46 protein-coding genes are annotated in these 41,347 nt (G+C 34.1%); 31 read left to right on the top strand and 15 right to left on the bottom strand.

Going from position 1 to position 41,347, the window contains the following annotated elements; translation table 11 throughout:
* Positions 1-114 precede the first annotated feature (114 nt).
* Positions 115-1,116 carry a hypothetical protein gene (locus ACJROP_RS11615; RefSeq protein ID WP_406535627.1) on the top strand — a complete coding sequence of 334 codons (1,002 nt, stop codon included), beginning with the start codon at positions 115-117 and terminating at the stop codon, positions 1,114-1,116.
* A gap of 29 nt (positions 1,117-1,145) precedes the next feature.
* Here ACJROP_RS11615 and nadA read toward each other — a convergent pair whose 3' ends face one another.
* From nadA to rnz, 3 genes are read right to left on the bottom strand one after another with little or no spacing between them, the layout of a single operon-like run.
* Entirely contained in the window at positions 1,146-2,063 is a 918-nt protein-coding gene (nadA, locus tag ACJROP_RS11610; protein ID WP_406535626.1) for a quinolinate synthase NadA, read from the bottom strand.
* Positions 2,056-2,814: a mechanosensitive ion channel family protein gene (locus ACJROP_RS11605; protein ID WP_406535625.1), complete on the bottom strand. Its 759-nt coding sequence runs from the start codon at positions 2,812-2,814 to the stop codon at positions 2,056-2,058. The genes nadA and ACJROP_RS11605 overlap by 8 nt, the downstream gene beginning before the upstream one ends.
* Before the next feature lie 4 nt (positions 2,815-2,818).
* Complete coding sequence (gene rnz / locus ACJROP_RS11600) at positions 2,819-3,721, bottom strand: ribonuclease Z (RefSeq protein ID WP_406535624.1); 903 nt, start codon at positions 3,719-3,721, stop codon at positions 2,819-2,821.
* A gap of 72 nt (positions 3,722-3,793) precedes the next feature.
* On the opposite strand from rnz, the gene nadC reads away from it, so the two are divergent.
* Positions 3,794-4,618, top strand: a complete 825-nt coding sequence (gene nadC / locus ACJROP_RS11595) for a carboxylating nicotinate-nucleotide diphosphorylase (RefSeq protein ID WP_406535623.1) — start codon at positions 3,794-3,796, stop codon at positions 4,616-4,618.
* 7 nt (positions 4,619-4,625) lie between these two features.
* On the opposite strand, the gene ACJROP_RS11590 is transcribed toward nadC, so the two are convergent.
* Positions 4,626-6,131: a DEAD/DEAH box helicase gene (locus ACJROP_RS11590; protein ID WP_406535622.1), complete on the bottom strand. Its 1,506-nt coding sequence runs from the start codon at positions 6,129-6,131 to the stop codon at positions 4,626-4,628.
* A gap of 223 nt (positions 6,132-6,354) precedes the next feature.
* Here ACJROP_RS11590 and carA point away from each other — a divergent pair, with 223 nt between their 5' ends.
* Positions 6,355-7,437, top strand: a complete 1,083-nt coding sequence (gene carA, locus ACJROP_RS11585; protein WP_406535621.1) for a glutamine-hydrolyzing carbamoyl-phosphate synthase small subunit — start codon at positions 6,355-6,357, stop codon at positions 7,435-7,437.
* 20 nt (positions 7,438-7,457) lie between these two features.
* Complete coding sequence (gene carB, locus ACJROP_RS11580) at positions 7,458-10,634, top strand: carbamoyl-phosphate synthase large subunit (protein ID WP_406535620.1); 3,177 nt, start codon at positions 7,458-7,460, stop codon at positions 10,632-10,634.
* 18 nt (positions 10,635-10,652) lie between these two features.
* Here the strand turns inward: carB and ACJROP_RS11575 are convergent, their stop codons facing one another.
* Positions 10,653-11,249, bottom strand: coding sequence for a zinc ribbon domain-containing protein (locus ACJROP_RS11575; protein WP_406535629.1), 597 nt, complete (start codon positions 11,247-11,249; stop codon positions 10,653-10,655).
* A gap of 146 nt (positions 11,250-11,395) precedes the next feature.
* Between ACJROP_RS11575 and ACJROP_RS11570 the strand changes: the two genes are divergently transcribed.
* Genes ACJROP_RS11570 through ACJROP_RS11555 form a run of 4 tightly spaced genes read left to right on the top strand, consistent with a single transcriptional unit; the run spans position 11,396 to position 14,370 of the window.
* On the top strand, positions 11,396-12,550 hold the full coding sequence (locus tag ACJROP_RS11570; protein WP_406535619.1) for an amidohydrolase family protein: 1,155 nt from the start codon (positions 11,396-11,398) through the stop codon (positions 12,548-12,550).
* Between the two features lie 42 nt (positions 12,551-12,592).
* Entirely contained in the window at positions 12,593-13,015 is a 423-nt protein-coding gene (locus ACJROP_RS11565; RefSeq protein ID WP_406535628.1) for a universal stress protein, read from the top strand.
* A 43-nt stretch (positions 13,016-13,058) separates the two neighbouring features.
* Positions 13,059-13,904, top strand: a complete 846-nt coding sequence (locus ACJROP_RS11560) for a CBS domain-containing protein (protein ID WP_406535618.1) — start codon at positions 13,059-13,061, stop codon at positions 13,902-13,904.
* 7 nt (positions 13,905-13,911) lie between these two features.
* Positions 13,912-14,370 carry a hypothetical protein gene (locus ACJROP_RS11555; RefSeq protein WP_406535617.1) on the top strand — a complete coding sequence of 153 codons (459 nt, stop codon included), beginning with the start codon at positions 13,912-13,914 and terminating at the stop codon, positions 14,368-14,370.
* A gap of 223 nt (positions 14,371-14,593) precedes the next feature.
* On the opposite strand, the gene ACJROP_RS11550 is transcribed toward ACJROP_RS11555, so the two are convergent.
* From ACJROP_RS11550 to ACJROP_RS11540, 3 genes are read right to left on the bottom strand one after another with little or no spacing between them, the layout of a single operon-like run.
* The gene (locus tag ACJROP_RS11550) at positions 14,594-15,247 is read right to left on the bottom strand and encodes a TfuA-related McrA-glycine thioamidation protein (protein ID WP_406535616.1); all 654 of its coding nucleotides are present in this window, start codon (positions 15,245-15,247) and stop codon (positions 14,594-14,596) included.
* 5 nt (positions 15,248-15,252) lie between these two features.
* A complete protein-coding gene (locus ACJROP_RS11545; protein ID WP_406535615.1) occupies positions 15,253-16,455 on the bottom strand; it encodes a YcaO-related McrA-glycine thioamidation protein in 1,203 nt (400 codons plus the stop codon).
* Position 16,456: 1 nt separating this feature from the next.
* The gene (locus ACJROP_RS11540) at positions 16,457-17,098 is read right to left on the bottom strand and encodes a site-2 protease family protein (RefSeq protein WP_406535614.1); all 642 of its coding nucleotides are present in this window, start codon (positions 17,096-17,098) and stop codon (positions 16,457-16,459) included.
* A gap of 50 nt (positions 17,099-17,148) precedes the next feature.
* On the opposite strand from ACJROP_RS11540, the gene ACJROP_RS11535 reads away from it, so the two are divergent.
* The 4 genes from ACJROP_RS11535 to ACJROP_RS11520 all read left to right on the top strand — a co-directional run bounded on the left by ACJROP_RS11535 (position 17,149) and on the right by ACJROP_RS11520 (position 20,963).
* Positions 17,149-18,165 (top strand): M24 family metallopeptidase, encoded by a 1,017-nt coding sequence (locus ACJROP_RS11535; protein ID WP_406535613.1) that lies wholly within the window; start codon positions 17,149-17,151, stop codon positions 18,163-18,165.
* A 213-nt stretch (positions 18,166-18,378) separates the two neighbouring features.
* Entirely contained in the window at positions 18,379-19,305 is a 927-nt protein-coding gene (locus ACJROP_RS11530) for a type II secretion system F family protein (RefSeq protein WP_406535612.1), read from the top strand.
* On the top strand, positions 19,305-19,487 hold the full coding sequence (locus ACJROP_RS11525) for a class III signal peptide-containing protein (protein ID WP_406535611.1): 183 nt from the start codon (positions 19,305-19,307) through the stop codon (positions 19,485-19,487). The genes ACJROP_RS11530 and ACJROP_RS11525 overlap by 1 nt, the downstream gene beginning before the upstream one ends.
* 63 nt (positions 19,488-19,550) lie before the next feature.
* Entirely contained in the window at positions 19,551-20,963 is a 1,413-nt protein-coding gene (locus ACJROP_RS11520) for a lactaldehyde dehydrogenase (RefSeq protein ID WP_406535610.1), read from the top strand.
* A 13-nt stretch (positions 20,964-20,976) separates the two neighbouring features.
* Here ACJROP_RS11520 and ACJROP_RS11515 read toward each other — a convergent pair whose 3' ends face one another.
* The 3 genes from ACJROP_RS11515 to ACJROP_RS11505 form a co-directional block, all read right to left on the bottom strand.
* Entirely contained in the window at positions 20,977-21,342 is a 366-nt protein-coding gene (locus ACJROP_RS11515; RefSeq protein ID WP_406535609.1) for a hypothetical protein, read from the bottom strand.
* 10 nt (positions 21,343-21,352) lie between these two features.
* Entirely contained in the window at positions 21,353-21,745 is a 393-nt protein-coding gene (locus ACJROP_RS11510) for a hypothetical protein (RefSeq protein WP_406535608.1), read from the bottom strand.
* Between the two features lie 199 nt (positions 21,746-21,944).
* Positions 21,945-22,667, bottom strand: coding sequence for a tRNA-binding protein (locus tag ACJROP_RS11505; RefSeq protein ID WP_406535607.1), 723 nt, complete (start codon positions 22,665-22,667; stop codon positions 21,945-21,947).
* A gap of 173 nt (positions 22,668-22,840) precedes the next feature.
* On the opposite strand from ACJROP_RS11505, the gene ACJROP_RS11500 reads away from it, so the two are divergent.
* The 4 genes from ACJROP_RS11500 (at position 22,841) to ACJROP_RS11485 (ending at position 25,470) form a co-directional block, all read left to right on the top strand.
* A complete protein-coding gene (locus ACJROP_RS11500) occupies positions 22,841-23,233 on the top strand; it encodes a PRC-barrel domain-containing protein (protein WP_406535606.1) in 393 nt (130 codons plus the stop codon).
* A 61-nt stretch (positions 23,234-23,294) separates the two neighbouring features.
* Positions 23,295-24,059: an aspartate dehydrogenase gene (locus ACJROP_RS11495; RefSeq protein ID WP_406535605.1), complete on the top strand. Its 765-nt coding sequence runs from the start codon at positions 23,295-23,297 to the stop codon at positions 24,057-24,059.
* A complete protein-coding gene (locus ACJROP_RS11490) occupies positions 24,059-24,781 on the top strand; it encodes a tRNA(His) guanylyltransferase Thg1 family protein (protein WP_406535604.1) in 723 nt (240 codons plus the stop codon). The genes ACJROP_RS11495 and ACJROP_RS11490 overlap by 1 nt, the downstream gene beginning before the upstream one ends.
* Positions 24,778-25,470: a Mov34/MPN/PAD-1 family protein gene (locus ACJROP_RS11485; RefSeq protein WP_406535603.1), complete on the top strand. Its 693-nt coding sequence runs from the start codon at positions 24,778-24,780 to the stop codon at positions 25,468-25,470. Before ACJROP_RS11490 ends, ACJROP_RS11485 begins: the two co-directional genes overlap by 4 nt.
* A gap of 62 nt (positions 25,471-25,532) precedes the next feature.
* On the opposite strand, the gene serA is transcribed toward ACJROP_RS11485, so the two are convergent.
* Entirely contained in the window at positions 25,533-27,107 is a 1,575-nt protein-coding gene (serA, locus tag ACJROP_RS11480; protein ID WP_406535602.1) for a phosphoglycerate dehydrogenase, read from the bottom strand.
* A 179-nt stretch (positions 27,108-27,286) separates the two neighbouring features.
* Between serA and ACJROP_RS11475 the strand changes: the two genes are divergently transcribed.
* Together ACJROP_RS11475 and ACJROP_RS11470 are read left to right on the top strand one after the other, a co-directional pair.
* Positions 27,287-27,625, top strand: a complete 339-nt coding sequence (locus tag ACJROP_RS11475; protein WP_406535601.1) for a heavy metal-binding domain-containing protein — start codon at positions 27,287-27,289, stop codon at positions 27,623-27,625.
* A 7-nt stretch (positions 27,626-27,632) separates the two neighbouring features.
* On the top strand, positions 27,633-28,427 hold the full coding sequence (locus tag ACJROP_RS11470; RefSeq protein WP_406535600.1) for a hypothetical protein: 795 nt from the start codon (positions 27,633-27,635) through the stop codon (positions 28,425-28,427).
* Here the strand turns inward: ACJROP_RS11470 and ACJROP_RS11465 are convergent.
* Together ACJROP_RS11465 and ACJROP_RS11460 are read right to left on the bottom strand one after the other, a co-directional pair.
* Positions 28,424-28,810 (bottom strand): hypothetical protein, encoded by a 387-nt coding sequence (locus tag ACJROP_RS11465; protein ID WP_406535599.1) that lies wholly within the window; start codon positions 28,808-28,810, stop codon positions 28,424-28,426. The two genes, ACJROP_RS11470 and ACJROP_RS11465, sit on opposite strands and share 4 nt — an antisense overlap.
* A gap of 9 nt (positions 28,811-28,819) precedes the next feature.
* Positions 28,820-29,752, bottom strand: coding sequence for a transcriptional regulator (locus tag ACJROP_RS11460; RefSeq protein WP_406535598.1), 933 nt, complete (start codon positions 29,750-29,752; stop codon positions 28,820-28,822).
* 61 nt (positions 29,753-29,813) lie between these two features.
* Between ACJROP_RS11460 and ACJROP_RS11455 the strand changes: the two genes are divergently transcribed.
* From ACJROP_RS11455 to ACJROP_RS11415, 9 genes are all read left to right on the top strand, one after another.
* A complete protein-coding gene (locus ACJROP_RS11455; protein ID WP_406535597.1) occupies positions 29,814-31,094 on the top strand; it encodes a DUF1743 domain-containing protein in 1,281 nt (426 codons plus the stop codon).
* A 142-nt stretch (positions 31,095-31,236) separates the two neighbouring features.
* The gene (locus tag ACJROP_RS11450; RefSeq protein WP_406535596.1) at positions 31,237-32,136 is read left to right on the top strand and encodes a DUF3100 domain-containing protein; all 900 of its coding nucleotides are present in this window, start codon (positions 31,237-31,239) and stop codon (positions 32,134-32,136) included.
* Positions 32,136-32,627, top strand: coding sequence for a hypothetical protein (locus tag ACJROP_RS11445; RefSeq protein ID WP_406535595.1), 492 nt, complete (start codon positions 32,136-32,138; stop codon positions 32,625-32,627). Before ACJROP_RS11450 ends, ACJROP_RS11445 begins: the two co-directional genes overlap by 1 nt.
* Positions 32,628-32,705: 78 nt before the next feature.
* Positions 32,706-34,112, top strand: coding sequence for an MmgE/PrpD family protein (locus tag ACJROP_RS11440; RefSeq protein ID WP_406535594.1), 1,407 nt, complete (start codon positions 32,706-32,708; stop codon positions 34,110-34,112).
* A 5-nt stretch (positions 34,113-34,117) separates the two neighbouring features.
* The gene (locus ACJROP_RS11435; protein ID WP_406535593.1) at positions 34,118-35,020 is read left to right on the top strand and encodes a peptidase; all 903 of its coding nucleotides are present in this window, start codon (positions 34,118-34,120) and stop codon (positions 35,018-35,020) included.
* 4 nt (positions 35,021-35,024) lie between these two features.
* Positions 35,025-35,897, top strand: coding sequence for a fumarate hydratase (locus tag ACJROP_RS11430; protein WP_406535592.1), 873 nt, complete (start codon positions 35,025-35,027; stop codon positions 35,895-35,897).
* Between the two features lie 56 nt (positions 35,898-35,953).
* A complete protein-coding gene (locus tag ACJROP_RS11425; protein WP_406535591.1) occupies positions 35,954-36,754 on the top strand; it encodes a citryl-CoA lyase in 801 nt (266 codons plus the stop codon).
* A gap of 2 nt (positions 36,755-36,756) precedes the next feature.
* Entirely contained in the window at positions 36,757-37,266 is a 510-nt protein-coding gene (locus ACJROP_RS11420; protein ID WP_406535590.1) for a nitroreductase family protein, read from the top strand.
* 16 nt (positions 37,267-37,282) lie between these two features.
* On the top strand, positions 37,283-37,606 hold the full coding sequence (locus tag ACJROP_RS11415) for a hypothetical protein (RefSeq protein ID WP_406535589.1): 324 nt from the start codon (positions 37,283-37,285) through the stop codon (positions 37,604-37,606).
* On the opposite strand, the gene ACJROP_RS11410 is transcribed toward ACJROP_RS11415, so the two are convergent.
* Positions 37,596-37,925 (bottom strand): hypothetical protein, encoded by a 330-nt coding sequence (locus ACJROP_RS11410; RefSeq protein WP_406535588.1) that lies wholly within the window; start codon positions 37,923-37,925, stop codon positions 37,596-37,598. The genes ACJROP_RS11415 and ACJROP_RS11410 overlap by 11 nt on opposite strands.
* 64 nt (positions 37,926-37,989) lie before the next feature.
* Here ACJROP_RS11410 and ACJROP_RS11405 point away from each other — a divergent pair, with 64 nt between their 5' ends.
* From ACJROP_RS11405 to ACJROP_RS11390, 4 genes are all read left to right on the top strand, one after another.
* Complete coding sequence (locus ACJROP_RS11405) at positions 37,990-38,340, top strand: hypothetical protein (RefSeq protein ID WP_406535587.1); 351 nt, start codon at positions 37,990-37,992, stop codon at positions 38,338-38,340.
* A gap of 165 nt (positions 38,341-38,505) precedes the next feature.
* Positions 38,506-38,820, top strand: coding sequence for a V-type ATP synthase subunit H (locus ACJROP_RS11400; RefSeq protein ID WP_406535586.1), 315 nt, complete (start codon positions 38,506-38,508; stop codon positions 38,818-38,820).
* A gap of 11 nt (positions 38,821-38,831) precedes the next feature.
* Complete coding sequence (locus ACJROP_RS11395) at positions 38,832-40,835, top strand: V-type ATP synthase subunit I (RefSeq protein ID WP_406535585.1); 2,004 nt, start codon at positions 38,832-38,834, stop codon at positions 40,833-40,835.
* Between the two features lie 68 nt (positions 40,836-40,903).
* The coding region (locus ACJROP_RS11390) for a V-type ATP synthase subunit K (RefSeq protein WP_406535584.1) at positions 40,904-41,347 on the top strand (444 nt) is incomplete at its 3' end.

The following is a 41,347-nucleotide window of genomic DNA, read 5'->3' as shown; positions in this document are numbered from 1 at the left end:
TATATTTTATTCATTTAATTAGAAGTTGTTATCTATTTTTTATAAATTAATCCGTACTTTTTTTAACAAGTAGTAATATTTATATATGGTTAACAAGTCATTATAATATAGGTTGTGATATCTATTTTCGATAATCATTTTTTAGTTAATTATGAGGAGTGCTTTTTAGACACCTTCGAATTTGAAAGCGGGGCTGTTATTGAGAATGCCAAAGTTGAGTATTCAACTATCGGAATCCCTAAATATGATGATGAAGGATTCATAACTAATGCAATTGTTTTTTGCCCTTCACTTAAAGGGGACCGTTCTATTTTGAAAAATGCTCACCAATACTTGAAAGAAAATGGTAGTTTTGATAAAAATGAGTTTTTCTTTATCACCATAACTCCTTTGGGAGCTCCAGGATCTTGTTCCCCGTCCTCAACTGGTCTTAAATATAGATTTCCGGAATTCACTTTTAAGGACAGGGTTAACTTTAAAAGGCAGTTCATTTCTGAAAAGTTCAAGATAAATAAAATTTTAGGAATACTTGGAGAGGATTTGGGTGGTTTTGAAACTTACACCTGGGCATGTGAGTATCCAGAGGATATGGAATTTATTTTAGTTTTCGATAGTGCTTTTAAAACTAACGGCATTAGATATGCTATTTCAAAAGGATTAGAAAGCATAATTGATCTGGCTGAAGGTTTTTATGAGGATACTTATAATGTTTCATTATCTAATGCCATTGTTGCTTTAAATAAACTATTATTCACATTTAGTTTTCCAAGAAAAATTATCAGAAACATGTCCAATAAGGAAATGGATGTTTTAATGGATGATTATGTTGATGAAGGGTTATTTATGGATGTCTATGATTTCAAGTATCGTAATGACAGCATTCTCAAATTTGATGTTGAAGATAAATTGTCCAATATTAAGGCAAAAGCATTAATTATCGCTTCAACCAATGCTGATGGATATTTTAACCTTGAATTTGACACATTGCCTTTAGAAGATTTGATTGAAAATTCTAAAATTGTAATTTATGATTCAAATGTGGAAAAATATGATGAATTGGAAGACTATTCAATTATTGGCGATGAAGTCCTTTCATTTTTAGAACAATTCGAATAATAAAAAAAGTTAAAGCTAGTTAAAACTAGCTATTTTGAAACATTAAGCATATGTTCAACTGCTTTTCTAGATTTGTCAGCAACATCCTTTGGCAATGTAACTTCAGGAGCTTCATTGACAAGGGAATCTCTTATTTTTTCTAGTGTATGCAATTTCATTGTATTGCAGATTGCTCCTTCAAGTAAAGGGTATAATTTCTTGCCTGGAACTTCTGAATTGATTCTTGTAATCATGTCAATTTCAGTTCCAATAACAAACTCTTCCTTGTCGCTTTCTGCAATATGCCTTAGCATTCCGCCAGTTGACATTACTACATCACATGCTTTTTGAACTTTAAGATCACATTCTGGGTGGCATATAATCTCTGCGTTAGGGTATTGTTCCCTTTTAAGTTCAACATCTTCAACATGGAATAGTCTGTGAACATAACAATGACCATCTTTTGGAACAGGTATGATTTCCTTATCAACTTTTTCAGCTACGTGGGTTCCCAAGTTTTTATCTGGTCCAAACAATATTTTATCATGAGGTAAGCTTTCTGTAACTTTAACTGCATTGGCTGAAGTACATAAAGTGTCTGCATGCTGTTTTGCTTCAGCAATACTGTTTACATAAAGGATAACTCCTGCATCTGGGTGTTCTTCTTTAGCTTTTAATAGCACATCTTCAGGCAACATATGAGCCATCGGGCATTCCGCTTCTAAAGTTGGAATAACAATCTTTTTGTCAGGATTTAGTATGAATGCAGTTTCAGCCATGAAATCCACACCACAGAATATAACTAAATCTTTGTCATCAATTTCAGAAGCTTTTATACACAATTCTAATGAATCTCCAAGGAAATCAGCAATCTCCTGTACCTCTTTTGGCTGGTAGTTGTGCGCAAGGATTATTGCATTTTTTTCCTCTTTCAATTTTAAAATTTCCTCTTGAAGTGAACTATTCATCGTTTTCACCCATTTCGATTATATATTTTCTAATAACATTTGATATTTTTAATTTATATTCATCTTTAGTATTAAATTCTTTTATCCAAAAGGATACTTTCACTCGATTTTCATTAAATTTAATCTCTTTTGAAAAGACATCCGGTTTTGGATAATCTGCTATTCCATCATATTGGATAATTTTTGGAACGATATTATCTTTAAATTCTTCCACATCAATATCCAATGGCAATCCCACTATCAAATCCACTCTGAACTTTTCAGGAGGCTTAAATAATAGGTATTCATTATTTGTTAAAACGGAATTTGGAACAATATTTTTAACTCCCAAATCATCAACGACAACAGTTGATCTTAAGGAAATCCTTTGTACAATGCCTTTTTTGCCATCGATTTCAATTGTATCGCCTACTTTAATACTTTTACCGATTATTAGGATAATTCCTGAAAATAAGTTTGAGATTATGTCTTGAGCGGCAAAACTTAAAGCTATACCTATAATTCCTATACTTAATAGTGTTCCTAATAGGTCGATTCCAATGAACTGTAAAATGGTAATTAATGCAACAAAATAGATGATATAATTGATTATATCCCTTATGAGATAAATCGCAGTCATGTCCTTTTTGAATCTCTCCATTTTATTCATTAAAAATGCAACAAGTCTTGTTAGTATGGTTGCTGCTAGGATAATGAGTAAAATCTTAATCAATGCTATTGTATTCTCATCTAATGTTGTTAAAAAGTCCATAATATCATCTTAATCTAATTTCCATAAAATCATGAGCTAATCTGGTATTTTCAAAAACTTCCTTAGCCTCTTTTAACATAATTTTATTATGCTCTTCATCATATCTTGTACTGATATGGGTTAAAATTAACTCTTTGCTGTTAGATTGCTTTGCTATATTTGCAGCATCAACTGAAGTGGAATGGAAATGTTCGATAGCATTTTGATAGTCTTCTTTTAAAAATGTGGACTCATGAATAAGGAGTGTGCTGTCTTTTGCAAATTCTATCATCTCTTCACAAGGTATTGTATCTCCGGAATATGTAATTTTGATTCCTTTTCTAGGTTCTCCAAGCACCTGCTCGGGTTTGATTACCCGTCCATCAATTTCAATTTCTTCACCATTGTGAAGGCGTCCAAAGTCAGGACCTACCGGAACGCCAAGTTCAATAGCCTTTTCACGTAAGAATCTTGGTTTTTTAATCTCTTCAAGGGAATATGCTAAATTTGGAACATTATGTTGGACTAATTGGGCTTTGATAACATATTCTTCAGTTTCCACTACTGTTCCAGAGTCAATTTCAATAAATTCAATAGGAAATTCAAATTTGCAGTAGCCTAAGCTAAAAATAGCATCTCTAACTATATTTAGGCCTTCCGGCCCGTAAATTGTCAATTTGTTTTCTCTGCCAAGCAAACCCATTGATTGCAGTAATCCTGGAAGGCCTAAAATATGGTCTCCATGAAAATGGCTGATGAATATTTTGGATATCTTCATAGGGCTTACATTTGTGCGAATCATTTGTTTTTGGGTCGCTTCCCCACAATCGAATAATATAACTTCTCCAAAAGCTTTTAATGCTATTGATGCATGATTTCTTTTTTGTGAGTGGACTGCAGATGAAGTTCCTAAAAATATTAATTCCATAATTCAATCACTTATTTTATTAATTAAAAATAGTATATATTAATAATAAGTTATTAAATTTTAGGTGATTTTTTGGATAAAATTATTGAATATATGCTGGAAGAAGATGAAGGATTTGGAGATATTACTTCAAACGCAGTTGTTGAAGAAGATAAGGAAGTTAATGCATATATTATTTCAAAAGATGAGGGAATTCTGGCAGGTATTGACGTTATTCGGAAGGTTTTCGAAGAGTATGGTGTCAATGTCACATTTTGGTTAAAGGATGGAAGCGAAATTGCTAAAAATGATTTGTTAATGTCCGTTAAAGGCAATGCCAGAACAATTTTGCTTCTTGAGAGAACCGTACTTAATTTATCCATGAGGATGAGCGGTGTTGCAACTGCAGCCAATCATTATGTTAATTTAGTTAAAGATTATGATGTAAAAATCGCAGGGACTCGCAAAACATCTCCAGCAATAGCCAAATTTGATAAATATGCTTTAAATATTGGGGGAGCAGACACCCACCGTTTTAGCTTGGATGACATGGTTTTAATTAAAGACAATCATATTGCAGTTTGCGATTCTCCTTTAGATGCACTCCTAAAGGCAAAGGAAAACACAAGCTTTTCTAAAAAAATAGAAATCGAAGTTGAAAGCTTGGAAGATGCAATCGCCTGTGTTGAAAATAAAGCTGACATCGTCATGCTTGACAACATGAGCGGGAATGAAGTTAAGGAAGTCATTGACGAGCTTAAAAAATTAGATATTCGTCAAAACTCTTTAATTGAAGTATCTGGAGGAATCACCGAAGACAATATCCTGGACTATGTTGAATATGGTGTTGATATTATTTCAATCGGTGCGTTAACCCATTCATCTAGAAGCTTGAATTTCAGCTTGAAAATAGAATAAGGGGGCATTAGAGTCTTAGAGTTAATATTTCTTTTAACTCTTCATCAGTCATTTCGGTAATGAATGTTTCGTCGTTGATTATTGCTTTTCCAGCCAAATCTGTTTTTCTTTTACTTATTGCATCAATTTCCTCTTCAAGAGTTCCTTTTGTAATGAGCCTATAAACCATAACATCTTTATCCTGTCCGATTCTATGAACCCTGTCAGTTGCCTGATTTTCAACTGCAGGATTCCACCACAAATCGTAATGGATCACGTTTCTGGCGGCTGTTAGATTTAAACCTGTACCTCCGGTTTTGAGTGTTGCAACCAGAATTTTATAGTCTTCGTCTTCTTGGAATGTGTCGATAACTTCTGTTTTTTCTTTAAGTGTTTGAGATCCGTGTAAAAATAGCACTTCCTGCTTGAATTTCTTGGAAATCAGTTTTTGGATGATTTTTCCCATTTCAACATATTGGGTAAAGATTATCACTTTTTCATCAACACTCAGAATATTCTCTAAAATATCCGCTAAAAGCTCCATTTTTCCGGATTCCTGAATTTTCGGATTTTTAATGTCTAAAAATTGTGCCGGATGGTTGCATGTTTGCTTCAGTGCAGTCAATATTTTAAGGATAATTCCTTTCCTTTGAATGCCTTTTGAATTTTCAAGGTCAAAGAATATCTCTTCTAAAATTGCATTATACAGCAATATCTGCTTTTTTGTTAGGCTGCAGTAAATGTCATTCACAAATTTCTCAGGCAATTCCTTTTTGATATCATCATCACTTTTAAGTCGTCTTAAAACAAATGGTTTTGCTATTGTTTTTAAGTTTTCCAATACCTCTTCATCTTCCAGTTTTTCTATCGGCACAACATAGTTTCTCTTAAAGTCATCTTTTGTGGATAGGTATCCCTTATTGATGAAATCAAATATTGACCAGTAATCCATTAGCCTGTTTTCAATAGGGGTTCCCGTTAATGCGATTTTGGTTGATGCGTCAATGCTTTTAATCGCCCTTGTCTGTTCGGTATTCGGATTTTTAATGTTTTGAGCTTCATCAATGACGCATAATCTCCAATTCGTATCCATAAACATGTCCAAGTCAAGTCTGACAACTCCATAGGAAGTCAAAATGATGTCATATTCCTCCAGGGGGAATGTTCTGTTGGACCCATGATAGATGTAATATGTCAAATCTGGTGTGAACTTTTTGATTTCATTTTCCCAATTTGATATCAATGTTGGCGGGACAATGATTAGCGTCGGTTCGCTGTCGAATTGATTTTGCTCTTTCAGATAGAGAATTGCACTTAAAATCTGTATTGTCTTTCCAAGACCCATATCATCGGCCAATATGCTTCCGAATTTGAATTTAATATTTTGAACGAGCCATGAGTAACCAATTTTCTGATAAGGCCTCAGCTCACCGGTTAATGATTTTGGAGCATTATAAACTTTTGCTTCGTTAACTAATTTTTTGAATCTTTTGTAATCTTCGGGGGTCTTTAGACTTTTTTTCGAGTTGTTCATTTTTTATTCTCTTATACATTATGTTAGTATATACTTTCGCATTAATGGATAAATATTATTTTTGAAAAGTATTCCATATAAATTTCTAAATTATATTCATTTTTTCAATATTATTTTTCCGGTAATCTGAAAAAAATATCAAAAAACAAAGTTTAATATTATAGTAAAATAATATATATTAAAGATAGAAAATAATTTTATATTTTTTTATGATGGTGATTTAATGGTGAAAATAGCTAAATTGGCTTTGGAAGATGGTACTGTTTTGAAAGGTGAGGCTTTCGGTTATGAAACCACTAAATTAGGAGAACTTGTTTTTTCAACAGGTATGGGTGGTTACACTGAATCTTTAACAGACCCGTCTTTTAAAGGAGAAATTTTAATGTCCACTTACCCGCTCGAAGGAAATCATGGGGTAAGTGAAGAGTGGTATCAATCTGATAAAGTCCAGGTTGAAGGTTTTGTTTGTCGTGAGGTTTGCCGTGAACTTTCTAATTTCGGACCTCAAAAGACATTGGATGAATTTTTAAAAGAATTTGAAACACCTGGAATAAGCGGAATCGACACACGTGATTTGACACTCAAAATTCGTGAAAGAGGTTCACTTAAGGCAGCAATAACTACAGAAGATATTTCTGATGATGAACTGCTTAAGATGGCTCGTGAACAACCAAGTATTGAGGAGATTGATGTTGTTCCTTTGGTATCAACTAAAGAAATTAAAATTTTCAATGAAGATGCCGACAAAAAAGTTGCTTTGATTGACTGTGGTGTTAAAAGAAACATCATTAACTCATTTTTAGAAAGGGATATTGGAGTTATTTTATTCCCATATGATACTGACTATAGAACTATTTTGGATTATTCCCCAAGCGGATTGATGATTACTTCAGGACCGGGAAATCCGGATAGGGTAACCGAAACAATTGAGACCATGAAAAAGTTGTCAAACAGATTGCCGATTTTCGGTATTTGTATGGGTCAACAATTAATTGCAAAATCTTTTGGAGCAAGGTCATATAAAATGAAATTTGGACATAGGGGTGAAAACCAACCAGTTAAAGACTTAAACACAGGTAAAGTGTTTATTACTTCACAAAATCACGGATTCACCATCGATAAAGAGTCTTTAAAGGAAACTGATTTAGTTTTAACTCAAATTAACTTGAATGATGGAACTCCAGAAGGAATTTCACATAAAGAATTACCATTACATTGTATACAGTACCATCCTGAAGCAGGACCAGGTCCAAACGATACAAGAAGTATTTTTGACGAATTTAACCAAATGATGGAAGATTACTAAAAATATGATGGGGATTAAATATGCCAGTTGATAAGGATATTAAAAAAGTATTAATTATTGGTTCTGGACCTATTCAAATTGGACAAGCGGCAGAGTTCGATTATTCAGGATCACAAGCATGCAAATCATTAAGAGAAGAGGGAATTGAAACAGTTCTTGTTAACAGTAATCCTGCAACAATACAAACTGATTTGGGAATGGCAGATACTGTTTATACAGAACCGTTAACTCCTGAAGTTGTTGCAAAAATCATTGAGGAAGAAGACATTGATGCAATTTTGCCTACAATGGGCGGACAAACTGGATTAAATATTGCAACAGGTCTCGGAGACTTAGGATTATTGGAAGGAATTAAAGTCATAGGATCTGATGTTCAAACTATTAAGGATGTAGAAGACCGTGACTTATTTGCAAATCTCATGGAAGAGATCGGTGAGGAAATTCCTAAATGTCAAGCTGTCAATAGCGTAGATGAAGCACTTGAAGCCGTAAAGGATATCGGCTATCCCGTTATTGTAAGGCCGGCATTCACATTAGGTGGAACCGGTGGGGGAATAGCTCACAATGAAGAGGAATTGGTTGAAATTGCAAACCATGGTTTGGATATGAGTTTCATTAACCAAGTTCTAATTGATGAATCCGTTCTCGGATGGAAAGAAATAGAATTTGAAGTAATGAGGGATAAGGAAGACACCTGTATCATTGTATGTACAATGGAAAACATTGATCCAATGGGAATCCATACAGGAGATAGTGTTGTTGTTGCTCCTATTCAATGCTTATGCGATGAAACCATCCAGAAGATGAGGGATGCATCAATTAAAATTATCAGAGCGTTAGGTATTCGCGGTGGATGTAATATTCAGTTTGCTTTAAATCCTGAAAATGATGAATACAAAGTCATTGAAGTAAATCCACGTGTATCAAGAAGTAGTGCACTCGCATCAAAAGCAACAGGTTATCCGATTGCTAAGATTTCTTCAAAAGTGGCTTTAGGATTGACTTTAGATGAAATCAAAAACGACATTACAAAAGAGACTCCTGCTTCTTTTGAACCTGCTATCGATTATGTTGTAATTAAAATCCCAAGATGGCCATTCGATAAATTCAAAGGCGTTAGCCGTCAAGTTGGAGTTCAAATGAAAGCGACAGGAGAAGTAATGGCTATTGGAAGAACATTCGAAGAAGCATTCCAAAAAGCACTCAGATCCTTGGATATGGGCTTCGATGGATTTGAATATGTGGAATGGTCAAAAGAAGACTTGGCAAATCCAACTGATTTAATTTATTTCCAAATCTATTCAGCCATTAAGGATGGAATGGATATTGATGAAATCAGAGAACTTACAAAAATCGATAATTTCTTCTTATATAAAATCAGAAACATCGTTAACTTTGAAAATAATGTTACTGCCGATAAACTAAATGATGAAGCTTATCTAAGAAAAGCAAAACAGTTAGGTTGTTCCAATAAGAGATTGGCCGATTTGTCTGGTCAGACTGAGGAATATATTAGAAACTTGCTTTCAAGATACAACATCAAACAATCCTATAAGATGGTAGATACCTGTGCTGCCGAGTTTGAAGCAAAAACTCCTTATTACTACAGCAGTTATGATGAGGGCAATGAACTTGTTTCAACCAACAAGAAAAAAGTGGTAATTCTTGGTGCAGGACCTATCAGAATTGGTCAGGGTATTGAATTTGATTACTGTTGTGTACACTCCTCTTTAGCATTAAAAGAGGAAGGAATTGAAACCATTTTGATTAACAATAACCCTGAAACCGTAAGTACTGATTACGATATTTCAGACAAATTGTTCTTTGAACCACTTACCTTTGAGGATGTAATGGGTGTAATTGAGCAAGAAAAACCAGATGGTGTCATTGTACAATTTGGTGGTCAAACATCAATCAACTTGGCAGTTCCATTGGCAAATGCAGGTGTTAAAATCTTAGGAACTCCATACGATAGTATTGATAGAGTAGAAGACAGAGAGCTATTCGCAGAACTTTTAGAAAAATTACACATTCATCAAGCACCATATGGAACAGCTAATTCATTTGAAGAAGCAAAAGAAATCGCTGAGAGAATTACATTCCCAGTACTTGTTCGTCCGTCTTATGTTATTGGTGGAAGGGCAATGGAAATCGTTTATGATATGAATGAGCTTGAGGAATATATGAAAGAGGCTGTAAAAGTTTCACCTGATCATCCTATTTTAGTAGATAAATTCTTGGAAGATGCTATTGAGCTTGATGTGGATATCTTATGTGACGGTGAAGATGTATTTATTGCAGGAATTATGGAACACATCGAAGAAGCTGGTGTTCACTCAGGGGATTCCGCTTGTGTAATTCCTCCTCAAACCATTCCGGCACATATCTTAGATACTATCCGTGAAAACTCCACTAAATTAGCATTGGAATTGGATGTTAAAGGTTTGATGAATATTCAGTATGCAGTAAAACTTGATGAAGAGATGGTCTACATTATTGAAGCAAACCCTCGTGCAAGTAGGACTGTTCCGTTTGTAAGTAAAGCTATTGGCGTGCCATTGGCAAAAGTTGCAACTTGGATTATGCAAGGGGCTAAATTAAAAGACTTCGGTTTAACCAAAGAAATTAAAATAGACCATGTTGCTGTAAAAGAATCAGTATTCCCATTCTTGAAACTTCCGGAATCAGATACTGTTTTAGGTCCTGAAATGAAATCTACCGGTGAGAGTATCGGTATTGATGAAAGTTATGGAATGGCATTCTACAAATCACAACTTTCAGCGGGCATGGAATTGCCTAAAGAAGGTAAAATATTCATCAGCGTTAAAAAGGCAGATAGGAAAAAAATCAGACCTATCGCCGAGAAAGCTCATAATTTAGGATTTGACCTTATTGCTACTGACGGTACCGCTAAGGCTACCGGTCTTGATTCAGTTGAAAAAATCTTAAAAGTATCACAAGGTTCTCCTAACATTAAGGATGCTATCTTAAACAATGAAATTGATTTGATTATTAACACTTCTGAAGGTAAACAGTCTGCTAAGGACGGTTACATTATCAGACGTTTGGCTATTGAACTTGGCATACCTTATGTTACCACATTGGCTGGTGCAAGGGCAGTCTTAAATGCTATTCAGGCCGTACAAAATAATGAAATCAATGTAAAATCTTTAAATGAATATGTCGATGGAGAATAACTTTTCTCTATCCTTTTTTTAATTATTTTTATATAAATATTCTTCAATATTAATACCGCATGAAGGACACTCTTTTTCACCAATTTTCAGCCTGCTTTTACATTTAGGACAGAAATTTAATTGAACCTTATAGTTTTTAGTCGGATCGATTTTTATGTTGACTTCGATTCTTTCGGTTATGTGGGTTCTCAAGACGGATTTGTCCCAATGGTTGTCCATCAATAACTTTTTGTAGTAAAACGCTTCTGTCATGGTGTCATAGTTGCCGATTATTTCTTCACCTTTTTGAATATAAAACTTGCGTATCTTATGGTTAAACAGAATTTCACCTTCCCTTTCTCCCTTATTGACCTTAGTTCCTTTAATCCTGCCTTTCGGCCTTTTTTCAGGAAATGGTGGAAGAATCATATTTTCATACTTGTTTTCCAAGTCGCATTCAACAAGCAAGTCATAATCAAAATTACAAAAAAACAGCGCGTCTCTTTCATATAGTGCATCGGATAACTTTCTAAACTCACCATAGTCTTTATTGTTATATTTGACTCTATATACGTCACCAGTCTTTACAATATTCCTGTAGAAGTATCTTATTTCTTGTGAGTTAATAGAAATCACCCTTTTCAAAGTTTAAAAAGAAATGTAATTATCATTTAAAATTGCATTGAAAATGTATGATGATTACAATTTTATATTCTTTTTTCAATTTAATAAATTTAATTAATAATAAATTTTATTAACAAAAAAAATTAGATTTTCCTTTAATGTTTACTATAGCAAATGGGGTTATACTAAAAGGTGAGAATTTAGTTCCCTCTCGTGAAAATATTGTCGTTGATGAAGGCAGAATCATCGAAATTGGAAAAGAATCATCAGAAGGCAAAATAATTGATGTTGATGGTGCAGTAGTTTGTCCGTCTTTTATTAATGCCCATATTCATATTGGGGATTCTATCATTAAGGATGAAGGATATGGTTTGTCTTTAAGTGAAATGGTTAAGCCTCCTAATGGGGTTAAGCATGTTGCTTTATCCAATGCTAGCGATGAGGAGTTGATTGAAGCTATGAAGTCTTCAATGTGGGAAATGGTCGAGTCCGGAACAACTCATTTCATCGATTATCGTGAAGGCGGAATTAAGGGTGTTAAACTTTTAAAAGAGGCTTCAAAAGACATTCCAATCAAACCAATTATTTTAGGTCGTGACGATAGTTTTTATGGTGATGATCCTGATTTGGGTAAAGTAAAAGTTGCTGTACGTAAACTTCTTGAAATTGCAGAGGGTATTGCACCTAGCGGCTTTGGTGAAATTACAATTGATGTTGCCGAAATCATATCAAGAGAGTGTGAAAAGGCAGGTAAGATTTCATCTATTCATGTTGCCGAATCCGAATCCAATCAGATAGAATCATTAAATAATTATGGATTGAGCGAAATTGAAAAAGGTGTAAAGACTAACTTTTCCCAATTGGTTCATCTTACAAATCCTAAAAATAATGATTTGGAATTGGTAAGCCAGTCTAATCAAAGCACTGTTGTCTGTCCACGTGCGAATGCCACTTTAAATGTCGGTGTCGCACCGTTGAATAAAATGCTCGAGTTAGGTTTAAAGCCGTTAATCGGAACTGATAATGTAATGCTTAATTCGCCAAATATGTTTCGTGAATTGGAATTCAGCTTAAAGCTAATGTCAATTTATCATAATGATTATTTAAACCCTATTGACTTATTGAAAATGGCAACAACTAATGTTTGTGGATTTAAAATTAATGATATTATTCAAAAATCCATGATAATGGAAGGTAATTTTGCCGAGTTTATTGTGTGCAATTCTTTTTCTAAAAATCCTTACTTAAATATAATAAATCGGTGTGAATCGAAAAATATATTATATACCATTAATAAAAAATTTAGCATATAATATCATGGATATAAATCTACATATTAATGGGAGATGTTAATGATGTATAAGAAAATATTGGTCCCGACTGATGGATCAGATTTTGCAAAAAAAGCCCAAACGCAGGCTTTATTTTTAGCAAAAGTCAGTGGGGCTGAAATTGTGGCTTTGAGCGTCACAGAAAATAATTTTGTTAACGGACTTCCATTAGATGATGAAGTATACCAGTTGAATCAAATTCTAAAAGAGCAATCAGAAGAAAATCTTATGGAATTTGATAAATTGAATGAAGATGATTTAAAAATTACCCATGTGATTAGAGAAGGCTCACCGGCTAAGGCTATTTTAGAGGTGGCAAAAGAAGAAGAGATTGATTTGATAGTAATGGGTAGTTCTGGTAAATCCGGCTTCGATAGATTTATTATGGGTAGTGTGGCTGATAAAGTTGTAAACTCAGCTAAATGCGCAGTACTCGTAGTTCATTAATCTTACCATTTTATTATTGTATTTTTGTAAAAAAGGTGTTTATATGTTAGTTAAAAGAACAATGTCTAAAAATGTAGTATGTGTTTCCGTTCCTGGAAATAGAGATAAAGTTTTAGACTTAATGAGAAAAGAGAAAAAAGCAGTATTACCAGTTGTTAAAGAAGATACTGACATTTTAGTAGGACTAGTAACTCGTTCTGATTTAATTAATAATCCTGATGAAGAACAAATTGCAATGTTAATGACTAGAGATTTAATCACTGTAAATCCTGGTGATGATGTAGTTGTTGCAGCTCGTAAAATGATTGAAAATGATGTAAGAAGAGTTCCTGTAGTCAATGAAGACGGGGAATTAGTGGGTATCATTACATCTTTTGATTTAGTATCTAAAGCTTTAACTAAAATTGAAGTTAATGACGTAGTTGAAAATTATATGATTACTACTGTTCCAACCACTTGGGAAAGCGCTCCTTTAAATGTTGCTTTTGAAAGTATGAAACAGTTTGGTTTGAAATCTATTTTAGCATTGGATGATGATGCAAAATTGTCCGGTATTTTAACCGAAACAGATTTCATCGCCGAATCAGAAATCATCTCTGAAAGAAGCGAACACAGTTCTACTGTTGGTACTGAAGGAGACAAATGGTCCTGGGATAGTACTTCCGTATTATACATTGAGAAAAACCACTTAAAATTCACTGATAAAGTAGTGAAAGACGTTGCTGTTGGTAATGTTGAAGTTGCTAACTCAAAAACTAAAGTTTCAGACTGCGCTAAAAAAATGAAAACCTTAAACATCGAACAAATTCCTGTTATTGGTGTTGAAGGAGATTTAGTCGGTCTTGTAAGAGCTAGTGATTTAATTAAAGCATTAATCACAGAAGAATAGTGGTATAATGGCCGTTAGTCCAGTTTTGGTAATTAAACTAGTTAAAGATAGTGCTTTAAGTGTTCGTGCAAGATTATATGATGATTTTGCAGAACACGAAATTGTTTTAAACTCTGTTCTTACTTATTGGTGGGCTAATAATATGCCACCGGCTACTAAATTTCTAGAACTTTTCGATTCAGTTATCAAAAGGACTGTTAATGAAATAATGCCTCATAAGACTTTAAATCTTAAATATGATGTTAAAGCCAATGAAACTTTGGATAAAGCTTCAGAAATTGAGGTGAATTTAATTTCAGTTTCAGCTGATGGTGTTGGTTTTAAAATTGAGAATGGTTCATTTTCTTTAAGCGGCATCCGCAAGGTTGAGCCAGATTTTGAAAGCAAGGAATTTTCAACCACCTATGATCATAGTATTGAAACTCCAGATATCATTTTAAAAAAATATGAAGAAATGAAAAAGTGAGTTTTAATATTCACATCTTTTTTTATTTAATAATTTTTCTATATTTTACTTAGATTATAACTTCAATTATTTTAAATTAACGTTCCATAAAACAATAGTTTTCCATATGTTATCTTATTTTAATTGATTAATGTTTCATTTAAATTAATCAATACCAATAATATTAATGCTATTGTCAATGGTACGATATATCAACTTCTAAAATAAAATAAGTTTTAAAGATTTATTGGGAAATATTTTTTATTTGTGCGAGCAGTTCCTTCGCATCTTCTTTTTTAATGTCTGGGGAAGTGCGAATAAAATCAATCAGTTTTCCTTTGGTTTCGCTATCAAGACTGGACTGTGATAATGTTTGTGCATAATTTCTTTTTGGATAAAAGGTTTTTTTGGCAATGGATAATAATTCGTCTTTTTCTTCATTAGTGATAATATTTTCTGCTACTGCATTAGTAAAAACATATTTCATGTTAATCAGTGGCTCTGAAAGAGGTTCTAATGTTTCAGAATCAAGCATTACAGCCACATCATCATCTGAATCAACTTCACTGCTGGCATATTGCTCATATACATAGCCAATTCCAGTCATTCCTAATGTATCAAGCTCTGATGCCCTAAGGGCACCCATACTTGAAGCTCCAAAAACCTGAATGCCGCTTTTCATTACATTAAGTATTTCCTTATGCCCAACAGCGGAGCTTTGATGAAACACCCCGTCAATTATTCCAATGATGTCTGGGTGTTCCTTTAGCGCCTGACTCAAATCCCCTCTTTGAATAGGCCTTTTATAGATTACTTCTACATTTTCAGAACTATCCAATATTTCTTTTGCTTCATCAAAAGGAATTGACAAGCCAGCATAAATTATAACTTTAACCATAAAAATCAGACTTTTAAGAATCTATAACCTGCTCTTGAAGGGTCAAGTGCATAAAGTTCCATTTCAGGTATGACTACACGTACAACGCTAACATCAAGTTCAGGCCTTGTCAAATCAACATATAATATTTTTTCAATATCATTTGCTATTAATTCATCCTTGACAATTTCGATGTCTTTTGTTATTGAAGATGTGCTTTTATTTTCAATATCGATTAATTTGATTTTTTCATCTTCTTCTCTGAAATAATATTTGTTGATTCTTTTCATTCGCTCATATCCAGCTTCTCTTGCAAAATCAGCCCTTACAGTATCTTCACGAGCACCATTAATTTGTGTTGCTCTACTTTGGGCCACTTCGGTAAGTGCCCTTAGGATTGCAACTTCAGGATCTAGATGTGTGCCCATTCCGAGTGTTAGAAGGCCAGCATCCTTTGTAACCGTATCATCGGCGGAAGCAGCTATTGTTGGAATGTTAATATCCGCAGTAAAATCCATCAATTTGATTTTAATTCCTTCACTTTCGAATTTTTCAACAGTATCATTAACAAGTTCGCTTTCAATGCTATCCAAATCAATCTGGGCATAGTTTTTGTGAGTCAGCTCAAAAATGCTCCATGCATCCCTTTCAATGACTTCAAGCATCCCATGCAATATTGCTTCTTCCAGGATATTTCCAGAAGCAAGACCATTAGTATTTGATTTGAATAATCCTTGAACACTGTTATCATGAATATAAGGGTGGAAAACTGCATTGGTCGGAATATAAAAATCGTCTCCAGAAATAATGTCCTTTGCAAGGCTCCATTCGAGCTGCATTAATTCGAGATTTTCTTTTTTGAAATCTTTTGGCAAATTCAAAGAAACAGGGTCGATAAAATTTCCTTCTTTAGATATTTCATCTAAACTGGCAATCACTACTTCATCAACGTCTTGCTTTTCAGCAGAATATCTTTCAAAACCTTCCATCATTGCTGATGCTTTTGCATGGTCTTTAGAAATGCCTTTACCCCCATAAATACTGATGGCACCCTCTTCGGCAGTTGGCCTAATGGCGGTATAGATTGGAAGCCCAATCCTATCTAAATCAGTAATGTCTGCAATACGGGTTATTCCAGCTATCTTCAACTTGTCTTCGTTAATTTCAATAGTTTTTTTAGGAGCAATTACCCTGTGTGTTCCTTCAAAATATGTTATTTCTTCACTCATGTTATAATCCTAAAATCATTCTAACTAAACTTTCAACACCTATTGTCATGGATAATGCAGTAAGCACACCCGCAACAGCTATTGTAACAATCCAAATTCCGAAATTCCAAGTTAGCACTTTTGATCCATCCAAGTTTCCAATAGGTATCAAATTAAACACTGCTAAAAAGCTGTTAATTGAATAACCTAAGGAACAGATTATAAATATTAATGCTGCAGTTTCTGAATTAAATGCAGAAGGATAAATCATTGTTGCAACTGCCAAAAAGATTAATGCAAGAACTATATTGACAATCGGACCTGCAATGGATATTTTTCCATTAATTTCATCAGTTATGTAATTTGCATAGGTGTAAACGGCACCAGGTGCTGCAAATACAAATCCGAAAAATGATGAAATAAGCGCAAATATCAATCCTTGAGGCCATAATTTAAATTCCGCCCAGTAGCCATATTTCATTGATACGAATTTGTGTCCAAGCTCATGTAAGATAAAACCAAGCCCTACACCAACCATAACAATTGGCAACATGGTAATGATGCCTGATGCATCTCTTCCAGCATATAATATTGCAAAACAAAGTGAAATAACGAAAAATGCAATTATTAAATCTCTTACTTCACTACTTGTAAATTTAAACATGATTTTAAAATATCTAATTTTATATATAAAGTTTTTTCTAAATATTAACTATGAAATCACATATCGGCAATATTTTAAATGATTTAGAAAAAGACAATGTTCAAGCTTATTTACTTACACAGTTTACAAATGTTGAATATATTTCAAATTATAAGCCGACTAGCTTTGCTTTTTGCATCATTAAGGAAAATCCAATTATCTATGCCTCTGGAATGGATATGGAACTGGCTAGAAAGGATTCAACAATTGAAGTTAAAGAATATGAATCATATGCTGCGATGATTGATGAGTTAAAAAAAGAAGGAATCAAAAGCCTTGCAATTGAGCCAAGCTTGCCGTTCAGCACCTATTCTAAATTCAGGGATGATTTTGAAATCTCATCAAAGACATACATCGACAAGCAAAGGATGATTAAAACTCCTCTGGAGATTGAAAAAATAGAAAAAGCAACAGAAATCGCTCAAAAATCCTTTTTGGAATTGGATATATTGAACAATAGGAACACAGAAAAGGAAATAGCCTTTGATCTTGTTCGTTTTATGATTGGAAATGGTGCAGACAAGGAGTCCTTTGACACAATCGTAACAAGCGGTGCCGATTCAAGCCTTCCCCATGCAATACCTCAAGCCAAAAGATTGGAAGAGCCTATTTTAATTGATTGGGGAGCACTCTTTGAAGGTTATTGTTCCGATAATACCCGTACAATGGTTTACAGTGAACACCAGCAGGAAATCTGGGATATCGTGGCTGAAGCGCATGACAAGGCTATTAAAGCCATTAAGCCAGGTCTCAAATGTTGTGAAATCGATAAGGTTGCCAGGGATATCATTTCCGATTATGGATATGGGGATAGGTTCATTCACTCAACAGGCCATAGTTTAGGTTTGGACATTCATGAAACTCCAGGTTTTTCCCTTCGTGACGATACAATCATTGAAAAGGGTATGGTCATAACAGTCGAGCCGGGAATATACTTGGAAGGCGAATTTGGAGTTCGCCTGGAAGATACAGTTTCAATATCCAAAAGGGCTAATGTCATTGGTAATCTGCCCTTAAATATTGATTAATGGGAATGCTCATTTTTTGAAACATAGAAAACCCAATCATGTCTTCACATGGTGCTGTACAAGGCGTTGAACCTAAGATATCAGGCGGTTTAAGAATAATCATTGTACTGATATGGTTAACTATTGGAACTAAAATTAATCTTGTTTTAACATTGTAAAATTGCTTTACAAAACAACCAACACTTTATATTCTTTAAAACGTAATATTATTTTATGAAACTTAAAATAATCAATTATTTAGCAGTATTTTTAGACAATATTGTTTCTGAAAAGTATTTATCAAAGTTCCAGGAATTTTTGCTTAGCGGAGCCATTTTCACTGAAGCAAGCAAAGTTCTAGCTATTTTAATAATATTCATTTTAGCCAGTGAATTTGCTTTAACATTAGCATTAACATTTTTAGGCCTGCCCTTGTCAGTGTTAATATTGCCATTTTTTGCCATTCCATGTCTTTTCACATATGTTGTCATTGTACAGGAAAGACGAGCACAGGAAATTGAAAAATCGGCACCCGACTTCTTAAGACAGCTTTCAAGCATGCTTCAGGTAGGATTAAGCTTTGAAAACGCAATGGAGGACATGTCACAGTACGGTCAAGGGCCGCTCTACGACGAAATGCGCAGAACAATAATAGAAATTCGTATGGGTCGCAATTTCGATGATGCATGGCGCGCAATGAGCAAAAGACTAAAATCAAAGGAATTGGAAAGGGTTTTTGCCATCATTTTGGATGGCCGTAAAAGCGGATCCAGCATATCGAATGTAATCAATGATATTTCAGACGATTTAAGGGATTTGCTTGCACTTAAACGGGAGCGTAAATCAGCCGTCATGATGTCAGTCATGTTTTTGTTGATTTCAGCCATTGTAGCGACTCCATTTGCAATAGGTATGGTGAGCGTTTATTCTAATTTCATGCAAAGTTATGGAATGGAATCGGAACTGATTTTAACGGCTCCAATCGCAGGCGAGATTTATTTGATTATTCACTCAGTTTTAGTAGGTTTTATAATTAGCATAATAATGTATGGTGAAATCAAAAAGGGAATCAAGTTTTCACTGCCTTTGGCGGCGGCATCATTTGGAATATTCTATTTCATTTCAACCTTTGGTGCAAACTTGCTTATGGGGGGATTTTAATGGATGATAGTGGACAGGCATCAGCTGAATTCATGCTGCTATTTGGCGGAATTATTGTTGTGGTTTTACTTGCTATTTATATGTATAATGACTATATGGATGATTTGAGCGGTGAAATTACATCGAAAGAGGTTAATGAGTTTAACAATCAGCTAATGCATCTAAAAAGCTATTTCAAATAACGCTTCATAATATCATATTAAATTTAAATAATTTTTAGTTTAAAATATTAATCAGGTGATAAAATGGATATGTTGATTGGCGGAAAACACATTTCAGGCGATGATTTAGAAGAAGTGAAAAACCCATATGATGGTGAAGTAATCGATACAATTCCGATTGCACACCTGCAAACTGCACAACTTGCAATCAATGAAGCAAACAATGCTAAAGGGTCTTTACAGGAAATGTCTGCCTTTAAAGTTTCAAACAAATTATATGATGCAGTTGAAAAATTAAAGGAAAACCGTGAAGACTTTGCAAGGTTATTAACTTTGGAAGTTGGAAAACCAATCAACGAGTCTCTTGTTGAGCTGGACAGATCCATCGAAACATTAAAACTGGCTGCTGAAGAGGCAAAAAGAGTCTATGGCGAAAGCGTACCGCTGGATGCCGGTTTAAATGGAAAAGGATTTTTTGCATTTACCCAAAAAGTGCCTTTAGGTGTTGTTGCAGCAATAACTCCATTCAATTATCCATTGAATTTAACGATTCATAAAATTGCGCCTGCAATTGCATGTAAAAATACTGTCATTGTAAAGCCTCCAACAGAAGCTCCATTGGCTGTAATGAAATTCTGCGAACTGCTCAATGAAGAGTTTCCTGATGGTGTAGTGAATACCGTAACCGGATATGGATCTGAAGTCGGCGATTATCTGGTAACATCACCTGATGTGGATAAGATATCATTCACAGGAAGCGTAACAACCGGCATGATGATATCTCAAAAAGCAGGGATGAAAAAGGTTACATTGGAACTTGGTGGAAACGATCCGATGGTAGTGTTAAAGGATGCCGATATTGATAAGGCAGTAAAAGGTGTCATCAATGGGGCATTCTTAAATGCGGGCCAAGTCTGCATGGGCGTTAAAAGAATCATCATTGAAGATGAAATTGCCGACGAATTTGGCCAAAAATTAGTCGAAGCAACTGAAAAATTGGTTATGGGAAATCCATTAAATAGTGAAACCACATTGGGAACATTGATTTCAGAAAAAGCGGCAATGCAGGTTGAAGAAACAGTAAATAATGCCGTTAAAGCAGGAGCTAAAATATTGACTGGCGGTGTCCGTGACGGTGCATTTTATGAAGCCACAGTAATCGATAATGTAACTCCAGACATGGATTTGGTCGTAAGGGAAACATTCGGGCCGGTAGCACCAATCATTCGTGTAAACTCACTTGAAGAAGCGATTTCAGTTGCCAATGATACGGAATATGGCCTTCAAGCAGGAGTATTTACAGAAAGCTATTCTTCAGCCATGAAATGCGCTCAAGAGATTGAAGCAGGGACTGTATTTATCAATAAGCAATCCACTTTTAGAACAGATAATATGCCGTTTGGAGGGTTTAAAAATAGTGGTGTTGGAAAAGAAGGTATCAAATATGCTGTTGAGGAGATGACCAAAACAAAATTGATTGGTTTGAATTTAAGGTAGAAATATCTACTTATTAATAGCCTCTCACTCCAGGCATCAAAATTAATTTCATCCTTAAATTTAATTCTTTTTCAGTAGGTATTATTTTTGCATGAATTTCATGTATTCCATCCATGAATCCATTATTGAATGTTTCATCATCTACAAAGATGTTAATGTATAATTTATTGCATCCTTCTCCACTAATGTCGTCATGTGCTTGAAGTTCAAATTCTCCATTTGGGAATTTATTTATTAAATGGGGTTTTGTTTCGTTTAATAGTTTTATAAGACCTTTATTTTCTTTGATAAATTCGTGAATTTTTTTAGGATTTCTCATTTCATATAAATTATTCAATTCTTGAAATTCTTTTTCAAACTCAATGTCTGTAAGGTTCATTATATCAACTCTATTTTTTATTATATTTATTTTTTAGATATTCTAGAGATTCTAATCCTTTTTTCACATCTTCTTTTAGTCCTGGTAAAATTTTTTGAAAGTATTCACAATCTTTGCTTTTCCAATCATAATCTGCAAAGCCTCTTATTTCAATTAAGTTATACAAAATATCTCCAATGTATTTTTCTGTTATGTCTTTTGAATACCTTAAGGTATCGCATACTTTTGTATGGATGCCTAGTTTACTTTTAAGATATTCCTTTTTCCTAACTTCAACTAAATATTTCCTTGACTCCCCGAACAAAGCATAATAATCCCTGTTAATTGCAGATCTAATATGTGATTCATCTTCTTTTTGAGATAATTCTTCACCAACATCGTAAAATTCTTTAAAATCGTACATTGCTGTCACCATGTAAAATTGTATTCTTTAAGTAAAATTGCTTTAATAATGGAGTATTGCTTTTAAAACAAATTAATTCTACTTTATTTTTTAATTAAATAGTTTTATGGTTGAATTAATATAAATAACTTTCGTTATGAGTCTAAATAAATTTTACAAGGAAAAATAAATAATAAATAAAGAAAATAAGTTTTTAAACTTATTTTAAGTAGTTTTCAACGAGATTGCGTGTTTCGTTTAGAGACTCCATTGGGATTCCTTTTGGCATGGCTCCAAGCTCGCCGTCAACATCCTTGAGAATGCCATCACCCATTCCCAAAAACATTCCTTCACTTACAATGTCGCTGAATGCCTGTGGCGGAAGTAGGGATACGCCAACTTTATTGTCATCTTTAACATTCAAATCATTTGTCACGACGGTAATTGCACGTTTTCCGAGATTAACATTACAAATTAGGAGCTTATCGTTTTTAGGATGTTTTGTCACACTCATTACCTCTCCAACTTTAATGTCAATTCCCATTATTGGATCATTGATTGGACCTAATGCGAGACGGTCTTGCAATCCGATTATTGTATCGAGGAAAAATCTCACTTTGGCAATGTTTTCTTGGGTTTTTTCCCTGTCTTCTTTAGGAGCATTATTTAAAAATTTTTTATTCCAATCTTCCCCACCTAAACATTCAATTATTTCTAAAGCTTTTTCTTTTAAGGCAACAACATCTGGAGAGTTTACCAACTCATCCCCTTCAAGGTAAGAATAAGTTAATGATTGAAAATCACTGTTCATTTGCCTTCCTATTTCAATTGCTTGTTTTTTATTCCAGCTTCCTCTAAATCCTGCTGTTGGAATGAGATTCAGGTAGTTTTCTCTAGCTTTACTTGCCACTAAAATTCTGTAATCTTTTGTTGTATCCCACATTTCAAGTCTCCTTAATAATCTAAATTATATTTTTTTACTTTATAATTTATTAAATTTTTTCCTATTTTTTGAAAATAAGCTAATTTTTAACTCTAAAAAACATAAACTATTTATATTAACAATAAAATAAACTTATACATATTTATTTAACTATTATTTATGTTGTGGTGAAAATGGTAGAAGTTTCAAAATTACGCAGTTTAGATATTTATACCAACACTGGTCATTATGTTGGTCGTGTAGAAGATGTCGTTCTTAATATCAGATTAGGAACTATTTCAAAATTACAAGTAAGGGCTATTGAACATGAGAGGAAACCTGCGGGAGTGATTAATTCATTTTTAGGAAGTATTCGTGGCGAAATGCCTGAAGAAAATGATATGAGATCTTTCCAAAGTGATTTATTAACAGTTGACTTTGATAAAGTTCAAGCTATTGGGGATATTATGTTGATTAACCCTAGGGATATGAGAAAAGTAAATCCTGAACCACAAATCCCTGAATCCGTAGCCCCAACCGAATCTGAAACTAAACCACAAGGCGAAACTCAAATCCAATTTGAATAAGAAAGATTATAATTAATCTTTCACCAATTCTTTTTTTATAACTTTTTTTTAGTGTGATACTATGAAAGTAGGTATTATAGGCTGTGGAGCTATTGCTAACATTATAACAACAAGCATAGTTCCTGAAGATAATTGTATTGATATTGAATACTTTTTCGATAAGGATATTGAAAGGGCTGAAAATTTGGCAAGTCTTGCAGGCGGTGTGGCTGCACTTGACTTTGATGATATGGTGGACAGTGTCGATTTGGTTTTAGAATGTGCATCACCGGCATCAGTTAAAGAATATGCTCCAAAAGTCCTTGAAAAAGGTGTTGACATGGTTATCATGAGTATTGGGGCATTGATGGATGATGAATTTTATTTGGAAATTGAAAAAATAGCCAAAGAACACAATGCTAAAGTTCATTTGCCATCAGGTGCTATTGTAGGTCTTGATGGAATTAAGGCAGTTGCCAAATTTGGTCTTAAAGAAGTAAGTTTGGTTACTCGCAAGTCTCCAAAATCTCTTGGTAAGGAAATTGATGTTGAAGAAGTATTATTTGAAGGAAAAGCATCTGATGCGGTAAAAGAATTCCCATTAAACATCAATGTTGCAGCAACAATAAGCATTGCCTGCCACAAGGATATTGATGTGAAAATAATAGTTGATCCTAAAGTTGACAGAAATGTTCATGAAATAACCGCAAAAGGTGACTTTGGTGAGTTTAAAACAATCACAATGAATTATCCTTGTTCTGCTAATCCAAAAACAAGTATGTTGGCTGCACTTTCAGCCATTAGATTGCTTAAAAGTTTTAATGAAACTATTAGTGTGGGAATGTAATGAAGGATTATGAAGTTTATTCATCTTTAAAAATTCCTAAAAACTCTAAAATTATTGTTCGTTTAGACGGTAGAAGCTTTCACTCATTGGCTAGCGATTTGAATCTAGAAAAGCCCTATGATGAAAATTTTTATCAGGTAATGTCAAAAGTATGTGAAGATTTGTTTGAAGAATTTTCACCACTTTTTGTTTATGCATTTTCAGATGAAATAAGCTTGCTTTTAGAAAATGTCCCATTTGATGGTCGTGTTGAAAAAATCAATTCAGTAATTGCCAGTTTTGCAGCCAGCTCTTTTGTGATGCATTACAACACTCAATTTAAAAAGCCTCCGGCCTTTGATTCAAGAATAATTCCTGTTTCTGATGACGACATTTTAAAATATTTTAAGTGGAGACAGGATGAGTCCTGGAGAAACTGCGTTAACTCACATGGCATTTCATACCTAAAATCCAAGTATTCAAATTCTGAAGCAAATGATAAAATAAATGGCATGAGCCAAAGTGATGTTCATGAATTATTGTTTAAAAACGGCATTAACTTGAATGATGTTGAGACTTATAAAAAGAGGGGAATCGGAATATACAGGAAAAATAAAAAAGTAGTCGGTTTTAATAAAAAGGAAAATAGAAATCAGACATCCTATAGAAGTTATGTTTACACAGATTGGCAACTTCCAATATTCAGCGAAGAATTCTTTAGAGAAATTGAGGTGATTAAATGAGTTTTATTTCAAAAATATTCGGCAATAATGATGAGGAATTCTCTGAAGTTAGAATTGATAGGGAAGTTCTGGAATCTGTAATCTATTATTCTAAAAAGGCTTATCCTAATGAATTCTTAGCGTTTTTTGATGGGCAGATAAAGGATAAGGTTCTCTACATCACCAGTTTGATATTTGTTCCGGGAGAAACTTCTGAAACCGGAGCGGTCGTTCGCACTGATATGGTTCCAATCAACACCAAATATTTTGGATCCGTTCATTCACACCCTGGCCCAAGTGCAAGGCCTTCAGATGCGGATTTGATTACCTTTTCAAAAAACGGCTATTTCCACATGATTGTATGCCTCCCATATTCTATGGAGACATTTAAAGCTTATGACAGGCATGGTGAGCCTGCTGATTACAGCATTGGAGACTATAGCTATTTGGTGGATAATGATTCTAGCGAATTTTTCGATGAAGACGATGTTTTAACTGATAATGATGTGTTTAAACCGGGCTTTCTTGATGAGGAAGATGATGAGTTTTTCCAAAATCTTGATGAAGAAAGGGCAGACTATTATGATGAATACGAAAAACTACATCAGATTGATGTAATTTCAAATAATCAGTTGCCAAATCATGTAATTAAGATAGAACTTAATCCTGATGGTAGTGTAAAAAGAATTTCCCGTGAATTTAAGAGATAAATCTGTTTTTCAGTTTAAAAAAAATAAAAAAAGAAAAAAAACAATTATGGTGAAATTGTTTTTTATAATTCTAATCCATTAGCTTCATAAACATTGTCTAAAGCTTGGATTTCTTTAATTACGTCTTTTGGAATTTCTTTATCTAAAGTTAGAACCATGATGGCTCTTCCGCCTTTTTCATCTCTTCCAACTTGCATAATTCCAATGTTTACATTGTGTTCGCCTAATTTTGTACCGATTTTTCCAATACTTCCAGGAACATCCTCATATTTTGCAATGAACATGTGTCCTTCAGGAATAACATCGACCCAATAATCATTTACTTTTAGAATTCTTGCTTCGTGCAATTGAGTTCCTTCAGCTGAGAAAACGTCATCTTCACTTTTTGCAATAACTTTAACTAAAGACTCATAGCCTTTTGCATTGCTTTTTCTGCCTTCGGTAATGCTGATTCCTCTGTCTTTGGCGACTAATGCGGCATTAACTGCATTGACAGGAGAGCTTAAGAAAGGATTTACGGCACCTTGGATAACAGTTCTTGTTAAGATTTCAAGGTTGTCAATTTCAGCGAGTTCACCACTGTAAATAATCTCAATTTCTTTAATTTTACCGTTAACTCCTTGGGAAATAAAACAGCCTAATTTTTCACATAATTCCATGTATGGAGATAACTCTTTGTAAGTCTTTCTATCAATACGAGGCATGTTCAATACGTTTTTAGGAGTGTTTCCTTTTGCAAGATCGATAATTTCATCTGCTACAATAATAGCAGCATCTCTTTGAGCTTCTTTTGTTGAAGCTGCGATGTGTGGAGTTAATACGATATTGTCAAGTTCGAATAATTTTGAATCTTCTGCAGGTGGTTCGTTTTCATATACATCAAGAGCAGCACCACCTATTTTATCATTAGCTAAAGCATCATATAATGCCTCTTCATCAATGACTCCTCCACGAGCACAATTAACAATGAATGCGGTGTCTTTCATCATTTCAAATTGTTCTGTGGAAATGGAGTGTTTGGTTTCCGGAGTAAGAGGCACATGGATTGTAATGAAATCTGCATTAACAAGTACGGTTTCTAAATCGGTTAATACAACTCCCATTTGTTTTGCAACTTCTTCCGGCAAGTATGGATCATATGCCATTGCGTCCATACCGAATGCTTGACATCTGTTGACAACTTGAGAACCGATTCTTCCCATTCCGATTACACCAAGGGTTTTATTTCTAAGTTCTACACCCATGAATTTTTTCTTTTCCCATTTGCCTTCTTTTACAGATTTGTCTGCAATGGAGATTTTACGAGCCATGGCTAAGATTAGCCCCATAGTATGTTCAGCTACAGTAACTGAAGTGGATTCCGGTGAGTTCACAACCATAATACCTTTTTCAGTTGCAGCATCGAGGTCAATGTTGTCTACTCCAACACCTGCTCTTGCAATAATCTGTAAATTATCTGCTTTTTCAATAATGTCGGCAGTTACTTTGGTACGACTCCTTACTATAATTCCGTCGTACTCGTGGATGGTATTTGCTAACTCTTCGGGAGTAATGCTGGTGTCAACAGTAACTTCAGCTACTTCCTTTAGGTTTTCAATACCTTGTTCATTAATAGCATCAGCAATAAGTACTTTCATTTTTTCACCATAATTTGTTAATTTAAAAAGAATATTTAATAATAAATATTACTTAAATTTATATCTTTTATAATATTTAAAATTTAAATAAATATTACAATTTTTTTAAATTTTAGTTAAAATTAAATATGATTTAAAATAAATTTAGTTTGAAGTTAACTTAAATAAAAGGTGATAATATGGTAAGTATGGAAGAATTTCCAATTTCAAGCGCAAATTTTATTTCAGGATACAAAATAGTCGAAAATAAAGGATTTGTTTACGGTTTAACCGTACGTGCGAGAGGTATTGGTGGAGATATTGGGGCCGGCCTCAAAGGACTTTTAGGCGGGGAAATCAAACAATATGTTTCAATGATGGAAGATTCAAGGGAAGAATCTATTCAACGCTGCATTGAACATGCAAAAGAATTAGGTGCAAATGCAATCATCTCCGTTAGAATGGACTCCGACAGCATTTCCCAAAACATGCAAGAAGTTTTAACTTACGGTACTGCAGTTGTAATTGAAAAAGAATAGTGATAAAATGTTTTTTGAGGATTTAGAATATAATGGCAAATCTATTCCGCAAACCATATTAGGTTACGGTCCGTTTATGGCGGAACTTTATTTTGGGCATAGATCCAGACTCTACCTGGATGATTTATATAATAATCCTCAAAATATTTCTGAAGTCATTATAGAATCATATAATCAGGGCGTAAGGGCAATCAATCTTGTCAATGACGATAATCTGCTTAAGGCATATGACATTGCAGTTTCTGAAGGTTGTGAGATGAAAGTGATTGCAACCATCGGTAAAAGCGACGTCGATTATTTAAATCCTAATTATGAAGTTGCAAAAGAAGTGGATTGGGATGAGGACATTGATTTATTCAGCCAATATGACTGTCCTTTAATGCTTGTCGATGAGTTCATAACCGATGGCTATGATTGGGGATTGACATCAAAAATTTTGAATAGGATTAATGATGCAGGGTCCCTGTCAGGTCTTGTTACTGCATTTCCGATGAGAACAACTGAACTGATTCCTCAACATTTGGATATGGATTTATTTGATTTTTATATGATTCCTTATAATAGCCTTTCATATATGATGGACATTAGTGCGTTCAATGCTTCTCAAAGGCAGGAATTCATAGAAAAAGTAGTTAGATTAAATAAAAAAATAATTGCCACTAGAATTCTTGCAGCAGGAGTTTTAAAACCACAAGAGGCATTTACTTTTTATAAAAATGTTGATTTTGTAGATGCAATCTGCATGGGCGTTGCCAGCGTCAGTGAAGCTAGTGAAGACTTTACAATCTTAAAAGAGTATTAAAGTTTGACAATTTCGTATTCTTCGAAAGGAACATGACCATCAGCTTCAAGGGATTGATTTAAGTCTGCTAATCCATTAATTAAATCTTTTATATTTTTATTAGATGGTTTTTTACCTGTGATCTGCAAGTATTGTCTAGGTGAAATTTCACAATATTCGCATTCAAAATTACAGCATCTGTCTTTTTCTTCGCAGCCGTATCCCTCTTGAGCTTCATCGGTTCCGATTACAATATCATCTAAGATTCTAGAAACTCTTTCGTCAGATGCAAACATAGCAATTTTTTGGGTTTTGCCGCAAATTCCGATAGCTCTTTGTCCTTTAAAGTTACAAACCCATTTGATTGGATAATTTTCCATGTCTGTAATTTGCAAGTTTTCCATAATACCACACTAATTTTCCTTTCTCTCTTTAATCATTTTCAATAATTCTTTCGAATTTTCAAATTCCTTTAGCTCCCATGATTTTATAACAGGGATTGTGCCAATTGACTCTTTAATCTTATCGTTATTAATTATAAAAACAGGTTCTGATGTTGTTACCATTGACAAATCTTTAAGAGGTATTGCCATTCTTTTCAATGTTTTTTCAGTTCTATTCTTTTCAACATTTGCCATTAATGGAGCATGTTTATCTGAACTTTTCATTTTAGCAACAGCATCAAACGGACTCTTATTTGTGGATAAAACGCCATATCCTAACTTTGATAAATCGTTAACGTCATCAGTATACTCAACATTCTCTTTTTGAGGCTGTTTTAGTAAATCAATGTCTAATGTCACTTTTGTATTCAGGATTTCTTCTAAAATCATTGCGGTTTCAGTATTTGCACGAACGATTCCATTTTCATATTTGTACATTGTAGCACGGGAAACATGTGCAAGATTCGCCAAATCTTTCAGGGACATTGAATATTCTTCCCGGTACTGTTTTATGACATTTCCATCAATTTTAACAAAGTATCCTCCACGATCCGCTAAAATTTCAGGATATTCATTGTATAAAATCATGTTCTTTAAAGTATCAAAGCCAATTGTTGGAATATCATATCTTTCATAGATTACTCCTTCTTCTAAAATACCATTTCTTGATCGTTCTCCAATTATTATTGGAGATGCTAAGAAAATATTAGCTAATTGCTTCATTTCACGAGCATTTTGCTCATTAATGCTGTCAATGTTTAAGAATGTCTTTAGAAGTAAAATTAATAAGTTTTTTCTAGCTACAATATCAAATGAACCTTGGTCATAAATGTCTGAAGTTTTAAAACCTTGTGATGTTAATAAACTTTCAATATTTTGCAGCAGTTGGCTTCGAGTTAACATATTAAATACCTCTCTGTTAACTATATATTCTTTTAACTTAAATATATTTTAATAATTAAAGGTGATTAAGATTAAGTATTTGCATATTGGAATAGACGATACGGATTCTCCTGATGGGATGTGTACAACTTTTTTAGCCAGTCAGATTATTAATAAATTCGAAGATAATGGAATTGAATTGGTTGATTATCCTAGATTGATTAGACTAAATCCATTTGCCCGTTTTAAGACTCGAGGCAATGGAGGAGTTAGTTTAAAAATCCTAAATGATGATAAAGCCAGTTTGGCTCGTGAAATAGTTCTTGAGGAAGTTGAAAAATTGTCCATGTTTGACTGTGATAACACTAATCCTGGCGTAATTTTCTATGAGGGCGAAATTACAAAAGAGATGGAAAATTATGCATTTAGGGCAATTTATGAATTTATTACAATTGAAGAGGCTGAAGAATTTGGAAAATCTGTTGGATGTGAAATCCACAAGTTCAAAAAAGGAAGGGGAATAATCGGATCTATTGCAGCTATTAGCTTGCCTTTAACTGACTTTACTTATGAATTGCTTGCTTATAGGGCAAGTGAAAATTATGGAACTAAAAGACAGATTGATTATGAATCAGTTTATAGAATGGATAAAGAGACTTTCCCAGATACTTTTGAAAACATAGATTATTCTGAAGATTATATTGCAATTGAGCCTAAGACTCCATGCCCTGTTTTATATGGGATTAGGTCAAATACTGTTGAGGCACTAGAAAAAGCAAAAGATATTGTTAAAGTGTCTGAACCCATTGCGGATTCCTGTATTTTTAAGACAAATCAGCACACAGATATGCACATTCAAAAGGCTTCAAACATCAGTGCTATGCAACAATTTGGATGTTATGAGATAGTAGGCGAGGTTAAAAATAAACCTACAATAATTGATGGGGGGCACATGTTCTTTTATATCTTTGATGAGTCCGGTGAGATTGAATGTGGAGCATATGAGCCGACTAAAAACTTCAGAAAAGTGGTTTCCAACTTGCGTCCCGGCGATATCATTAGAGTCTTCGGGGGAATTGGGGAGCAGAATACTTTCAACATCGAGAAGTTTCAGGTTATAAAGTTAAATGATGTTGATTATATGAATCCAATCTGTGAATGTGGAAAGAGAATGACTTCTGCAGGTAAAAATAAAGGATTTAAATGTAAGAAATGTGGAAACAGGATAGAATCAAACGAAAAAGTCCCTGTCAAAATCAGCCGTAATCTAAAGAATAATCAGTTTTATGAAACTCCGGTTTCTGCAAGAAGACACCTTTCAAAGCCACTTTGTCGCATGAATATTCGTGATGATTTCGCCTAAAATTTTCTCATTTTGTGAATAGTAATACTATATTTTATTCTTATTTAGTGAATTTTTTAAAATTAAATGCTATTAATTTAAATATTATGTTTTAAGTAACTATTAGTATATACTGAAATTTCAGAAAATTTTTTAAAACTACATGGGGTTTGTTATTATTCCAACGAAGGGCGATGATGGACAAGTAGAGCATATTTATAGGGAAAAAACGGATAAGCGTATTTTAAAGCGAAACCCTTGGAGAGATTATAGATTACATGTTACTGTACTTATTTTAGTTGTCATCGCTGAATTAATAGGAACTATTAAAATCCCGCTCGCCAAAGATGTTGCAATCACCATAATGCCCCTGATTTATACTATTATTCTAGGACTTGCTTTTTATTTGGCCAAACCGATTACATGGATTAAGAGAAAGCAGGCTCGTATCGCTGAAGGTGCAATGATGCTTTTTATTGGTGTGTTAATTGCAAAATTGGCTGTTTCCAGCGGTCAATCAATCAATCTTATTTTTGATATGGGGCCGGCATTAATCTTACAGGAATTAGGGCATTTAGCAACCATTTTAGTTCTTCCGATTGCACTTCTTTTAGGATTTAAGAAAGAATCTATTGGTATGACAAACTCTATTGGAAGGGAGCCTAACGTTGCTGTTGTTGTTGATAAATATGGTTTCAATTCTCCTGAATCAAGAGGAGTATTTGCGATATTCATCATTGGTACTGTAATAGGTACAATATTTATTAGTTTTTTAGTTACTTTTTCACTGTCATTCATACCGCTTCACCCTTATGCTTATGCAATGGCAAGTGGTGTTGGTAGTGCGAGTATGAATGCAGCAGCTATTGGTCCGACATTAGCAGCATTCCCTGGCCTGGAAACCCAAGTTGAAGCATTTGCAGGATTTAGTAATTTGCTTTCATTCTGTGTTGGAATTTATATTGTCATGTTTATAGCACTTCCATTAACTGAAAAAATGTATGATTGGTTAGAACCTAAAATTGGAAGAGATTCAATAATGCCTAAAGAGGAGGATGAATAATGTCTGATTTAATTGATGGATCTGAAAATGTTTCTGTTCATGGTATCTTTAATTGGATTTTATTATTGGTTATATTTTCAATTATTACAGTGATAGGTAACTATTTGGGATACAAACATCCGATGACAGATTCATTAGTGGGCATGGCGATATTGTCCGGTATTACTCTTATTGGAGTATGGATGGAAAGATATCTGCCATTTGATGTTTCTTCAATTCTTTATATAAGTATAATGGGTATTATATTAGCTTTTCCTGGAATGCCTACCTCTGAATTTGTATTGCATTATGTTTCCCAGATAGAACTTTTATCAATTGTTACAGTATTTCTAGCTTATGTGGGTATTGGTATGGGTAAAAGTTGGGATGAATTTAAGGCTCTTGGTTGGAGAGCGATTGTCATAACTGTTTTAGTTATTGCAGCAACTTATTATGGTGCTGCTATTGTTGCTCATATTGTGCTTGTTTTAACCGGCGTTCCAGCAGTTTAGGTTCAATGTAAAAATTGTTTTATACCGTAACTTAATAATTTTAATAGTACTTTCTACATATAGTATTGTAGGTGTTTTATGTTTTTGCAAAATATTTCTAAATTTATTTCAAACTATCGCTATGAACAGGCTACTGTACAATCACTCAATACAGTTAAGGCCGCTTTTTTAGATTTTTTTGGAGTTACCTATCGTGGAATGGGTGAAGAGGCTTCAAAAATCGCCCTAAATACTGTTGAAGAAATATTTTCAGGAAACTTTAATTCAAATTTACAAGCGTCCATTATTGGAACAGATATTAAAACAGATGTTTTGAGTGCTGCTTTTGTAAATAGTGTTGCGGCACATGTTTTAGAATTGGATGACGGCCATAGGGGTGCTCAAATCCATTTGGGAGCAGTCATATTCCCTACTGCATTAGCAATCTCAGAAGCTTATAATCTGACAGGAAAGGAATTTTTAGAGGGGGTTGTTGTAGGTTATGAGGTAGGGATATTGCTGGGCCAAATAGTAAATCCCGAACATAGAAACAAGGGTTTTCATACAACCGGGACTATAGGCACTTTTATTGCAGGCGCTGTTGCATCTAAACTATTGAAACTTGATGATGAACAAACCTTAAATGCATTGGGTTTGTGTGGAACCCAGGCGGCAGGTCTTCTGGAATCAGACCATGGCGGATCCATGGGTAAAGTATTGCATGCTGGAAAAGCATCTTATAATGGGATTTTATCAGCATTTTTAGCGAGAAACGGTTTTACTGGTAGCGGAACCATTTTTGAAGGTAATGAAGGATTTTTGAAGGCAATGGTTTTTGATGATGATGCTGAAATAGAAAATTTCTCGCTTGAAAATGTATTGAAAGGCATCGGTAAAGTTCGGGTTCGAGATATTTACTTTAAAAAATATCCATTCTGTAGGCATTTGCACTCCTCAATAGATACTGCATTAAAACTTAAGGCCAGCATTGGGGATGAATATGATCATATTCAAAATATAGCTGTTAAAACATATTCTGTTGCTGCAGAACATAATAATTATAATCCTAAAAACTTGGAAGAGCTTAAGCAAAGCCTTCCTTATGCTGTCGCCATTTCTCTGGTTGTTGGCGAAGTTAGTGTTGATGACATAAATCAATTGATTGAATATGGTCTTTTGGATAATTATTCCACTGTTGACAAGGTCAATAGCATTAAGAATTTGGCAAGGGGAATGATTTTGATATCAGATGATGATTTGAATAGGCTATATCCATCTAAACGACCATCAAATGTTATCATTAAATTGGACGATACTTTTAGAAATGGGATTTTCCAAAACATTACTCTGCTTCCAAAAGGAGATTTTGAAAATCCTCTGCAGCTTAGGGATTTGATAGATAAATTCAAAAGCTTAAATCCACTTTATAATGTTAAAAATTTAACTGTTATTGATTCTATTGAAGATTATACTATGAATTATGTTGTTCGTAAATTAAATGAGTAGATAATATGGAAAATACAAAAGCATTCCTTAAAGAAATAGGTATAAATGAAGTTTCAGATGATTATGAATCAACTAAACGTTTTAATGATGGAGGACAGTACCGTTTTGAAGTTCCGGGTATCCAGTCTCCCAAATCAATGAGCGCTCTTTTAAAAGAATCTGTAAAACAAAACGTTTTCATTCATCGCGTTACTCAAACTAAAGGAATAATGATGTTAACAGATGATGAAATCGAAAAAATGGTCGATTTGGCTAAAACATATAAGTGTGAGCTATTTTTAGCTGTTGGTCCTAGAGCAACATACGATACTTCAGCAACTGTCCATACTAAAGAGGGAAGTAGAATTGGTTATCGCTTAAGGGGTTACGATAATTTAGTTTATGCAATTGAGGACGTAAAAAGGGCTTGCAGGTTAGGCGTTCGCGGAATTCTATTATATGATGAAGGCCTACTTTGGGTTTTAAATAAAATGAGGGCCGAAGGCGAAATACCGGATAATGTTCACTTTAAGCTATCCGCTCATGCAGGCCATTCCAATCCCGCTTCGGCAAAACTATTGGAATCTCAAGGCCTTAATTCCTTAAATCCAGTAAGGGATTTGCAAATTCCGATGATTGCAGCAATTAGGGATGCATGTGATATGACTATAGATTTGCATACTGAAAATCCGAAATCCACCGGAGGATTCATAAGGCATTATGAAGTTCCAAAATTTATTAAAGTTGCAGCACCGGTTTATTTAAAAACTGGAGGATCTGTTGCGGCCAATCATAACTGGGACACTACAGAAAAAGAAGCTATAGCACGTGTAAAACAAGTTTTGCTTGTTAAAAGAATGATTGATGAGTATTGTCCCGATGCAATTGCTTCTCCAAATGAATCAGATGATTTGTCTATTCCTGAGTGATTTTATGGATATTATAGATGAAATCTCAAAAACCATTATAAAAGCATCAACTACTCTTTCTTGCGATAAGTTAAATGCCCTAAAAGGGGCTATTGAAATTGAAGACAATGCTAATGCAAAATGGGCATTGGAGCAAATTTTGGAAAATTATCATGTGGCTCAAAAGACTAAATTTCCTTTATGTGATGACACTGGAATTCCTCATGTCATTATTGAAATTGGAGAAAATAGAGAAATTTCAGGTGAACTCTTAAATCAAATTCATGAAGGCATCGCTTTAGGTTTAAATAATCTTCCAGCAAGACCTATGGCAGTAAAAGGAAGTGAAATTGAGCGAATTGAACAAAGCAAGGGTTTATATGAAAAGCCAGGAATGCTTCGCCCGGCATCTATTTTAATTGACAGTGCTAATGACGAATCTACATATCAGAGGGACATTGGTCCAGATACATTAAACATGCATTTTTTGCTTGAAGGCGGAGGGCCGGAAATAAGGGCGAAAACGTATAGGGTTTATCATAAAAGGTCTTTTGAAAATGTGATAGGCACTGCATGTGAATGGCTTGAGGAGTCCTTGAAAATGTTGGGATGCACCCCTTCAATTCCGGCTATCGGTATCGGAAGGACACATTTCGAGGCAACTTCGCTTCTTTTGAAATCGATTGCCTATGGGAATTTGGACTGTCAAAGCGAACATGAACAATTCATAACTGATAAATTAAATGAAACAGGCATCGGGCCTTTAGGATTGGGTGGAAGAACTACAGTATTGGGTGCTTATCTTAATATTGGAAACCAAAGGGCTAGCGGTGTCAGAATCGTTTCTGTAAGGCCTTCATGTTTTGTAGAGCCAAGAGTAGCAACGCTAAAATTGTAAATGTTTATATATTATTTAAGATTACTTTTAATTAACTAAACTAAAAGGTATTAAAAATGCAAGAAAATAATTTCAGAGTTAATCCGCATCGTTTAAAAACAGCCATTACAAGAGTTGAAACAGATAAGATTGTGACTAGAGGATATAATCAACGAGATTTGATAGAAAAAATCAGATACAGCGATATGATCTTTTTGCTTTTGAGAGGGAGATTGCCATCACCTAAAGAAGGAAAAATGTTCAACCAGGTGTTAGTGTCATTTTGTGACCATGGTGTTACACCGCCAAGTACTCAGACAGCACGTCTTGTAGCATCTTCCGGTTCTCCAATGAACTCGGCAGTTTCAGGAGCATTATTATCTTTTGGACATAAACATGCAGGAGCAATAGAAAAAACAATGGAATTATATCAATCAAAGATTAACTCTTTGTATATTACTGAGGATTCTGATATTGATAATAAGCAAATAGCTAGTTTGGCCATTGATATTTATAATGAATATGTCATAGGCAATAAAAAAATACCTGGTTTTGGCCATAGGTATCATAATGTTGATCCAAGGGCTGAAAAACTAATGGAGCTTGCTATAAAACAAGGTTTCATTGGCCCTCATATTAAGTTGGCATTGGCTGTTGAAGATTTAATCAATGAAAAAAAGCATATATGTCTTAATGTTGATGGGGCAAATGCAGCAATTCTATCCGATTTAGGATTTACCCCGGATTTAGGTTTGGGTGTATTTATAATTGGCAGAGTTCCGGGCATAATTGCCCATATTCATGAAGAAAACATGGAAGAAGATGAATTTAGAAAGTTCTGTGATTTGGATGACGTAATTTATAAAAGCGGGAGATAAAAATGGAATTTAAAGATGTAATCAATGAAAGGTACAGTGTTAGAGGATACTTGGATAAAGAGGTTGAAAAAGAAAAATTGGAATATGTCCTAAAGGCGGCCACATTAGCTCCAACAGGTGTTAATAATCAGCCTTTTAAAGTTTATGTTATTGACACTAAAAAACATAAAGATGAATTATCTGAAATCTATGCGGCCAATTGGTTTGTTGAAGCTCCTTATGTATTATGTGTTGTTGCTTTAAAAGATAAAGCATGGACAAGGCCGTGGGATATGAAAAACATTGCAGATATTGATGCAACAATCGTAATGGATCATATGATTCTTGCAGCTACCGATGTGGGTCTTGGAACATGTTATATTGGTGCATTCAAGAAAAATAAAGCTCAACAATTTTTAAACTTGGATGAAAACGAAGAAGCGGTATTGTTCACTCCTTTAGGATACGGAAATGCTGAACCTCGTGATACTCCAAGAAAAGAATTAGATGAATTTGTTGTGTACATGGATTAAAATGAAGCTTTTTATTTTGCCAGCAGATAATTCTAAGGAAATGGATCAAATTTCTGAAGAATTATCTTTAAAAAAGTTCAAACTCATTGATGAAGATAAAGATTTCATTTTGATGAGGAAAAGAAGAGTTGGTAATATTTTAATCCATGCGGTTTGTTTAGTTATAGCATTGGGTTATTTTGCCCCATTGCTCTTTGTAAATGTAATTTATTTCACCTATTCTTATCTGTGGGCTTCTCCGCATGTGCTCATTACAACAGAAAAAGTTGATGATGAAGGAAATCCTTTGGAGTTTGATAGTATGGATGAAGTTTTAAACAAGGCTACTGCTATTCTATAAGTTCATCTACACTATATTCTTCTATTTTTCTAATTACCAATGGAGTCTTTGCATTAATGTATTCTGATTCTTCGCCTATTTTTGCATCAATAAAGACTTTATCTACACTAGGTTCTGTAAATAAAGTCACAATATCGCTGATAAATTCATCATAATCTTTCTGTGCTTGTTCATCACTGAATCCTAGGCGCGGAAGCTCATCTGTCCAAATGTCCTCGCTTGGAGAGAATTTTTTATCAGCAAGTTTATCATTTTTTATTTCACCGTCTAAGATTAGTGAAAAATTTTTATTTAAGATTATCCAAACTGCTCTTTCCATATATACTCATTTCATAATATAATGATATAAATATTATGAAAAATAAATAAGAATTAGTGTTATTATGGCAAATGTTAAAATGTTTAAATTATTAGGGGCAGTATTGGCTTTAATGTTAATTGTTTGGGGTTTATCACCGATTTTTAGACATGAAGCTTTAACAAATGATGTGATGGCCACTGCAATCATATTGATACTAATAGGTATTGCCTATTTAATAATCCTGTATAACCCTAGTTGGACCAAGGCGGTTTTCTTTTTTGAAGGAATTGTCATTACTGTTTGCGGGTATATGTTATTAGATTATCCGTACAATTTAGAGCTTGTTATAGTGGGTCTTATTATTATTGCAATTGCTATTCTTGCTTATTTACAGAAATTGCCGGCTAATATTTTGAAATGGTTTTATAGATAAATAATTTATCTTTTATTCTTTTTTTTAATAATTTTTTTCATGTAAATTTAATCTTTTAAATACTTTTTTTTAATTTATTTTAAATTTAAGCTATTTTTACTAATATTAAATAGTAAAAGATATATATATTGCTCAACAAAAATAAATACACCATGGTGATTAATTATGGCAGAGATATCAGACGCAATCGCAATGATAAAAAAAGCCGAATCTGATGCTGAACAATTAATAGTTGATTCAAAAGCTCAATCAAAAGATTTGATTGCAGAGTCAAGATTAAAAGCTGAAGAATTTGTTTCTGAAGCTGTAATTGCAGCAGAAGAGGAAGCTCAAAAAACTGTTTTTGATGCAGAAGATAAAGCTAAAAAAGAAGCACAAACAATTGCCGAAAAGTCTAAAGGCGAAGTAAAAGCTTTAAAAGACAAATCTATGGTAAATGTTGACGAAGCTGCTTCTATTATTGTCAAAAATATTTTGTAGTGTGAGTTTATATGTTCAAGACAGCTAGAATGCGTAAAATTAGAATTGTTACACTGGACAAGTATGTAGCCCCTACAGTGGATGCTCTCCACGAATCAGGGCTTATACAAGTCAGTGATATTTCTGAAAGCATTCAGCAGGATCCTGAATTGGCGGAATTAGTTACTCCTTCAAAAGCCTCTCCTTACACTGGTAAATTATCTTCACTTCTAATGAAGACAAATGGTATATCTGAACTCTTAGGAAATTCTTTATCAGAAGGCCATGGGTTAAAAGACTTAGTAATGTCTTTTATAAGTCCAGACATGCCTGTTCAAAAAGAAGTAGAAAAATTGGATACTGAAGCTTTTATTGCAAAAGCCGAAGATACTTTAGCAGAAGTAGAGAGTAAAACAAGTGTGATTGAAGGAAAATTAGCCGCACTCGACACTGAAACAAGTGAACTACAGTCTAATAAAAGTTTGGCTAAACGTTTATCTAATTTTGACATGGATTTAGCTCTTTTAAAAGATTCAAAGTACACTTCTACTACTGTTGGTAGGATTAATGCTGAATCTTCTTCAGAAATCAAAAAAGAATTAAGTAACTTGACTGATGAATTAGAAATATTTACTGTTCCTATGGATGATGATGACGGAGAAATCATCGTTGTAGTAACATTAAAAGAATTTAGTGATGATGTTTATTCAACACTTCGTAAGTTTGACTTTGAGAGAATTGAAGTAGGTGATGTTGAAGGTACTCCTCAACATGTTATTTCAAGTGCTGATTCCAGATTATTAACCATTGATTCAGAACGCGAGTCCATTAAAAAAGATTTAAGGGCAGTTGCTGAAAAATATGATGATGATATATTAGCTCTCAAAGAACAATTGGAAAATGAAAAAGAAAAGAACGAAATCCTTTCATCCTTTGTTCAAACTAATGATGCTTACGTTCTTGAAGCATGGGTACCTGTTGAAGATACCGAAAAAGTTGAGCAATTAGTTGAAAAAAGTTCTGATGGACATTGTGCCTTTGAAACAATAGAGGTTGAAGGTACTGATGATGAAAATGTTCCTATTCTACAGAAAAACGGATGGTATGCAAAACCTTTCGAATACCTCGTAGATATGTACGCTCCAGTGCGTTATAATGCGATTGATCCAACAATATTTGTTGCGATTACTTTCCCATTCTTCTTCGGGTTCTGTTTAACCGATGCAGTATATGGTTTGGTTGTAGCGGCTATTGGTGTTGTATTATTGAAAGGTCTTGGAAAAGTTAAAGAATCAATGCATTCATTCGGTTGGATTTTAATCTGGTCCGGTCTTTGGGCCGTTGTACTGGGTTTGATAACCAATGGGTTTATTGGGGACTTCCCAGAAAGAATAGCCGGTTTCCGTTTGCCAACCGTATTTGCTCCAGTTGAAGCATTTAAACATCCTGAAACCATTTTAATAATAGCTATTGCTGTTGGTTTAATCTATGTAAATATCGGATTTATATTAGGTGCTATTAACAACTTAAGATACGGAAGGACTAAAGAAGCTTTAGGTTCTCAAATTTGTTGGTTTGTATTTGAAGCAGGATTAATTTTCCTTGTATTAGGATTCATGATGCCAGCAATCGGCATGATTGGTATGGCATTAGGTGCAATTTTAATAATTGCAGCTATTGGAATATTAATTTGGGCTAATGGTGCATTCGGATTAATGGATATCTTCGGATTCTTGGGAGATGTTTTATCCTTTGCTCGTCTTTTAGCATTATGTTTAGCTACAGGCGGTATTGCTATGACTGTAAACATCTTAGCACAAATGCTTGATCAAATGGTTCCATTTGCAGGAATTGTACTTGCAGTAATCGTATTCATATTTGGTCATATTGCAAACTTCGCTTTCCAAGTATTAGGTGCATTTATTAACGCTTTACGTCTTAACTATGTAGAGTTCTTCGCACAATTCTTTGAAGAAGGTAAAGGTAAATTCGATGCTTTCAAAGCAAAAAGGACATTTACAAAAGTTAAAAATTAAAAATTTTTCATTTATATATTAAATAAAAAAATTTAAAAAAATCAATATTATTTCAAAGGTGAATAAATATGGTAGAAATTGCTTTAGGTACTGCTTTAGCAGCTATTGGTGCTGGAGTAGCAATTGGTTTTGCCGGTTTAGGTTCCGGTTTAGGGCAAGGTATGGCAGCTGCTGGTTCTGTAGGTGCAGTTGCAGAAGACAATGACATGTTTGCAAGAGGTATTATTTTCTCTGCATTGCCAGAAACTCAGGCTATTTATGGGTTCTTGGTTGCAATCTTATTATTAGTATTCTCAGGATTATTAGGTGGAGGACAAGGATTACCTACCGAAGCAGGTATTGTTGCTATTGGTGTAGGTGCATCCATTGGTTTCGCTGGTTTAGGTTCCGGTATGGGACAAGGTATGGCAGCAGCATCCTCTGTCGGTGCTATTGTAGAAGACAATGATATGTTTGCTCGTGGTATTATTTTCTCTGCATTACCAGAGACACAAGCTATTTACGGTTTCTTG

Origin of the sequence: Methanobrevibacter sp., assembly GCF_045220775.1 — an archaeon.
GTDB lineage: Archaea > Methanobacteriota > Methanobacteria > Methanobacteriales > Methanobacteriaceae > Methanocatella.
This window is presented reverse-complemented; position numbering and strand designations above follow the sequence as displayed.

Excerpts from the sequence above, each read along its gene's own strand:
- nadA (WP_406535626.1), bottom strand. The coding sequence starts at position 2,063 with ATGAATAGTTCACTTCAAGAGGAAATTTTAAAATTGAAAGAGGAAAAA.
- ACJROP_RS11605 (WP_406535625.1), bottom strand. The coding sequence starts at position 2,814 with ATGGACTTTTTAACAACATTAGATGAGAATACAATAGCATTGATTAAG.
- rnz (WP_406535624.1), bottom strand. The coding sequence starts at position 3,721 with ATGGAATTAATATTTTTAGGAACTTCATCTGCAGTCCACTCACAAAAA.
- ACJROP_RS11590 (WP_406535622.1), bottom strand. The coding sequence starts at position 6,131 with ATGAACAACTCGAAAAAAAGTCTAAAGACCCCCGAAGATTACAAAAGA.
- carA (WP_406535621.1), top strand. The coding sequence starts at position 6,355 with ATGGTGAAAATAGCTAAATTGGCTTTGGAAGATGGTACTGTTTTGAAA.
- carB (WP_406535620.1), top strand. The coding sequence starts at position 7,458 with ATGCCAGTTGATAAGGATATTAAAAAAGTATTAATTATTGGTTCTGGA.
- ACJROP_RS11570 (WP_406535619.1), top strand. The coding sequence starts at position 11,396 with ATGTTTACTATAGCAAATGGGGTTATACTAAAAGGTGAGAATTTAGTT.
- ACJROP_RS11565 (WP_406535628.1), top strand. The coding sequence starts at position 12,593 with ATGTATAAGAAAATATTGGTCCCGACTGATGGATCAGATTTTGCAAAA.
- ACJROP_RS11560 (WP_406535618.1), top strand. The coding sequence starts at position 13,059 with ATGTTAGTTAAAAGAACAATGTCTAAAAATGTAGTATGTGTTTCCGTT.
- ACJROP_RS11555 (WP_406535617.1), top strand. The coding sequence starts at position 13,912 with ATGGCCGTTAGTCCAGTTTTGGTAATTAAACTAGTTAAAGATAGTGCT.
- ACJROP_RS11550 (WP_406535616.1), bottom strand. The coding sequence starts at position 15,247 with ATGGTTAAAGTTATAATTTATGCTGGCTTGTCAATTCCTTTTGATGAA.
- ACJROP_RS11545 (WP_406535615.1), bottom strand. The coding sequence starts at position 16,455 with ATGAGTGAAGAAATAACATATTTTGAAGGAACACACAGGGTAATTGCT.
- ACJROP_RS11540 (WP_406535614.1), bottom strand. The coding sequence starts at position 17,098 with ATGTTTAAATTTACAAGTAGTGAAGTAAGAGATTTAATAATTGCATTT.
- ACJROP_RS11535 (WP_406535613.1), top strand. The coding sequence starts at position 17,149 with ATGAAATCACATATCGGCAATATTTTAAATGATTTAGAAAAAGACAAT.
- ACJROP_RS11530 (WP_406535612.1), top strand. The coding sequence starts at position 18,379 with ATGAAACTTAAAATAATCAATTATTTAGCAGTATTTTTAGACAATATT.
- ACJROP_RS11525 (WP_406535611.1), top strand. The coding sequence starts at position 19,305 with ATGGATGATAGTGGACAGGCATCAGCTGAATTCATGCTGCTATTTGGC.
- ACJROP_RS11520 (WP_406535610.1), top strand. The coding sequence starts at position 19,551 with ATGGATATGTTGATTGGCGGAAAACACATTTCAGGCGATGATTTAGAA.
- ACJROP_RS11515 (WP_406535609.1), bottom strand. The coding sequence starts at position 21,342 with ATGAACCTTACAGACATTGAGTTTGAAAAAGAATTTCAAGAATTGAAT.
- ACJROP_RS11510 (WP_406535608.1), bottom strand. The coding sequence starts at position 21,745 with ATGTACGATTTTAAAGAATTTTACGATGTTGGTGAAGAATTATCTCAA.
- ACJROP_RS11505 (WP_406535607.1), bottom strand. The coding sequence starts at position 22,667 with ATGTGGGATACAACAAAAGATTACAGAATTTTAGTGGCAAGTAAAGCT.
- ACJROP_RS11500 (WP_406535606.1), top strand. The coding sequence starts at position 22,841 with ATGGTAGAAGTTTCAAAATTACGCAGTTTAGATATTTATACCAACACT.
- ACJROP_RS11495 (WP_406535605.1), top strand. The coding sequence starts at position 23,295 with ATGAAAGTAGGTATTATAGGCTGTGGAGCTATTGCTAACATTATAACA.
- ACJROP_RS11490 (WP_406535604.1), top strand. The coding sequence starts at position 24,059 with ATGAAGGATTATGAAGTTTATTCATCTTTAAAAATTCCTAAAAACTCT.
- ACJROP_RS11485 (WP_406535603.1), top strand. The coding sequence starts at position 24,778 with ATGAGTTTTATTTCAAAAATATTCGGCAATAATGATGAGGAATTCTCT.
- serA (WP_406535602.1), bottom strand. The coding sequence starts at position 27,107 with ATGAAAGTACTTATTGCTGATGCTATTAATGAACAAGGTATTGAAAAC.
- ACJROP_RS11475 (WP_406535601.1), top strand. The coding sequence starts at position 27,287 with ATGGTAAGTATGGAAGAATTTCCAATTTCAAGCGCAAATTTTATTTCA.
- ACJROP_RS11470 (WP_406535600.1), top strand. The coding sequence starts at position 27,633 with ATGTTTTTTGAGGATTTAGAATATAATGGCAAATCTATTCCGCAAACC.
- ACJROP_RS11465 (WP_406535599.1), bottom strand. The coding sequence starts at position 28,810 with ATGGAAAACTTGCAAATTACAGACATGGAAAATTATCCAATCAAATGG.
- ACJROP_RS11460 (WP_406535598.1), bottom strand. The coding sequence starts at position 29,752 with ATGTTAACTCGAAGCCAACTGCTGCAAAATATTGAAAGTTTATTAACA.
- ACJROP_RS11450 (WP_406535596.1), top strand. The coding sequence starts at position 31,237 with ATGGGGTTTGTTATTATTCCAACGAAGGGCGATGATGGACAAGTAGAG.
- ACJROP_RS11445 (WP_406535595.1), top strand. The coding sequence starts at position 32,136 with ATGTCTGATTTAATTGATGGATCTGAAAATGTTTCTGTTCATGGTATC.
- ACJROP_RS11440 (WP_406535594.1), top strand. The coding sequence starts at position 32,706 with ATGTTTTTGCAAAATATTTCTAAATTTATTTCAAACTATCGCTATGAA.
- ACJROP_RS11435 (WP_406535593.1), top strand. The coding sequence starts at position 34,118 with ATGGAAAATACAAAAGCATTCCTTAAAGAAATAGGTATAAATGAAGTT.
- ACJROP_RS11430 (WP_406535592.1), top strand. The coding sequence starts at position 35,025 with ATGGATATTATAGATGAAATCTCAAAAACCATTATAAAAGCATCAACT.
- ACJROP_RS11425 (WP_406535591.1), top strand. The coding sequence starts at position 35,954 with ATGCAAGAAAATAATTTCAGAGTTAATCCGCATCGTTTAAAAACAGCC.
- ACJROP_RS11420 (WP_406535590.1), top strand. The coding sequence starts at position 36,757 with ATGGAATTTAAAGATGTAATCAATGAAAGGTACAGTGTTAGAGGATAC.
- ACJROP_RS11410 (WP_406535588.1), bottom strand. The coding sequence starts at position 37,925 with ATGGAAAGAGCAGTTTGGATAATCTTAAATAAAAATTTTTCACTAATC.
- ACJROP_RS11405 (WP_406535587.1), top strand. The coding sequence starts at position 37,990 with ATGGCAAATGTTAAAATGTTTAAATTATTAGGGGCAGTATTGGCTTTA.
- ACJROP_RS11400 (WP_406535586.1), top strand. The coding sequence starts at position 38,506 with ATGGCAGAGATATCAGACGCAATCGCAATGATAAAAAAAGCCGAATCT.
- ACJROP_RS11395 (WP_406535585.1), top strand. The coding sequence starts at position 38,832 with ATGTTCAAGACAGCTAGAATGCGTAAAATTAGAATTGTTACACTGGAC.